This window comes from Pseudomonas frederiksbergensis (genome assembly GCF_003732275.1).
Lineage (GTDB): Bacteria > Pseudomonadota > Gammaproteobacteria > Pseudomonadales > Pseudomonadaceae > Aquipseudomonas > Aquipseudomonas frederiksbergensis_H.
Genome location: NZ_MOBM01000040.1, coordinates 54973 through 112643, shown reverse-complemented (window position 1 = coordinate 112643; position 57671 = coordinate 54973). Strand labels below are relative to the sequence as shown.

Here is a 57671-nt window from a genome sequence, read left to right as displayed (position 1 = left end):
GTCGCCGGCGGTGCCGCCAGCGCCATGACCCAGGCTGCCGGCAGCGCGGTCGGTAATACCGACAGTGACCCTTACGGTTACTTCGTCGACAGCCTGTTTCGCGATGATCGGCCAGTCGCCGTCAGCGAGGACGCCGTCAATGGCACCGTCACCCGGATCTTCGCGCGCAGCCTGCGTAACGACGGTCAACTGGCGCCCGAGGATCGGACCTACCTGGCACAACTGGTCGCCCAGCGGACCAACCTCACTCAAGCGGACGCGGAGCGCCGTGTCGATGAAGTCTATGCCCGCACCCAAAAAGCCGTCGCCGACGCCAAACTGGCCGCGCAACAAGCGGCTGACACCGCGGCCAAAGCCGCAGCCTTGACCGCGTTGTGGATGTTCGTCGCGCTGCTGGCCGGGGCATTTTTTGCCAGCCTCGCCGCGATCTTCGGCGGTCGTCGTCGGGATGCCGTGGAGTACCTGGAAACCGATGCCTACGTGACCACCACTACAACCACGACGCTGCCACCTGTTCGCTAACCCAGGAGAACCATCATGCGCTCTATATTGCTGTTCCTTCTCGGCGTACCGATCCCGATCATCATTCTGATTGCCCTGCTCACGCATTGATTCCTTGAGGCGCTTGTCTACGCCGCTTTTACGTCAGGTAGAAGCGGCGTTTTGCTTTTCCGTCCCTGATACAGCGAGAATCACCCCTGTGGACGCACAGCTGCTTCCACTTGAATTTTGTGTTGCCTCACAGGAGAAATACCTTGGACAAAAAGGAAAGCAAACGGCAACTGGTGGCGATGCTCGAAAGCGGGCATTCGAAGACCGAAATTTTCAAGACGCTGTCCGGCGGCGAGGTCAAGGATCGGGTGCTGGCGTACTGGATCGGTGCCTATGCGGACCCTGCGCTGTGTCAGCGGCACTCCGGCAAGATCAAGACATTACTTTTTCTGACGATTGCTCAAGCGTTGCTCGGTGCAGCCTTGGGGTTCTTCCTCGGCTCGATGATCGGGCCAGGTGCCGCGGTGTTGTTCACCCTGTTTGCCGCAGGGGTGCCGCTGCTGTTCGCCTGGGGTTTTTATAAGAACGTTGCGCAGGCTTACACCATTTACGTGATCCTGTCCCTGAGCCAGTTTCCACGAATGTTCCAGGGGTTTGAGGAGGATCCGCTGCTGACGCTCGTCGGTGCCGGGATCACCCTGGGCATGGTGTTTTTTGTCGCTTACCTCAAAACGCAGTTGTTCCCGGACCTGGGATTCCTCGGCTCGAAGAAGGTCAAAGGACGCTACGTGTTTTCCAGCTGATGACCGAAGCCGAGCGCGGGGCGGATCGGCTAGACGTGGTGCTGGAGCCTGACTTGAAGGAAATGGCCTGAGGACGCCATCGCGAGCAGGCTCGCTCCCACAGGGGTTCTGTGTCGGATGCAGAAATATGAGATCGATGGAGATCAATTGTGGGAGCGAGCCTGCTCGCGATGGGGTCGGTACTGTCGCCGCATCTCTCAATCGATCGGCGTACCGACAAACACCTCAAGCCCCTCGGCATACGCCGTGAACGCGCTGATCCGCGGAAACTGCGCGGCCTGCACCTGATCCGGCACCACCAGGTTGGTAAAGCTCCAGGCCACCGCCAGGGTTATCCCGTCTTGCGCAATCGAACCGTCGGTTTTCAGCGGCTGTTTTTCCAGCTCCCGCTCCAGCGCCGAATACGCTGCGGCCAATTGCCCTTCAACCCGTTCCACCCAGGGCGCGTACTGAATCTGCGCTGGCCGCAGGTTGCGTTCGTAGTAAAGCTGCACCGATTTTTCGCACGCCGCCAACGCCAGACCGATCAGCCGCAGCGAGCGCAAGCGTTGCTCCAGATTGTTGGGTATCAGGCTTTTACCCGGCGCGGCGAGAGCCTCCAGGTAGTCGATGATCAGCGTCGAATCCATCAACACCTCGCCATCATCCAGCACCAGGGTCGGGGCCTTCACCACCGGGTTGATCTGCTGGAACTGCTCCAAGTTTCTGAACACCGAAACCGACTCATGCTCCAGCGGTATGCCCAGGCATTTGGCGGAAATGGCGACGCGTCGCACATAGGGCGAATCCAGCATGCCGATCAGTTTCATTGAGCCTCTCCTTCAGACGGTCCTTGGGGATGGACAACCTTAGCTGAGGTTCAGCGACCTGCAAACGGCCTTGCGTTAATCCTCAAAGGCTGCCGCTAATCCTCGAAGGCTAATCCTCAAAGCCTACTTGCTCATGAATCTCATCAACCTTCAGTTCCAGTCGATAAGCCACTGCGATAAACAGCGCCTGGCACAGACACAAGGTCGCACTCAGCGAGCGGAAAGCAAACGAACTGCCTTCGTTGACCAACAGCACAGTGTTGGCGCGCTTGGCCAAAGGTGAAAGGTTGCTGTCGGTGATAATCAGCGTTTTCGCCTGATTGTGTTGGGCAATACGCAGGCAGTGCTGGGTTTCCTTGCCATAGGGCGTGAAGCTGATGGCGATCACCAGGTCATTGGCGCGCACGCTGCGCATCTGTTCGCGATAACTGCCGCCGAGGCCCGACACCAAATGGATTCGCTTGTTGGTGTGTTGCAGGTTGTAGACCAGGTAATCGGCCACTGCGAACGAACGGCGCACCCCGACCACATAGATGTTGTCGGCATTCACCACCAGGTCCACGGCCTTGTCGAAGGCCTGGTCATCGAGCTCCAGCCCCAGCCGCTCGATGCCCGACAGGGTGGCGTTGATGCACTCGCGCGCCAGATCGCCGCCGCTGGCCTTCTGCGACTTGTTGGCGATCATGCTGCGGATGCGTTGCTGGTAGTTCTGTACCGGCGTGGTTTTGTGGGTGTAGGCCTCGCGGAACAGCGCCTGCATTTCGCTGAAACCGCTGAACCCGAAACGCTGGGAAAACCGCACGATCGCCGACGGATGCACTTCGCATTCGCGGGCGATGTCGCTGATCCGGTCGACCATGATGCGGTCGCTCTGCTGGCTCATGTAGCTGGCGATGCGTTTGAGCTGGCGAGGCAGGCTTTCGTATTCATCGGTGATCAGCTGCAACAAACGCTCGGCATTGATCGGAGGGCTGGCGAGATCGCTGTCGGGCGTGCTCTCGGTCGTAGCCGGCTGATCGGTGCGGGACATAAGGAATCCTTCTGGCTTGTGCTTATAGAGATGACTGATTGCGTCATCCCCTGACAATAGGTTGGCTGTGCGCAGTCTACAGGGTAGGCCGGAATAAAATCTTGAGCTTGCGGGCGCCCTGGGGTTTGCTGAAACGATGCATGTGTCTGGAACGCTTGTGCAGAAGTTTATTGGAAAAAATATTCCACGTAAAAAATATTTAGAATAATTATTGATTGTTCGGTCCCGGTCGTTTTAGTCTGCATCCACCAAGAGTGTTCGGCGCCTTCATCGCCCCGAACGCAGGCTGATAAAAATAACAGGAGCCAGCATGGGCCAGACTCGTTTTGCCAGTGGGCGTCAATTGGATCTGATTTGCCTGGGGCGCCTTGGCGTCGACCTCTATGCGCAGCAAGTCGGGGCGCGGCTGGAAGATGTTTCAAGTTTCGCCAAATACCTCGGCGGCTCGTCCGCCAACATCGCTTTCGGCACCGCTCGGCTGGGTCTGAAGTCGGCGATGCTGAGCCGGGTAGGGGACGACCATATGGGCCGCTTCCTCGTTGAATCGCTGACCCGCGAAGGCTGCGATGTCAGCGGCATCAAGGTCGATCCGGAACGACTGACCGCCATGGTCTTGCTGGGCCTCAAGGACCGCGAAACCTTTCCCCTGGTGTTCTACCGCGAAAACTGCGCCGACATGGCGTTGCGTGCCGAAGACATCAACGAAGCCTTTATCGCCTCCAGCAAAGCCTTGCTGATCACCGGCACCCATTTCTCCACCGACGGCGTCTACAAGGCGAGCATCCAGGCGCTGGACTATGCCGAGAAGCACAACGTCAAACGGGTTCTGGACATCGACTATCGTCCGGTGCTCTGGGGCCTGGCCGGCAAGGCGGACGGCGAAACCCGGTTCGTCGCCGATCAGAACGTCAGTCAGCACGTGCAGAAAATCCTCCCGCGTTTCGACCTGATCGTCGGCACTGAAGAAGAATTCCTGATTGCTGGCGGCTCCGAGGATTTGCTCACCGCATTGCGCAACGTCCGGCAACTGAGCGCGGCGACGTTGGTGGTCAAGCTCGGCCCGCAAGGCTGCACGGTGATTCACGGGGTGATTCCGGCGCGACTCGAAGACGGCGCGATCTATCCCGGCGTGCGCGTCGAAGTGCTGAATGTGCTGGGGGCCGGCGATGCCTTCATGTCGGGTTTCCTCAGCGGCTGGCTGGAGGATGCCAGCGACGAGCGCTGCTGCCAGTTGGCCAATGCCTGCGGCGGGCTGGTGGTGTCGCGCCATGCCTGCGCCCCGGCGATGCCGACCCGTGCCGAACTCGACTATCTATTCAACAGCCCGGTGCCGATCACCCGGCCGGATCAGGACGCCGTGTTGCAGCGTCTGCATCAGGTCAGCGTGCCGCGCAAACAGTGGAAGCAACTGTTCATCTTCGCCTTCGATCATCGCGGGCAATTGGTGGAGCTGGCCCACAAGGGCGGGCGCGACCTGAGCGCTATCGGCGATCTCAAACAACTCTTTATCCAGGCTGTGGAGCGGGTCGAAGCCGATTTGCGTGAGCAGGGCGTCGATGCCGATGTCGGCTTGTTGGCCGATCAACGCTTCGGCCAGGACGCGCTGAACGCCGCCACCGGTCGCAGCTGGTGGGTGGCGCGGCCGGTGGAAGTGCAGGGTTCGCGGCCATTGGCGTTCGAACACGGGCGCTCGATCGGCAGCAACCTGATCGCCTGGCCGCAAGAACAGATCATCAAATGCCTGGTGCAATTCCACCCCGACGACGAGCCGTTGCTGCGTCTGGAGCAGGAAGCGCAAATCAAGGGTTTGTATCAGGCCTCCCAGGTCAGCGGTCATGAACTGCTACTGGAGATCATTCCGCCCAAGGATCACCCGTCGACGCATCCGGACGTGCTGTATCGCGCGCTCAAACGCCTCTACAACCTGGGCATCTACCCGGCGTGGTGGAAGATCGAAGCGCAAAGCGCCGAGGAATGGAAACAGCTCGACGAACTGATTCAAGAACGCGATCCGTATTGCCGTGGCGTGGTGCTGCTTGGCCTGAACGCCCCGGCGGCGGCGCTGGCCGAAGGGTTTCAACAGGCCAGCCAGAGCCAGACCTGCCGAGGTTTTGCCGTAGGCCGGACGATTTTCCAGGAGCCGAGCCGCGCGTGGATGGCCGGTGAAATCGACGACGAAACGCTGATTCGCCAGGTGCAGGGCACGTTCGTCGAATTGATCGATGCCTGGCGCACGGCCCGGAGTTGAACATTTTCAATGTGTGAACACTGAACCTGTGGGAGCGAGCCTGCTCGCGATAGCGGACTGACAGTCAATATTAAAGTCGCCTGACACACCGCTATCGCGAGCAGGCTCGCTCCCACAGGGTTTTGTGTCGCTCTTACTGGTTATGTAAAACAATAAAAGGTGCAGCCATGCCCGCTATCCGAATTGGCATCAACCCGATCTCCTGGAGCAACGACGACCTGCCGTCCCTCGGTGGCGAGACGCCGTTGAGCACCGCCCTCAGCGAAGGCAAGGATATCGGTTTCGAAGGTTTCGAACTCAACGGTAAATTCCCCAAGGATGCCAAAGGCGTCGGCGACGTGCTGCGGCCCTACGATCTGGCGCTGGTCTCCGGCTGGTATTCCAGCCGTCTGGCCCGCCGTTCCGTGGCCGAGGAAATCGACGCCATCGCCAGCCATGTCGAGCTGCTGGCGAAGAACGGCGCCAAGGTGCTGGTCTATGGCGAAGTCGCTGACTCGATTCAAGGCCAGCGCATTCCCTTGGTCGAGCGCCCGCGTTTTCACACCGAGCAGGCGTGGCAGGAATATGCCGACAAACTCACCGAACTGGCACGCTTCACCCTGTCCCAGGGCGTGCGCCTGGCGTATCACCACCATATGGGCGCCTACGTCGAGTCCCCGGCCGACATCGACAAACTGATGGCGCTGACCGGCAGCGAAGTCGGCCTGCTGTTCGATTCGGGCCACTGCTACATGGGCGGTGGTGAACCCTTGCAGGTGCTGCGTAAACACATCGAACGCATCTGCCACGTGCATTTCAAGGACGTGCGCAAGCCGGTGGTGCAACTGGCGCGCAACAACCTGTGGAGCTTCCCGGACTGCATCATCAACGGCACCTTCACCGTGCCCGGCGATGGCGACATTGATTTCGGTGCCTTGCTCGACGTCCTGCAGGACGCCGATTACCACGGCTGGCTGGTGGTCGAGGCCGAGCAGGACCCAGCGGTGGCACCGAGTTACGTCTACGCCAAAAAAGGCTATGACACCTTACGTGCACTGCTCAACGAGAGGACCGCGCGATGAGCCTGTTGGTCAAAAGCAATGCATGTGGTCGGACCATGGTCGAGTTGGGGCAGGGTGAGTTGGAGTACGTCGGTTTCGCAGCTTACCGTCTGAGCCTCGGCGAAACCCTGCCAGTCAGCGCCGGTGACAAGGAACTGTGCCTGGTGCTGCTCAGCGGCCGGGTCAGCATCAAGGGTGAAGCGCCGGGGCAGGGCGCGTTCGATTGGGACAATATCGGTGATCGCCAGTCGGTGTTCGAAGACAAATCCCCGTTCGCCGCGTACTTGCCACCGGGTAGTCAGGCGCAAGTGGTCGCACTCAGCGACGTGCAAATCGCCGTCTGCGCCGCGCCCGGCTTCACTACTGAAGCCAATAGCGAAAAGATCGCAGCCTTCGGCAGCTCCTACAGCCCAAGGCTGATCAAGCCCGACAGCATGAAACGCAGCGTGCGTGGCAAGGGCGCCAACACCCGTTACGTCTGCGACATTTTGCCGGACACCGAACCGGCCCATTCGCTGCTGGTGGTGGAGGTGCGTACGCCGTCCGGGCACTCGTCGAGCTACCCACCGCACAAGCACGATACCGACGATCTGCCGCACCAGAGCTTTCTCGAAGAAACCTACTACCACCAGATCAACCCGCCTCAAGGCTTCGTGTTCCAGCGGGTCTACACCGACGATCGCAGCATCGACCAGGCCATGGCCGTGGAAAACAGCGACCTGGTGGTCGTGCCCAAAGGCTATCACCCGGTCAGCGTGCCCTACGGCTACGAGTCGTATTACCTGAACGTGATGGCCGGACCGAAACGCGTCTGGCAATTCCATAACGATCCGCAGCACAGTTGGCTGCTTGAGCTCTGAACTAAAAAGCCTGAATTTCAACATCCGAACGGAGAACAAGAACAATGAGTGACGCCCCGGTAATAGGCCATTACATCGACGGTCAGGTGCAGGACAGCGGCAGCGAGCGGTTCAGCAATGTCTTCAATCCGGCCACCGGCAGCGTTCAGGCGCGAGTCGGGCTGGCCAGTCAGAAGACCATTGATGAAGCCGTCGCCTCGGCTTTGAAGGCGTTCCCGGCGTGGTCCGAGCAATCGTCCCTGCGCCGTTCGCGGGTGATGTTCAAGTTCAAGGAGCTGCTCGACCGTCATCACAACGAACTGGCGGAAATCATCAGCCGCGAACACGGCAAGGTGTTCTCGGACGCCAAGGGCGAAGTGACGCGCGGCATCGAAATCGTCGAGTACGCCTGCGGTGCGCCGAACCTGCTGAAAACCGAGTTCAGCGACAACATCGGCGGCGGCATTGACAACTGGAATTTGCGCCAGCCGCTGGGAGTTTGTGCCGGCGTAACCCCATTCAATTTCCCGGTGATGGTGCCGCTGTGGATGATTCCGATCGCGCTGGTCACCGGTAACTGCTTCATCCTCAAACCGTCCGAGCGTGATCCGTCGGCCAGTTTGCTGATGGCGAAGTTATTGACCGAAGCCGGGTTGCCGGACGGTGTGTTCAACGTGGTCCAGGGCGACAAGGCCGCGGTCGACGCCTTGCTGCAACACCCGGACATCGAGGCGATTTCCTTTGTCGGTTCGACGCCGATTGCCGAGTACATCCACCAGCAAGCGACCTCGCGCGGCAAACGCGTACAGGCGCTGGGCGGGGCGAAGAACCACATGATCGTCATGCCCGATGCCGATCTGGACCAAGCGGCAGATGCGCTGATCGGCGCCGCTTACGGCTCGGCCGGTGAGCGCTGCATGGCGATTTCGATTGCCGTGGCCGTCGGTGATGTCGGCGACCAATTGATTGCCAAACTGCTGCCGCGCATCGATCAACTGAAAGTCGGCAACGGCATGCAGGGCGACAGCGACATGGGGCCGCTGGTGACCGCCGAGCACAAGGCCAAGGTCGAGGGCTTTATCGGCGAAGGCGTGGCCCAGGGCGCGCAGCTGATTGTCGATGGGCGCAACTTCAAGGTGCCGGGCGCCGAGAACGGTTTCTTCGTCGGCGCGACGCTGTTCGATAACGTCACCACCGAGATGAGCATCTACCAGCAAGAGATCTTCGGGCCGGTGCTGGGCATCGTGCGGGTGCCGGACTTCGCCAGCGCCGTGGCGCTGATCAACGGCCATGAGTTCGGCAATGGCGTGTCCTGTTTCACCAGCGATGGCGGCATTGCCCGCTCGTTTGCCCGCAACATCAAGGTCGGCATGGTCGGCATCAACGTTCCGATTCCGGTACCGATGGCCTGGCACTCGTTTGGCGGCTGGAAGCGCTCGCTGTTCGGTGATCACCACGCTTACGGTGAAGAAGGCATTCGCTTCTACAGCCGCTACAAAAGCGTGATGCAGCGCTGGCCCGACAGCATCGCCAAGGGCCCTGAATTCAGCATGCCGACAGCCAAATAATGCACTTGTGCGGAGAACAACAAAAAATGAGCAAACCCCTGCGTTTCGCCCTGAACCGTATGGTCGCCCCACGTTTGTCCCTGCCCGCGTTCATCGAGTTGGCGGTGACGCTCAAGGCCGATGCCATCGAGATCCGCAACGACCTCAAGGGCGTCGAGATCGAGGACGGCACCGCGCCCGAACACGTGCGTGAGCTGTGCGCGGCCAAAGGCATCACCGTGCTGTCGATCAACGCGCTGTATCCGTTCGATGTCTGGAATGACGAGCGCCGCGCACACGCGCTGAAGCTTGCTGCTTATGCCCGTGATTGCGGGGCGCAGGGTTTGGTGATGTGCCCGTTGAACGACCGCGCCGACCCACGAACCGAAGCGCAGCGTGCTTCCGGCCTGCGCACGGCGTTGAGTGAACTGGCGCCGATCCTGCGTGATCACGGCATCCTCGGTTTCATCGAGCCGCTGGGTTTCGAAGAATGCTCGCTGCGGCGTAAACGCACGGCGGTCGATGCAATCAAGGCCATCGGTGGGCTGGATGTGTTCCGTCTGGTGCATGACACCTTCCACCATCACCTGGCCAGCGAACATGAGTTCTTCCCCGAGCTGACCGGGTTGGTGCATATCTCCGGCGTCGAAGATGCCGAGGCGCCGCTGGCGACCATCCGCGACGGCCACCGGGTGCTGGTGGGCGAGGGCGACATCCTCGGCAACGCGGCGCAGATCGAAACCTTGCTCGCTACCGGCTACAGCGGCTACCTGTCGTTCGAACCGTTCGCCGACAGCGTCCATGGCCTGGCGGATATCCAGACGGCGATTGGCGCGAGCATGGATCACCTAAACAAATCTCTGAGTTGACACCTTCCCTGTAGGAGCTGCCGAAGGCTGCGATCTTTTGATCTTGTTTTTTAAGATCAAGATCAAAAGATCGCAGCCTTCGGCAGCTCCTACAGGGGATCGGATTTGCATACGGAAAAGGTGCAAGCATGACCACAACAAGACTGACCATGGCCCAGGCCCTGGTGAAATTCCTCGATAACCAGTACATCGAGGTCGATGGGGTTCAGAGCAAATTCGTCGCCGGGATCTTTACCATTTTCGGCCACGGTAATGTGCTGGGTCTGGGGCAAGCCCTGGAACAGGACAGCGGCGACCTGATCGTCCATCAGGGCCGAAACGAGCAAGGCATGGCCCACGCCGCCATCGGTTTCGCCAAGCAACACTTGCGGCGCAAGATCTACGCCTGTTCTTCATCGGTAGGCCCGGGTGCGGCGAATATGCTGACCGCTGCCGCGACGGCCACCGCCAACCGTATTCCCTTGCTGCTGTTGCCCGGCGACGTTTATGCGTGCCGCCAACCGGACCCGGTACTGCAACAGATCGAGCAGTTCCACGACCTGAGCATCAGCACCAACGATGCGTTCAAGGCCGTGAGTAAATATTGGGACCGGATCAACCGTCCCGAGCAACTGATGACCGCGGCGATCCACGCCATGCGCGTGCTCACCGACCCCGCCGAAACCGGCGCGGTGACCCTGGCCTTGCCGCAAGACGTGCAGGCCGAGGCTTACGACTATCCTGATTACTTCCTGCAAAAACGCGTACACCGTATCGAGCGTCGTCCGGCGACTGAAGCGATGCTCGGTGATGCCTTGGCACTGTTCAAAGGCAAGCGCAAACCGCTGATCATCTGCGGTGGCGGGGTCAAATACTCTGGCGCCAATGCCGCCTTGCAGGCGTTTTCCGAGCGCTTCGATATTCCCTTCGCCGAAACCCAGGCTGGCAAAAGCGCGGTGGTGTCCAGCCATCCGCTGAACGTCGGCGGGATCGGCGAAACCGGTTGCCTGTCGGCGAACCTGCTGGCCAAGGATGCTGATCTGATCATCGGTGTCGGCACTCGCTACAGCGATTTCACCACCGCGTCGAAGTCCTTGTTCAAGCACCCGGACGTGCAATTTCTCAACCTCAATATCAGCCCCTGCGATGCCCTGAAGCTCGATGGCGTGCAACTGCTGGCGGACGCCAAAACCGGTTTGCAGGCACTGGCCGAAGCGTTGGGTGATTACCGCTCGAGCTGGGGCGATCAACCCCGCCAGGCCAAGGCGCAACTAGATGAGGAAGTCGATCGCATTTATCAGGTCGAATACCAGGCGAAAGATTTCGTTCCGGAAATCAACGACCACATGGACCCGGCAGTGCTGCGCGAATTCATCGAGCTGACCGGTTCCTGCCTGACCCAGAGCCGGGTACTCGGCGTGCTCAATGAAACCCTGGCCGATGACGCCGTGATCGTCGCCGCCGCCGGCAGTCTGCCCGGTGACTTGCAGCGCAGCTGGCGCAGCAAGGGCGTGAACACTTACCACGTCGAGTACGGTTATTCCTGCATGGGTTACGAGGTAAACGCTGCATTGGGCGTGAAACTCGCCGAGCCCGAGCGCGAGGTCTACGCATTGGTGGGCGACGGCTCCTACATGATGCTGCACTCGGAGCTGGCGACCTCGATCCAGGAGCGACGCAAGATCAATGTGGTGCTGCTGGACAACATGACCTTCGGCTGCATCAACAACCTGCAAATGGAACACGGCATGGACAGCTTCGGCACCGAGTTCCGTTTCCGTAATCCGGAAACCGGCAAGCTCGATGGCGGTTTCGTGCCGGTGGATTTCGCCATGAGCGCGGCGGCTTACGGCTGCAAGACTTACAAAGTGAACACCGTTGAAGCGTTGCAAGCTGCGTTGGCGGATGCGCGGTTGCAGACGGTGTCGACGCTGATCGATATCAAGGTTCTGCCCAAAACCATGATTCAAAAATACCTGTCGTGGTGGCGGGTCGGCGTGGCGCAAGTCTCCACCAGCGCCCGCACCGATGCGGTGGCCAAGACCCTCAATGAACGACTGGCCAAGGCCCGTCAATACTGATTGCCCTGAACGAACTCACAGGAGTGTTTATATGTCTTTGCTTTCCAATTCGTTGCGGATCGGCGTTATCGGCACCGGGGCCATTGGCCAGGATCATATCCGTCGTTGCAGCCAGACCTTGCTCAACAGCCAGGTTGTCGCGGTCACCGACATCAATTTGCAGCAAGCGGCCAAGGTCGTTTCCGATCTGAAACTGACTGCCGAGGTCTATCCCGACGGTCATGCGCTGATCAAGGCACCGGAAGTCGAGGCGATCCTCGTGACCTCCTGGGGCCCGAGCCACGAAGAGTTCGTGCTGGCGGCGATTGCCGCCGGCAAACCGGTGTTCTGCGAGAAGCCACTGGCGGTCACCGCCGAAGGCTGCCGCAAGATCGTCGAGGCCGAAGTGGCCCACGGCAAACGGCTGGTGCAGGTCGGTTTCATGCGCCCGTACGATGAAGGTTATCGGGCGTTGAAAGCAGTGATCGACAGCGGCGAGATCGGCGAGCCGTTGATGCTGCATTGCGCCCACCGCAACCCGACCGTGGGTGAGAGCTACAAGACCGACATGGCGATCACCGACACGCTGATCCATGAGCTGGACGTGTTGCGCTGGTTGCTCGACGACGATTATGTGTCGGTGCAAGTGGTGTTCCCGCGCAAGACCAGCAAGGCCCACGCCCATTTGAAAGACCCGCAGATCGTGCTGCTGGAAACCGCCAAGGGCACGCGCATCGATGTGGAAGTGTTCGTCAACTGCCAGTACGGCTACGACATCCAGTGCGAAGTGGTGGGGGAGACCGGCATCGCCAAACTGCCGGAACCGTCGCAGGTTCAATTGCGCAGTGGGGCGAAACTGTCCAATGCGATTCTGATGGATTGGAAGGACCGCTTCATCGCCGCGTATGACGTCGAATTGCAGGCGTTCATCGATGGCGTGCGGGCCGGGCAGGTCGGCGGGCCGTCAGCGTGGGATGGTTACGCGGCGGCGGTGGCGGCGGATGCCTGCATCGAAGCGCAGAACAGCGGGCAGATCGTCAAAGTCGGCCTGCCAGACCGCCCCCGCTTCTACGGCTAACCCCGATCCCCTGTGGGAGCGAGCCTGCTCGCGATTGCGATCTGACAGTCACATTGATGTTGGATGTGCTGTCGTCATCGCGAGCAGGCTCGCTCCCACAGGAGTGGTAAGGCTGAGGACCTGGTTAAGGAGAACAAAAAAACATGCGCATCGCACTAGACCCCTACATGTACCGCAACCTGTCCTTGGGCAAGATGGTCGACAAGGTCGCCGAGCTCGGTTACGAACACATCGAGCTGTCGCCCCGGGAAGATTTCCTGCCGTTCTATAAAGCCCCGCGGGTCGACAAGGCGCGGATCAAGGAATTTCGCAAAGCCCTGAGCGACACCGGGGTCAAACTCTCTTCCTTATTACCGATGTACCACTGGGCTGCCGCCGATGAAGGTTTGCGTGTGGCCGCCGTGCGTAACTGGAAGCGCGCGATCCAGATTGCCGTGGAGATGGACTGCGAACTGGTCAATACCGAGTTCACCGGCCAGTCGGACAACCCGCTGGTGTGCGAAAACCAGTTCATGCGCTCCATGGACGAGCTGATCCCCGAGTTCGAACGCGAAGGCATCAAGCTCGATATCCAGGCCCATCCTTATGACTTCTGCGAGCGCAATAACGAGTCGGTCGACATCATCCGCGGTCTGGACCGGGACTGGATCAACTACCTCTACGCCGCGCCGCACACGTTTTTCTATGACGACGGTGTCGGTGATATCGCCTCGATGCTCAAGTACGCCGGCTCAAAGCTGAGCCACCTGATCATCGCCGACACCTACAACCACAAGGCTTCCTCGGGCTTGCGCTACATCGTCAACCCGCCGGGCGTCACCGCCACCGTACATCAGCACCTGGACATCGGCCAGGGCGAAGTCGACTGGGAAGCGTTTTTCGGCACGTTGCGCGAGATCAAGTTCGATGGCATCGCTACCGTCTCGGTATTCGCCTGGGAGGATCGGCCGGACGAGTCCAATCGCATGATGCTCGAACGCGTGACGCGAGAACTCTGCCGCTAGCGGCCTTCACACTTCCCGTGTAGGAGCTGCCGAAGGCTGCGATCTTTTGATCTTGATTTGGCTTTTAGAAACAAGATCAAAAGATCGCAGCCTTCGGCAGCTCCTACACAGTGTGCATAACAATAAGAAGGAGTTGATCCATGCGTTTCGGACTTGTCGGTTACGGCCATGGCGGCCGGTTTTTCCATGCTCCGCTGATCAGCAGTTTGCCGGCGGCGACCTTCGTGGGCGTGGTCACCCGTTCTGCCGAGCGCCGGCAACTGCTGGCGGCGGAACATCCCGGTGTGCCGGCTTTCGACAGCATCGGCCAATTGGTCGAAGCCGGGGTCGATGTGTTGGTGATCTCCACACCGCTCAAAGGTCGCCCGGCGCTGGTGCTCGACGCCATCGAACACGAGGTGGCGGTGGTCAGCGACAAGCCGTTCGCCGCCGATGCGCAACAGGCGCAAACCTTGATCACCATGGCCGAGCGCCAAGGCGTGCAACTGAGCGTCTACCAGAACCGGCGTTGGGATTCGGACTTTCTCACCGTGCGCAAACTCATCGAGTCCGGTGCCCTGGGTCAGGTCACCCGTTTCGAATCGCGGATCGAGCGCTATTCGCCACAGTCAGTGAACAACGGCAGCGGCGGCGGTTTCCTGCGCGATCTGGGCAGCCATCTGGTGGATCAGGCGCTCTTGTTGTTCGGCCCCGTCACCCGGGTTTATGCCGAACTGGATTACCTCGAAAAAGGCCAGCCCTTCGACAACGGCTTCTTTATGTCCCTGACCCATGCCAACGGCGTGATCTCGCACTTGGGCGGCAGTTGCCTGCAAAACACCCCCGGCCCGCGCTTTCGCGTGACCGGCAGCCAGGGCTGCTACAGCGTCGACGGTCTGGATGGGCAGGAGGCGTCGACCCTTGCCGGGCTTACGCCGAAATCCGAAGGCGAGCGCTGGGGCGTCGAAGAGCACCGGCGCTGGGGCTGGTTCGAGCAGGGCGAGGTGCGTGAACGGGTGCCGTCCGAGCGTGGCTGTTGGAACCAGTTCTATTTGCAGCTACAAACCGCCTTGCAGAGCGGTGGCCCACTGCCGGTCGATGCCCGTGATGCACTGGCGACCACCCGCGTGCTAGACGCTGCGCGGCTCAGCTTCGAGCGGCATCAAATGGTGGCACTGAGCCCGTTCGAGAGCCATGGAATAAAATCAGAATAAAATTCTAAAATGAGTTGATATAGAAATTATTTTCCAATAAAGTCATTTCCAGGTTGCCGACTATCAACGTCCGATCACGCTCAAGCAGGCCTTGAACGGGTGAAGGACGCACCAAAAACAAGAAACAAAAGCCAGGTACCGTCGATGAAAACCTTCAACTCTGCTTTGCATGCTTTACGTTGCGCGCTGCACCTCTCTCGCGACCTGCCTCGCGTCTCGTTTCATTCCTTCTTTCGCTTGCTTTGCGTCGAACGCAACGGCGCCCTGGTCTGCTGTATTCCGGGTGCACCGATTGTCCGCTTGCCCACTCACTGAAATCGTCACGCCTTATCCATAAAACCAACAAGAATGTGGAGAAAGACTTTTCATGAAGACCAAGATCCGTTTCGCCTCACTGGCCTTGTCCCTGATGTTCGCCAGCGGCGCCGCACTCGCTGACATGAAGATCGGCGTCAGCATGTCGCAGTTCGATGACACCTGGCTGACCTACCTGCGCGAATCCATGGACACCAAAGCCAAGTCCTATCCCGATGGCGTCAAGCTGCAGTTCGAAGACGCGCGCAGCGACGTGGTCAGGCAGTTGAGCCAGGTAGAAAGCTTCATCAGTCAGAAGGTCGACGCCATTGTGGTCAACCCGGTGGATACCGCCGCCACCAAAAAAATCACTGAAGCAGCGGTCAAGGCCGGTATTCCACTGGTGTACGTCAATCGTCGTCCCGATGACATGAACCTGCCCAAAGGCGTGGTCACTGTCGCTTCCAACGATCTGGAGGCCGGCCAGATGCAGATGCAGTACCTGGCCGAAAAAATGGACGGCAAGGGCGACATCGTGATTCTGCTTGGCGATCTGGCCAACAACTCCACCACCAACCGCACCAAGGGCGTAAAAGAGGTGCTGACCAAGTACCCGAACATCAAGATCGAGCAAGAACAGTCCGGCATCTGGTCGCGGGACAAGGGCATGACCCTGGTCAACGACTGGCTGACCCAGGGCCGCAAATTCGACGCGGTGGTCTCTAACAACGACGAGATGGCGATTGGCGCGGCAATGGCCCTGCAACAGGCTGGCGTCGCCAAAGGCAGTGTGCTGATCGCCGGTGTCGACGGTACGCCTGACGGTTTGAACGCGGTGAAGAAGGGCTCTCTGCTGGTCTCGGTGTTCCAGGATGCCAAGGGGCAGGCGGACGGTTCGATCGACACGGCGGTGAAAATGGCCAGGAACGAACCGGTCGAGTCGGCCGTGTGGGTGCCGTATCGCTTGATCACGCTGCAAAACGTCGACACCTTCAAATAGCCCGTCCGTTCGATAACAACAATAAGCACGCAAGGTTGCGATGCGACCTTGCTGATGGAGTACCTGATCATGTTCGCTTCAGCGACTGCTTCGAGCACCCCGTTAATGGGTGTCCAGCCAACTGCAACACCTGTCGATGAGCCGTACCTGCTGGAGATCATCAACGTCAGCAAGGGTTTTCCCGGTGTGGTGGCCTTGTCCGATGTGCAGCTTCGGGTGCGTCCCGGCTCCGTGCTGGCGCTGATGGGCGAGAACGGCGCCGGCAAATCCACCCTGATGAAAATCATTGCCGGCATCTACCAGCCGGACGCCGGCGAGTTGCGCCTGCGGGGCAAGCCGGTAGTTTTTGAAACACCACTGGCTGCGCTCCAGGCCGGGATCGCGATGATCCACCAGGAACTCAACCTGATGCCGCACATGAGCATCGCCGAGAACATCTGGATCGGCCGCGAACAGCTCAACGGCCTGCACATGATCGACCATCGCGAGATGCACCGTTGCACGGCGCAATTGCTGGAGCGTCTGCGGATCAACCTCGACCCGGAAGAGCAGGTGGGCAACCTGAGCATCGCCGAACGGCAGATGGTCGAGATCGCCAAGGCTGTGTCCTATGACTCCGACGTCCTGATCATGGACGAGCCAACCTCGGCCATCACCGATAAGGAAGTCGCGCATTTGTTCTCGATCATTGCCGACCTCAAGAGCCAGGGCAAAGGCATCATCTATATCACCCACAAAATGAACGAAGTGTTCAGCATTGCCGATGAAGTGGCGGTGTTCCGTGATGGCGCCTACATCGGCCTGCAGCGAGCCGACAGCATGGACGGCGACAGCCTGATTTCAATGATGGTCGGCCGCGAGCTGAGCCAGTTGTTCCCGGTGCGCGAGAAGCCGATCGGCGATCTGTTGCTGTCGGTACGCGACCTCAAGCTGGACGGCATTTTCAAAGGCGTCTCCTTCGACCTGCATGCCGGGGAGATCCTTGGCATCGCCGGGTTGATGGGCTCGGGGCGGACCAATGTCGCCGAAGCGATTTTCGGCATCACCCCAAGCGACGGTGGTGAAATCCGCCTTGATGGCGAAGTGGTGCGCATCAGCGATCCGCACATGGCGATCGAGAAGGGCTTCGCGCTGTTGACCGAAGATCGCAAACTCAGCGGCCTGTTCCCGTGCCTGTCGGTGCTGGAGAACATGGAAATGGCAGTCTTGCCCCATTACGTCGGCAACGGCTTCATCCAGCAGAAAGCCCTGCGGGCGTTGTGTGAAGACATGTGCAAGAAGCTGCGGGTGAAAACGCCGTCGCTGGAGCAATGCATCGACACGCTGTCCGGCGGTAATCAGCAGAAGGCCTTGCTGGCGCGCTGGCTGATGACCAATCCGCGCATCCTGATTCTCGACGAGCCGACCCGGGGCATCGATGTCGGCGCCAAGGCCGAGATCTACCGGCTTATTTCCTACCTCGCCAGCGAAGGCATGGCGGTGATCATGATTTCCTCGGAACTGCCGGAAGTGCTGGGCATGAGCGACCGGGTCATGGTCATGCACGAGGGTGACCTGATGGGCACCCTCGACCGCAGCGAAGCGACCCAGGAACGGGTGATGCAACTGGCCTCGGGCATGTCCCAGTGTCATTAAGTCAAGGGTAAACACAGTTCAAGGGTGAAAGGGGATTGTGTGGCGAGGGAGCTTGCTCCCGCTGGGCTGCGAAGCGGCCCTAAAAGAAGGGACTGCTGTGCAGTCCAACGGGAGCAAGCTCCCTCGCCACAAGCAAGCTCCCTCGCCACACGGATTTCATTTGAAGGGTGAGTGGTTATGAACGCGATACTGGAAAACAAGCCTGCAGTGGCACCGGTCAAGAGTCGCCGGCGCCTTCCGACCGAGTTGAGTATCTTCCTGGTGCTGATCGGCATCGGCCTGGTCTTCGAAATGTTCGGCTGGGTCGTGCGGGACCAGAGCTTCCTGATGAACTCTCAGCGCCTGGTGCTGATGATCCTGCAAGTGTCGATCATCGGCCTGCTGGCGATCGGGGTGACCCAGGTCATCATCACCACCGGTATCGACCTGTCCTCCGGTTCGGTGCTGGCGTTGTCGGCGATGATTGCCGCCAGCCTGGCGCAGACCTCGGACTTTGCCCGGGCGGTGTTTCCGTCCCTGACTGACTTGCCGGTGTGGATTCCAGTGATCGTCGGGCTTGGGGTGGGATTGCTGGCCGGGGCGATCAACGGCAGCATCATTGCGATCACCGGGATTCCGCCGTTCATTGCCACCCTCGGCATGATGGTCTCGGCCCGTGGACTGGCGCGCTACTACACCGAAGGTCAGCCCGTGAGCATGCTCTCGGATTCCTACACGGCCATCGGACACGGCGCGATGCCGGTGATCATCTTTCTGGTGGTGGCGGTGATCTTTCACATCGCCCTGCGCTACACCAAGTACGGCAAGTACACCTACGCCATCGGCGGCAACATGCAGGCGGCACGCACCTCCGGGATCAACGTCAAGCGGCATCTGGTGATCGTCTACAGCATCGCCGGGTTGCTTGCGGGCCTGGCCGGGGTGGTGGCGTCGGCGCGGGCCGCGACCGGGCAGGCCGGGATGGGCATGTCTTATGAACTGGACGCGATTGCCGCGGCGGTCATCGGTGGCACCAGCCTGGCCGGCGGCGTAGGGCGGATCACCGGCACTGTGATCGGCGCGTTGATCCTCGGGGTCATGGCCAGCGGCTTTACCTTTGTCGGTGTTGATGCTTATATTCAAGACATCATCAAGGGGCTGATTATTGTGGTGGCGGTGGTCATCGACCAATACCGCAACAAGCGCAAACTCAAGCGCTGAAGCCGGACTAAACGCGAAAATGCGCCACGCCTGACCCGCGTGGCGCAGCCGTTTGTCTTCTATATACAGCCGCTCGACTGAATTTCTTGCTATAAACGCACTCCGATAAGCGGCTCAAAGCCTGCCGTAGCGCACTTTCAGGGCTTTGTCGGACAGATTTGCTGTCTTTTCAGTTGCTGAGGCCTCAAGTCGGCCTTAGACTGCCGCCCCTCGTAAATTGAGTGCCGGGTGGCGCTTGGAATAAACGGCGCCTTTCCAATGACCGTTTCAGGTTCAACGGATCGCTCCCTAATTCGCCTTAATGCACGTTTTTTTATAGAGATATCAATGACAAAGGACAAGTTGCTGGCCATGCCGGCGGATGACTACATGAATGCCGAGCAACATGCTTTTTTCTCTGAGCTGTTGCAGAACATGAAAGTCGAAACCCATGAGCGCATCGAACAGAATCGCATCGCCATCGAGAGCCTGGACACTCCGGCCGATCCGGCTGACGCGGCTTCCGTCGAAGAAGAGCGCACCTGGCTGGTGAACGCGATCGATCGCGACCAGCGCATGCTGCCTCAGTTGGAACAGGCCCTGGAACGCATCAAGGAAGACAGCTTTGGCTGGTGCGACGACAGCGGCGAGGCCATCGGCCTGAAACGCCTGCTGATCAGCCCGACCACCAAGTACTGCATCGAAGCTCAAGAGCGTCACGAGCAGATCGACAAGCACCAGCGTCAGGCCTGATTCTGTGGGGTAACCAGTTAACTGGTTGCCCCTGAAAAGATCGCAGCCTTCGGCAGCTCCTACAGGTTTATGCGAACCTCTGTAGGAGCTGCCGAAGGCTGCGATCTTTGCTTTTCGACGTCTGCGAAAAATCTTGCGCACTTCTATTGATCTGCTTCACCCCCCCACTACTAACGGACCATAGATAATGGCTTTGTAGTGGCGTTTAATGCGATCACAACAACTAGAAGACGCGTGGGGTGACGAAGATGACGAGGGACGGATCTCTGGTTGAGGCCATGCCTGCACCAGTACTTTTGCCGAAAAAACTTTGGCTGACGCCGACCCTGCAAAGCATCGCCCTGATGCTGTTGCTGTGCGGCATGGCATTGGCTGGCTGGTCGCTTTACCTTGGCCTGCCATTGGCCGTGCTGATTATCTGGCTGCCGCGTCTGCGCTCGCGCACTCTCCCTGAGGCGACCGCTGCGGACAGCACCAGCGCCATCGCCGGATTGACCCGCGATCTCTCCTACACCACCAGTCATAACGCTTTGTCGGCCGCCGGCGTGGCCTATTCGGTCAAGCAACTGGCGGACAAACTGCAATCGCAGCTCAACGCCGCGGCGCAGATTGTCAGCAGCGCCGAAGTGATGATCGCCACCGAACACGCTACATCGAAGCTCAGTCGGGAAGCCTTGAGCGCAGCCAGTGAAGCTCATCAGAGCAGCGCGGCAGGGCGCACGGAACTGGTCGAGTCGATTGCGCGCATGCATCAACTCAGTCAGCGCGCCAGCAGCAGCCGCGAGCTGATCGAAGCCCTGAGCCTGCGCAGCGACGATATCCAGCGGGTGACGCTGGTGATCCAGTCCATCGCCAGCCAGACCAATTTGTTGGCGCTGAACGCGGCCATCGAAGCGGCGCGGGCCGGCGAGCACGGTCGCGGTTTTGCGGTGGTGGCCGATGAGGTTCGCGGGCTGGCCGCACGCACGGCGACGGCGACCGGTGAAGTCGGGGAGATGGTCGCTGACATTCAACAACGCACGGCGCAAGTGGTGGAGCAGATTCGTCAACTGGCCAGCGATCTCAATACCGGTGTCGCGCAGGTCGAGCACACCGGTCAGCACCTGGAAAACATCGCGCGCCTGGCCGCCGGCGTCGAAAGGCAGGTCGGGGAAATCGCTCAGGGCGCGGACACCAACCGCGAACAGCTCGACAGTTTGTTCCACGCCATCGAACAGATGCGCAGCGATCTGGCGATCAGCGACCAGCAGACTCAGCGGCTCGCCCAGGCAGCGGTGCAAATGGAAGGGCAGGCCGAAACTATCAGCGAACGCCTGGCCGCAGTCGGGCTGGATGACTATCACCAGCGGATTTACGACCTGGCCCGCGAAGGGGCGAGTCAGATTGCGGCACGCTTCGAAGCGGATATCGATCAGGGCCGGATCAGCCTCGATGACTTGTTTGATCGCAATTACCAGGCGATCCCCAACACCAGCCCGGCCAAATACCAGACCCGCTTCGACCGCTACACCGATCAGGTATTGCCGGCGATTCAGGAACCGTTGCTGCCGCGCCATGAAGGCCTGGTGTTCGCCATCGCCTGCACGCAGCAGGGTTATGTGCCGACCCACAACACCGTGTTCAGCAAACCGCTGACCGGTGATGTGCAGGTCGATACCCTGCAAAACCGTACCAAACGCAAGTTCGCCGACCGCACCGGGATCCGCTGTGGCAGCCATCAACAGGCCGTGCTGTTGCAGACTTACACCCGCGATACCGGTGAACTGATGCACGACCTCTCGGTGCCGATCATGCTCAAGGGCCGGCATTGGGGTGGTTTGCGCTTGGGTTATAAGCCGGAAAGTCCTCGCTGAGGGCTCAATGCCCGACAGTCTGCATTGAGCCTCTGGCTAGTGGATCTGGTGCATGCGCAGGTTCAGGTCGTCGACCACGTGCGCCCAATCGGCGTCTTCACGCAGTTGTTCCTTGAGGAAGCCGGCTTGTTGCGGGGTCCAGAAGTCGGCGTCGATGAGTTTTTTGTCATCGGCCAAAGGTGAATGACGGGCAATGAAATCGTCGATGGCCTTCTCGCTGGAGTCCAGGCCGAGCTGGTCGAACAAGCCTTTCAAGTCATGTGTGGGTGAGTCCATCTTCATCTCCTTGCAGATAATCGCGTCGAGTGCGAGATCCGAGGTGCGGCTTCATTGCATCTGAGAGGCATCTGAGAAAGCCGCGCTTCAGGCGTTCGATAGCGATATTCAAAAGCAGGGATGAGCATAGACTGCAAATCCGATGATCAGGCTTTCAATGCCCCTTCATCGACGGCAAGCTTCAGGGCTTTCGCGGCTTCCTGGGCGGCGACGGTCGCGACATCCGCGGTCTTGAACCAGCGATCCTTTTCGACCTGGTGATACGTCACAGTGGTCAACGGCGGTTTGGCACGCATGATAATGACGGCCTGGAATTCGCCTTCGACCTCTCTGGCTTCGCCCCGGATAAAAAATTCACCGATATCAAATTCCGTCACGTAGCAGTCTTCCCTTGGAAATAGTCTGTTGTGTTGAGCGCCGTCCGCCTTGGGGACGGGTTTCATTGGTCGGGCAGTATGGCAGTAGTTGCCTGCCGGCGGCTGAGTTAAGTCGCCGGCGTGACGAAACGTCTATGGAAGTGAACGCTGCAGGTGTCTCAACTGCTTGCCTCGAGTGAGCGGGCAAGGGCGCAGGCTTCATTATGATTGCCGCGGAAACCTCTTACACGTCCGGTGGATATTTCCCTGATGTGGAAAAAGGCGTTGCCGGCCAATACCACCCGAAAACGCGGGAGCAGACGCTCTTCGGGCAGGAAGTCCTGCTGGCGGAGCACCATCGAATGCAGAGGTGACGAGCCGTTTGTGTGCCGTGTGTGAGGCTGGGCAAAGTGAGTCAATGTGCACATATGAAGTCCTTTTCGTGGTTTTACCGACGTGTGTACGTTGTTATGGGTAGTCTCGGTGAGCATGGCTGCTCTAGAATCGCCATCAATGGTTGGCGATTGATGCCCATCTAAAGCAATTTTTTACTGGCGATATGTCGGAAAAGTGCTTTTTTTAAAGAGATTTTTCCCTAAAGTTGGTAATCCGATTTTATCTGGCCGTCAGGAGGGCGTTTTCCTTCAACATCTGACGACCGCCAGGCAAGACGACGTGAGGGATGTTCCAGTAATCTTCTCAAACCTCGCGATGAATGGGCCCTCTGCTCATTCCAGGATTCGACCCGGGTCATTTGGCTACACCTCGGCATTGCCGCTTTTTTCTGCTGTGCGCGTTTCCCGCGTATGGCGTCATTTTCAGATGTGGGGATGTTTCCTTGGCAGTAAGTAATCTCGATATGCATGCTTTGTTCGTCCTTGGTGATTTGCGCGCAAAGCTGGTTAAACAGTTTCAGTCACGTTTCGTCTACATCACCGAACAGAACGCCGAAGGCATTTACATTGCCGAGCTCGACACTGAGTCAGCGCTGGTGGTGGATGACAAGCCAGGGCTTAAACTCAAGGTCGGCGATCATTTCAGCGCCTCCGTACTGCCCAGCCGCGAAGGCGGCAAGCTGGACATCAAGTTCCGCGAAATCAAGCTGACGGTGTACGGGCTGGGGGATTACGCGTTCGTGACCACCGCAGACGGCCACGGCATTGTGTTCAAGGAAGGTCATAGCGTGGTGATGGTGTTCGCGGCCCACCAACAATTGCAGGAAGGCCTGACCAAAACCCTGAAAGCCGTGACCGCCAAGGCCGCCAAGTGGCGTAAAGGTGAACTGGTGACCTTCAAGGCCAGCGAGTAATGACCCTGACCCGCGCCGACTTCCACGAACAGAACCAGGCCAGTGCCCACGCTGAGGCGCAGCGCTTGTTGGCTCAAAAGGCCGTTCTGCAGGGAGCCTGGCTGAGTTGGGTGGCGTCACAGATTTACCTGTTGCGTCCGGCGGCGTACGCCAGCATGGTCAGAAGAGAGCTTGCACGCTTGCAGGAACCTTCCGAAAATTAATCCTTGTCCCTCGAAAGCAGGAACCTCAACTACAGTCATATGACTGAGTATTCAGAGGCTTGCGGTCTTCTTTGTCAGGCCATCCTGCTATTGCTGTGAACAGCACGAGGTGCAAAGCATGAAGGGATTTCGACGGTTACTGGCCGCTACCCTGGCCACGTTCGGTTTATTGGCTTCACCCGTACCGGTGTTCGCTGCCCAGGCGCCGATCCATTTCGCCGACCTGAACTGGGAAAGCGGCAGCCTGATCACCGATATCCTGCGGATCATCGTCGAGAAGGGCTATGGCTTGCCAACCGACACCTTGCCGGGGACGACCATTACCCTGGAGACCGCACTGGCCAACAATGACATCCAGGTCATTGGCGAAGAATGGGCCGGTCGCAGTCCGGTCTGGGTCAAGGCTGAGGCCGAGGGCAAAGTCGCGGCCCTGGGCGATACGGTCAAGGGTGCCACCGAGGGCTGGTGGGTGCCGGAGTACGTGATCAAGGGCGACCCGGCCAAGGGCATCAAGCCGATGGCGCCGGATCTGCGCAGTATCAGTGATCTGCCACGCTACAAAGACGTGTTCAAAGACCCGGAAACCCCGGGCAAGGGGCGTTTTCTCAACAGCCCGATCGGCTGGACGTCGGAAGTGGTCAACAAGCAGAAGCTCAAGGCGTATGGGCTGGACGACAGCTACGTGAACTTTCGCAGTGGTTCGGGGGCTGCACTGGACGCAGAGATCAGTTCGTCGATTCGTCGCGGCAAGCCAGTCCTGTTCTATTACTGGTCGCCGACGCCGTTGCTCGGCCGTTTCAAGCTGATTCAGCTGCAAGAGCCGCCGTTCGACGCCGAAGCCTGGAAAACCCTGACCGACGCCGGCAACCCCAATCCGAAACCGACTCGCTCGCTGCCCTCGAAGCTGTCCATCGGCGTGTCCACGCCATTCCAGAAACAATATCCGCAGATTACCGAGTTCTTCAGCAAGGTCGATTTGCCGATCGAAGCGTTGAACAAGGCCCTGGCTGACATGAGTGAAAAACACACCCCGCCACGTCAAGCGGCGCAGGCGTTCATGAAGGCGCACCCGGACGTGTGGCAGGCCTGGGTACCCAAGGATGTGGCGGACAAGGTTTCTGCCGCCCTGAAATAAACCGGTTTATGTACACCCGAAATTCTCGGGTATACATAAATCTCGTAGGAGCTGCCGCAGGCTGCGATCTTTTGATCTTGTTTTTCATAGCCAGGTCAAAAGATCGCAGCCTGCGGCAGCTCCTACGGGGGAGATAGCGAATACCCTTACAAAAACGCGTAAGGAAGTTCATCCTGCTGCAACATTTCACGCTGGATGTCTGAATATGAGCCTTTTGGTCGCGCAATGGATTGCTGCAATCTTTTTATTGATCAGCCTGGTCCACCTGTATTGGGCGGCGGGTGGCAAGTGGGGCAGCGAGGCGGTGGTGCCGCGCGTGCCCGGGGAGGGCGGTGAGGCATCAAGGCCGGCGTTCAAGCCGTCGGGCTTTGCCACGTTGCTGGTGGCGGTGGGTTTACTGCTGATCGCGATGCTGGTGTGCCTGCGGGTCGGGCTGTATCTGCCTACGGTGCATCACTGGTCGCTGCAATGGGTGATCAGCGCAATCGCGATGCTGATGTTCGCCCGGGCGATCGGTGATTCGAATTTGGTGGGGTTCTTCAAGCAGGAGAAGGGCTCGAGGTTTGCCCGGCTGGATACGTGGGCGTATTCGCCGTTGTGTGTGGTGTTGGGAGCAGGATTGTTGGCAGTCGCCTGGATCTGAGCCGATCTGACTATTGCCATCGCGAGCAGGCTCGCTCCCACAGGGATTTTGTGAACACTGAAGATCCAATGTGGGAGCGAGCCTGCTCGCGATGAGGTCAACCCAATCAACAAAAACTTCTGAACTTAGCTCCCCGTTTCCGTGCGCCGACTGCTCACCTCCGCCGGCACATCATCCCCCGCCATGCGCTTGCGAAACAGCGCCGCCCGAGCCAGCAGCAGCGTGGTCACCGGCACGGTGATCGACAACAGAACCGGAATCAGCCAGGCATGCAGCACCGGCGCCGACTTGAGCGCCGAAAAGTAAATGATCGAAGCCAATGCCACGCACCACGCGCCCAAGGTCGAGGCCAGCGCTGGCGGGTGCATGCGCTGGAAATAATCCTTCATCCGCAGCAGCCCAACGGCACCGATCAGCGTAAACAAGCTGCTGAGCACCAGCAAAATCGCCACCGCAATTTCCACCCACAGAGACAGTTCAGGCCTCATTCGATCACCTCGCCACGCAGCAGGAATTTGGCCAGGGCAAACGAGCCGACGAAGCCGAACAGGGCGATCAGCAGCGCCGCCTCGAAGTAAGTGTCACTGGCATAACGAATGCCCAGCGCGAGCATCATCAGCATGGCGATGATGTACAGGTAATCCAGGGCCAGAACCCGATCCTGGGCCGAGGGGCCCTTGAACAGCCGGATCAGGGTCAGAATCATCGCCATTGAAAAGACGAACAGGCTCAGCAGGATCGCGTTCGACAGCAATGCGCTCATTCGAAGATCTCCATCAAGGGGCGCTCGTAGGTCGTCTTGAAGTGCTGGATGAATTGGCTTTCGTCATCCAGATCGAAAACGTGCAGCAACAGAATGCTGCGATCCAGCGCCAGTTCCGACCAGACCGTGCCGGGGACCACCGTACAGATCATCGACAGCGCCGCCAGGCCGTTGGCATCGCGCAAATCCAGCGGTACCTTGATGAACCGCGAGCGGGGCGCACGACGGCCCGCGTTGAGTACGCCCCAGGCCACGGCCAGGTTGGACACGATCACGTCGCGCCCGACCAGCAAGAACAAACGCAGGATCACCCCTGGCCGACGAATGCGGATCGGCAGCGGTCGCAACTTGCGCATCATCAACGGCGCGCAGAACCCCAGCATGGCGCCCAGCAGTAGATTGCCGGGGCTCATCGACAGGTTCAACACCAGCCATAGCAGCCACAACGCCAGCGACAGCCACGGTGCAGGAAACAGACGCTTCATGGTTGCACCTCCAGCCGTGCGGCCTTGGCTTCCGGGCTCGGAATCGCCCGGGTGCCAAGCACCGCCATCACGTATTGCTGAGGGTTATTCAACGTCTGCGCAGCCGCTTGGGTGTAGCGCAGCAGCGGTTCAGCCTTGAACGTCAGCGCAATGCTCAGCCCCAGCAGAATGACAATCGGCACGCATTCCAAGCGCCGCAGCAAGGGCGACGGCCGCTCTTGCGGAGTCCAGAAACGCTGGATGCCCAAACGCGAGAAAGCGATCAGCGAGGCCAGCCCGGACAGGATCAACAGGACAAGCAAGCCCCACGCGCCATTCGATATCGGTTCGTCGCTGCCATTACCCAGCCCCAGCGGATTGAGCAACGCGCTGAGCAGGCTGAGTTTGCCGATAAACCCGGAAAGCGGCGGCATGCCGATGATCAGCAGGGCGCAGGCGATGAAGCTCAAGCCCAGGAAAGCCATGGTCCAGGGAATCACCTGGCCGACCACGGCTTTGCGGTCGTCATCGAGGTTGAAGCCTTTGGGCGGCTGCAAGGATTCCAGGGGGCGTGGAAGCAGCTCGCCGTCATCGAACAGTGGCATTTCGTTGGCTGAACGCGAGCGCTCGATCAACTCGGCCAGCAAGAACAGCGCGCTCAAGGCCAGGGTCGAGCTGACCAGATAGAACAGCGCCACGCCGATCAGGTTCGGCTGGGCGAAACCGATGGCCGACAACAGAATGCCTGCCGACACCAGAATGCTCAGGCTGGCCATGCGTTCCAGGCGTTGCGCGGCGAGGATCGCCACGGCGGCGCAGACGATGGTCGCCATGCCGCCGTAGATCAGCCAGTCGCCACCGAAGTACGCGGATGCCCCGGCCTGCCCGGAGAACAGCAGCGTCCAAAGGCGCAGCAAGGTGTAGACGCCGACCTTGGTCATGATCGCGAACATCGCCGCCACCGGCGCGCTGGCCGCGGAATAGGCCGGTACCAGCCAGAAATTCAGTGGCCACATCCCGGCCTTGGCCAGGAACGCCACCGCCAGGATCGCCGCGCCGGCATGCAGCAAGCCGCGATCGGCTTCCGGCACCAGCGGGATTTTCAGCGCCAGATCGGCCATGTTCAGCGTGCCGGTGACGCCGTAGATCAGCGCCGCGCCAATCAGAAACAGCGACGAGGCCAGCAGGTTGATCGAGATGTAATGCAGCCCCGACGACACCCGCGCCCGGCCCGAACCATGCAGCATCAGCCCGTAAGAGGCGGCCAGCAGCACTTCGAAAAACACGAACAGGTTGAACAGGTCTGCCGTCAGGAAGGCGCCGTACAGGCCCATCAACTGAATCTGAAACAGCGCGTGGAAACTCGAACCGGCACCGTCCCAACGGGCCATGGCGAACAGCAACGCGCTGACGCCGATGATCCCGGTCAGCACCAGCATCAGCGCCGACAGACGATCGACCACCAGCACAATACCGAACGGCACCTGCCAGTTGCCCGGCAGGTACACACCGATGGAGCCGGGCACGCCGGTGGTTTGGGTCCATTGCAGCAGCATCACGGCAATGCCCAGCCCCAGCAGGCTGGAGAACAGATTGATTTTGGCCTTTAACGGGCGGTGTTTCTCGCCCAGCATCAGCATCACCGCGGCGGTCAGCAGCGGTAGCAGAATCGGTGCAGCAATCAGGTGCGCCATCGGATTCATTCTTTAGGCTCCCGGCCATCCACATGGTCGGTACCGGTCAGGCCCCGGGAGGCGAGCAGCACCACCAGGAACAGCGCGGTCATGGCGAAGCTGATGACGATCGCGGTCAGCACCAACGCTTGCGGCAACGGGTCGGTGTAGTGGAGCAAATCCTGAGGCACGCCGTCCTTGATATTCGGCTCTTTGCCGATGAACAGGCTGCCCATGCTGAAGATGAACAGGTTGACGCCATAGGACAGCAGGCACAGCCCCATGACCACCTGAAATGTCCGTGGCCGCAGCACCAGCCACACGCCGGACGCGGCCAGCACGCCAATGGCGATTGCGATGACTTCTTCCATCAGGTGGCTCCTTGCGTGGCAGCCGCTTTGGCCACGGGCTTGGGTTGCGCGCTGGTTTTATGGCCGCGTACCGATTGGTGGGCGAGGGCGGTGAGGATCAACAGTGTCGAGCCGACCACCACGGCGTACACGCCAATGTCGAAGAACAGCGCGCTGGCGATGTGAATGTCGCCCAGCAGCGGCAATGCGAAATGCCAGGTGTGGGTGGTGAGGAAGGGATACCCAGCCGCCATCGCCCCAAGCCCGGTGACCGTGGCGAACAGCAGCCCGGTGCCCATCCAGCGCAGCGGTCGCAGGCTCATTTGCGCCTCGACCCACTGGGTGCCGGCGACCATGTATTGCAGGATGAACGCCACCGACATCACCAGACCGGCGACGAAACCGCCACCCGGTTGATTGTGCCCGCGCATGAACAGGTAGACCGACACCACAAACGCAATCGGCAGCAGCAGACGCACCAGCACCGCTGGCACCATCATGAAACCGAGCGCGGTGTCGCTGGCGTGACGCGGGTTGACCAGATCGGTAACCACGTCGGGCGCCAGCAAGCGCTGTTGGGCCGGCAGTTGCAGGCTTTCTTTCGGTGGACGGAAGCGTCGCAGCAGGGCGAACACGGCCAGGGCCACCGCCACCAGCACGGTGATTTCGCCGAGGGTGTCGAAGCCACGGAAGTCCACCAGCATCACGTTGACCACGTTGCTGCCGCCGCCTTCGGGCAGGGCGCGACTGAGGTAGAACGAGGAAATGTCGTTGGGCGTCTGGCGGGTCAGCATTGCGTAGGACAGTAATGCCATGCCGCCACCGACCGTGATCGATAGCGCAAGGTCGCGAACCCTTCGCACCCGCGCCTTGCGCAGACTGCTCGGCAACGGCGAGACCTCTTCTATCCGTCGCGGCAGCCAGCGCAGGCCGAGGAGGATCAACACCGTGGTCACCACTTCCACCGCCAGTTGCGTCAGGGCCAGATCCGGCGCCGAGAACCAGACGAAGGTCACGCAGGTCATCAGGCCGCAGACGCTGACCATGGTCAGGGCTGCGAGCCGGTGATACTTGGCTTGCCATGCCGCGCCAAGGGCGCAGGCGATCGCCAGCAGCCAGAGGATCACGAACACGATCGAGCCCTGAATCTTCGGCCGGTCGCCCCAGCTCAGGCTGCTGTGCAGCATCGGGATCAACCCGGCCAGCACCGCGGCGAGTACCACCAGGAACAGTTGGGTTTGCAGGCGCCGTGTGCTGACTCGCCGCTCCAGACGACGGGCCAGGCGCATCATGATCACCAGGCAGCGCTCGAACAGGCGCTTGCCGTTGAAGTGGCTGATCACCGGCGGGTGCATGAAGCGCCCGCGCTTGAGCTGATTGCGCAGCAGCAGATAGAGGGTGATGCCGCAGGACATGGCGATCAGACTCATGATCATCGGCGCGTTCCAGCCGTGCCAGATCGCCAGGCTGTACTCGGGCAGCGTGCCGCCCACCACCGGCAACGCCGCCGCCGCGAGCAGCGGGCCGACCACTTGCGCCGGGAAGATCCCCACTACCAGACAGGTGAACACCAGCAACTCCACCGGCGCGCGCATCCAGCGTGGCGGCTCGTGCGGGGTGTGCGGCAGGTCGGTGGCGGTCGGGCCGAAGAACACATCGACGGTGAAGCGCAGGGAGTAGGCCACGCTGAACGTCCCGGCGATGGTCGCGACGATTGGCAGGGTCATCTCGATCCAGGCCGTGGCGTTGATGAACACGGTTTCGGCGAAGAACATCTCTTTCGACAGGAAACCGTTGAGCAGTGGTACGCCAGCCATGGACGCGCTGGCGACCATGGCCAGGGTGGCGGTGAACGGGATCAGTTTGATCAGGCCGCTGAGTTTGCGAATGTCCCGGGTGCCGCTTTCGTGGTCGATGATCCCGGCGGCCATGAACAGCGAGGCTTTGAAGGTGGCGTGGTTGAGAATGTGGAACACTGCGGCCACGGCGGCCAGCGGACTGTTCAGCCCCAGCAGCAAAGTGATCAGGCCCAGGTGGCTGATGGTCGAGTAGGCCAGCAGGCCCTTGAGATCGTTCTGAAACATCGCGCAGTAAGCGCCGAGCAACAGGGTGCAGGCCCCGGCCCCGCTGACGATGTAGAACCATTCTTCACTGCCGGATAGCGAGGGCCACAGGCGTGCGAGCAGGAAGACCCCAGCCTTGACCATGGTCGCCGAGTGCAGATACGCCGAAACCGGTGTCGGCGCCGCCATGGCGTGGGGCAGCCAGAAGTGGAAGGGGAATTGCGCACTTTTACTCAGGGCGCCGATCAGGATCAGGGGAAGCAGAATAGGGTAGAGGGCATGTGCGCGAATCAGATCGCCGGCGGCCAGGACCTTATCCAGGTCATAGCTGCCGACTACATGGCCGAGCAGCATGACCCCCGCCAGCAAACACAAACCGCCGGCACCGGTGACCATCAACGCCATATAGGCGCCACGTCGCGCATCGGCGCGGTGGTGCCAGTAGCCGATCAGCAGGAATGAGAAGAGGCTGGTCAGTTCCCAGAAAAACACGATCTGGATCAGGTTGCCGGAGATTACCAACCCCAGCATGGCGCCCATGAACGCCAGGAAAAACGCGAAGAAACGCGGCACCGGATCGTCTGGCGACATGTAATAACGGGCGTATAGAGAAACCAGCGTGCCGATGCCCAGCACCAGTATCGAGAACAGCCAAGCAAAACCGTCCATGCGCAGAACGAAGTTCAGGCCGAGGCTCGGTAACCAGAAGAATTCTTCGCGGATCACGCCGCCATGGGCGATTTGCGGGTACAAGAGGGCGACCTGGAGGGTGCCGATAAGAGCAACCAGGCCAGCCAACAGCGATTCGGTATTACGCGCGTTGTGCGGCAGCAAGGCTGCCAGACAGCTGCCGATAAAAGGCAGAAGCAGTAGAACTATCAGAGACATAGGCTTCTAATCTGCGGAAGTTTGTGAAGCATCATACGTGCCAGTTCCCGGATCACCAAACGCCAAGCTGTCGCAGAATCCTACAAGGTAAACGGAAAATTCCTGATTCACATTGTTTCAATGTACGGAGGTCAACCCGTCGGACGCCATCGCGAGCAGGCTCGCTCCCACAGGGGTAATGCGTTCCAAATGTGGGAGCGAGCCTGCTCGCGATGGCTTTCTATCAAGCAACGCAGATATTGCGGCTTAACCCTGTGCTTCCTGCTCTAACTCTTCTTCAGGCGAAGCAACCTTACCCTTAGTCTTCAACTCACTGACAATCACCGCCGCCACAATCAACCCCGCGCCCACCAACGCAATCGCCGGCAACCGCTCTCCGGCAATCCGCCCGACAATTCCGGCCCACACCGGCTCCCCGGCATAGATCAGCGTCGCCCGCGTCGGCGAAACACTCTTCTGCGCCCAGTTCATCGCCACCTGAATCGCCGCACTCGCCGCGCCCAGGCCCAATGCACTGCACAACAGCAACCAGGAGAACCCCGGAATCACTTCCTGAGTCGGCACCACCATCAGAAATGCCAGCACCGAAGTCACTGCCAGTTGCACCACCGTCACCCGGCGCACGTCAACCTGGCCGGCATAGGTGCTGATCAAAATGATCTCCGCCGCAATCGCCACGGCGCTGATCAAGGTGGCGATTTCACCTGGGCTGAAATTGAACGACGCGCCGGCTGGTCCCGATAGCAGCATCAACCCGGTAAAGGCCAGCATGATCCCGATGCTCGGCATCAACCCCGGGCGCCGACCCAGCACCAGCCATTGCAGCAATGGTACGAACGGCACATACAGCGCGGTAATAAACGCCGACTGACTGCTGGGAATGCTCTGCAACCCCACGGTCTGCAAGCCGTAACCGAGCATGATCGCCACGCCGATAAACGCCCCGGCCTTGAGTTCGAACAGGGTCAGTTCGCGCAGATGACGCCAGGAGAACAGGGCAACGATGCTCGCCGCCGCCGCAAAACGCAGACCGACGAAAAACATCGGCCCGCTGACGGTCATTGCATGCTGCACCAGCAAAAAGGTCCCGCCCCAGACCATGGTGATCAGCACCAACACGCACTCAGCTTTGCTGAACCGTGAGAAACGGGAGGAAGCAGGGGAGGAGTTCACCGACGTCATGACCTTGCGCGCTACCTGAGGGAGACGCACAATGCGCCGGAAGTTGGGCAGTATACTGCGCAACACCATCGAGTGAGCAATATAGTGCACAAAGATTCCACCCAACGGGCGTCGGTTCTCCAGCACGTCAGCCAGAACGTCCGACGTCTGCGTCACGCCGCCGACATGAGCCAGACCGCTTTGGCCGAAAAGTCCGGGGTCAGCCGCCGGATGCTGGTGGCCATCGAGGCCGGCGAGAAGAATGTCAGCCTGACCACCCTCGACCGCGTGGCCGAAGCGCTGGATGTCGCCTTCAGCGACCTGATCCAGGCCCCCGACGCCCGCGACCCGAGCCGCATCAACGAACTGGCCTGGGCCGGTACCATCCCCGGCAGTAAAGCGGTGTTGCTGGCCAAAGCCATCGCCACCCGAGAAGTGGAACTCTGGGAATGGCGACTCGAACCGGGCGAACATTACCCATCGGAACCGGATGCGGAAGGCTGGAGCGAACAGCTCTATGTGTTCGAAGGTTGCCTGACTCTGATGCTCGGCGACCAGCCGCAGAAAATTGCTGCCGGTGAGTTCTTCATGTTTGCCAGCAACCAGCCGCATTCCTATCGCAACGACGGGGAAGTGGCGGCGCGGTTTGTGCGTAATGTGGTGATCTGACTGTTTGCCGACCAACACTGGATAAGCACTTTGCTGTTTTGAAGCTGCAAGTGTTTCTCGAATAGTTCATTAAGCTATTGAAATAACACAAATTTATGTTCAGGCACGACTCCTGCAGAAGCCCTGGGGCATTCACCAGAATCCCGGAGTCGGCCCATGACAGCCTCTGCCCAACCCTCGCAAACCGCCCATGTGATCCACTCGGACGCCGAGGCGATTGCCGTCGCTCACAAGCTCGCCGCACGCTTCGCTATCGAGGCCAGTGCTCGTGACCGCGAGCGACGTCTGCCGGTCGCCGAACTCGACGAGTTCTCTGCCAGTGGTTTATGGGGCATCACTATTCCCAAAGAATACGGCGGTGCCGGCGTGTCTTACGTGACAGTCGCCGAGGTGATCAAGATCATTTCCGCCGCTGACCCGTCCCTCGGCCAGATCCCGCAAAACCATCTGGGCGTGCTCGACATCCTGCTGCAAACCGCCACCGAAGCGCAGAAGCGCTATTACTTCGGCAAAGTCCTGCAGGGCTACCGTTTCGGCAACGCCTTCTCCGAATCCAAAAGCCGGAATGCCGGTGCCTTTGAAACCCGTATCCGCTTCGATGAGGACACCGCGCAAATCGACGGCGAGAAGTTCTACTGCACCGGCGCCTTGTTCGCGCACATCGTGCCGGCGGTGGCCGTTGATGAAGGGAACAAGGCTTTCATCGCCTTCATCGAGCGCGACAATCCCGGGTTGACGGTGATCGACAGCTGGGACGGTTTCGGCCAGCGCACCACTGCCAGCGGCGGCGTGACCCTGAACGCGGTGAGCGTGCCTTTGAGCGCGGTGATCCCGGCCCACAAGGCGTTCGACGAACCCACCGCCGACGGCCCGATTTCGCAAATCATCCAGGCTGCCGTGGATACCGGCATCGCCGTCGGCGCCCTGGAAGAAACCAAGCGCTACGCTCGTGAAGCCCGACCATGGATCGACAGCCAGCAGGATCACGGCTGGCAGGATCCGTTCAGCATCGCCGTGATCGGCGATCTGGAATGGCGGGTTCATGGCACCGAAGCGATCCTGAAAAAAGCCGGCCAAGCCATCGACGCCGCGTTGCTCAAACCCAATGAAGACACGGTTGCCCGCGCCTCGGTGGTGGTCGCACAGGCGAAAGTCCTCTCTGCCGAAATCGCCTTGCTCACCAGCAGCAAACTCTTCGAACTCGCCGGCACCCGCTCGGTGCTCGGCAAGTACAACCTCGACCGTCACTGGCGCAACGCCCGGACGCACACCCTGCACGATCCGGCGCGCTGGAAATATCACTTGATTGGCAACTACCTGCTCAACGGCGTGAAGCCTGCGCGCCACGCCTGGAACTGAGGAGCGACCCATGAACGCCTTGACCCAACCGATTGTTACCGGGCAGCCCCTGGCCAAGCCTCAGCACGACTTGCACAACGCTCGCAGTTTGCTCGATGCGACGTTGCGTTTCGTCCGCCGGCAGACCCATGCCACGGATGATCCTTTCGTCATCAGCCGTTTCGGCGACTTGCACATCCGCATCGAAGTCGCCGCCGCGCTGCTCGAACGCGCCGAAGACTTTCTGAGCAGCGTTGATGACGACACGGAAATCAGCGTCGCCATCGCCGAGTCGCGCCTCGCCAGCGCCGACGCGTTAAACGCCGTGAGCAATGCCGAATTCGAACTCACCGGCCAGCGCACGCCCTTGTCGGGCTCAGTGACCGATCCGCTGCGCTGGAAACTTCACTTGATCGGCAACTTCCGCCTCAACGGCATCCACCCACCCAGCGTGCGGAGTGTCGTTTGATGGTCCGTGAAATTCGTCTCAACGCCTTTGACATGAACTGCGTCGGCCACCAGTCGCCGGGTTTGTGGGCGCATCCGCGGGATCGATCCTGGCAGTACAAGGATCTTGAGTACTGGACCGATCTGGCGAAAATCCTTGAGCGCGGCAAGTTCGACGGTTTGTTCATCGCCGATGTGCTGGGCATTTATGACGTCTACAACGGCAACGGTGACGCGGCGATTCGTCAGGCGGCGCAGGTGCCGGTCAATGATCCATTGCAACTGATCCCGCCGATGGCATTGGTCACCGAGCATCTGGGTTTCGGCCTGACCGCTTCGCTGTCTTTCGAACATCCGTACCCGTTCGCCCGGCGCCTGTCGACCCTCGATCACCTGACCAAGGGCCGCGCGGGCTGGAACATTGTCACCTCGTACCTGGAAAGCGGTGCGAAGAACCTCGGCCAGAAAGCCCAGACCGAACACGACGCCCGTTATGACTTCGCCGAAGAGTACCTGGAGGTTTGCTACAAGCTGTGGGAAGGCAGCTGGGAAGAGGGCGCGGTTCTGCGGGATCGCGAGCGGCGGATCTTCAGCGACCCGAGCAAAATCCACGAGATCCGGCACGTTGGTAAACACTTTCAGGTGCCTGGGATTCACCTCTGCGAGCCTTCACCGCAACGTACGCCGGTGCTGTTTCAGGCCGGCGCCTCGAGTCGCGGCAAGCAGTTCGCTGCCGAACATGCCGAGTGTGTGTTTGTCGCCGCGCCGTCGAAAGTGCTGCTGAAGAAAACCGTGGCCGACATCCGTCGTCGCGCGGCCGAGGCGGGGCGCGATCCGTCGAAGATCCTGATCTTCAATCTGCAAACGGTGATCCTCGGCGAGACCGACGCCAAGGCCAAAGCCAAATTCGAAGAATACAAAACCTGGGTCAGTTATGAGGGCGCCATGGCGTTGATCTCTGGCTGGACCGGGATCGACTTCAGCCAGTTCAAACCGGATGAACCGCTCAAACACGTGCATACCAATGCGATTCAATCGGCGGTGGAGGCGTTCTCCACGGCGGACCCGAACAAGGTCTGGACGCCGAACGAACTGGCCGATTGGGTCGGGATTGGCGGTTTCGGGCCGCTGTTTGTCGGCAGCCCCGAGACCGTCGCTGATTTGCTGCAGGAGTGGGTCGACGAGACTGATGTGGATGGTTTCAACCTGGCTTATGCGTTGACCCATGAAACGTTCATCGATGCCGTTGAGTTGTTGGTGCCTGAGTTGCAGAAGCGTGGGGTGTACAAGACCGAATACGCACCGGGGACCCTGCGCGAGAAGTTGTTTGGCGAAGGCGCGCGATTGCCGGAGATACATCCGGGTGCCGGTTATCGAGACCTGGCGGGGTTGCGGCGGCAGGAGAAGAAAGTGGTGTCTGCGTAGAAAACTTGAGCACAACACACATCCCCTGTGGAGCGAGCCTGCTCGCGATGAGGCCAGCACATTCAACATCGATGTCGTCTGTCACACCGCCATCGCGAGCAAGCCCGCTCCCACAGGTAATCGGCGTCGTACACAAATACAGCGCCCGGCGAAGATCCAATGTGGGAGCAGGGTGTTTTAGAGATTGCGTTAATTCTTCAGCCCAGCGGACCACCGCACGCTTTTCGCCCATGGATAAGAGGTAAGCCAATGAGCGTGCATGAACTCAAGCGTCCGCCCATCGCGGACACCGCCGAATGGCAGGTCAAGGCGCCTGGCGCCCTGGAGCAGTTGCGGCACTGGGCGCAGGTCAGTCCGTTGCAGCCGGCCTTGCGACACAAGCGCCACGGTCAGTGGTTCGTCTGGCGCTGGATCGATGTTTTGCGCGATGTCGAGCGGTTGGCCGATGGCTTGCGTCAGCAGGGTTTTACCGAAGATTCGCGCCTGGCCTTGAGCGGTGCGTTCGAGCCAAATCTGTTGCTGCTCGCACTGGCCGCCCGGCACATCGGCGCCGAATTGCTGACGTTGCCGGATAACCTCGACTCCGAGGCGCTGCACAAGGCCCTGTGGCGCAGCCGTCCGACTCACGCGTTCGTCCAGGGGAGACAGACGCAGCAACTCTGGATCAACCAAGGCCTGACGCTGCTGGATTTCGCCGACCTGCTCGGCCCGGTGGAACCTGCACAACGCCTCAACCGCTGGAATCAAGACGCGCAACTGTGGAGCGAAGAGGGCTCCCAGTGGCAGCACGGCCTGACGGTATTGCTGGAGCAATGGCTCAACAGCGGCCAATCCCTGGCCTTCCCGGAAAGCCCCGGCAGCGCCAGCCGCGACCGTCGTGAAGTCGCACCGTCCGGGCTGCTGCTGTCCGCCGAACGCCTGCAACTATTGGCCGCAGAAATCGAAAGCCGCCTCGCCCCCCACGGCACCTGGCGTCGACGCCTCTGCGACTGGGCCATCGCCCATCCCGAAAAAGGCCTGCAACGCTTGATCAAGAACCGCGTTCGCCGCCTGTTGGGCTTCCACAACCTGCATTTTATCTGGCAAGCCACCCGCATTTCCGATGCTCAACCCGAGCCGACCTGGCTCGCTGAATTCAAACGGGACATCGCATGAGCTCGACTGATTCCATTCTGCAAGTCAGCGGTATTTCCCTGTCCTTCAAAGGTGTGAAGGCGATCAATGAACTGTCGTTCGATGTGCGCCGGGGCGAGATCTGCGCGCTGATCGGCCCCAACGGCGCGGGCAAGAGTTCGCTGCTCAACGTGCTGAACGGCGTGTACCGCTTCGATGCCGGTGCGATTGTGTTCGAGCAACAGCCGTTCAAGCGTATCGACCCGCTGAGCGCATCACGCCGGGGTATCGGTCGCACATTCCAGAACAACGCGTTGTTCAAGAAAATGAGCGTGATCGACAACATCCTCACCGGCCTGTCACGGCACCTGCGCAGCAGTTTCATTGAGCAGGCGCTGAACCTGCCAAGAGCCCGGCGTGAGGCTGAAGACTTCCGTCGGCAGGCCCAGGGCATTCTCGAATTCCTCGAACTGCAAGCCCATCGCGATGTGCCGGTGGGCAAGCTGTCCTACGGCCTGCAAAAACGTGTGGAGCTTGGCCGTGCCTTGATCGCGGGCCCCAGCCTGTTGCTGCTCGATGAGCCGATGGCCGGGATGAACGCCGAAGAGAAGCGGGAAATGGCCCGCTTCATCGCCGACATCAACCGCGACCTCGGCACCACGGTGGTATTGATCGAGCACGACATGAGCGTGGTCATGGGCCTGTCCGACCATGTGGTAGTGCTCGATTACGGGCGCAAGGTCGGGGACGGCACGCCGGCAGAGGTGCAGGCCAATCCCGACGTCATCGCGGCGTATCTGGGAGTGGTGCACTGATGACGTTCTTCTTCGAAACCCTGCTCGGCGGCTTGCTCGCCGGGACCATGTACTCGCTGGTCGCGATCGGCTTCGTGCTGATCTACAAGGCCAGCGGCGTGTTCAATTTCGCCCAGGGCGCGATGCTGCTGTTCGCCGCGCTGACCTTTGTCAGCCTGCACGATCAAGGCGTGCCGTTCGCCTTGGCGCTATTGCTGACCGTTGTGGTGATGATCGTCGGCGCGTTGCTGATCGAGCGGCTGGTGTTGCGGCCACTGGTCAATCGCTCGCAAATCACCCTGTTCATGGCCACCCTCGGGTTGTCGTTCATCATCGAAGGTCTGGCTCAGGGCTTGATGGGTTCGCAAGTGCGAGCGCTGGATCTGGGCATCGATGACGTGCCGCTGTTTATCGGCGGGATGATGGTCAGCCAGTTCGACCTGATTGCCGCAGCGGCCGCCATCGTGCTGGTGACGGTGCTGGCGCTGCTGTTCAACAAAACCCGCATTGGTGTGTCCCTGCGCGCAGTGGCGGATGACACCACCGCCGCGCTGTCGATCGGCATCAACCTCAACCGCATCTGGCAGATCGTCTGGGCGGTGGCCGGCATCGTCGGGCTGGTGGCGGGATTGTTGTGGGGCGCCCGCCAAGGCGTACAGTTCTCGCTGTCGCTGGTGGTGCTCAAAGCCTTGCCGGTGTTGATCATCGGCGGCTTCACCTCGATTGGCGGGGCGATTGTCGGCGGGTTGATCGTCGGTGCGGCGGAGAACCTCGCCGAGGTGTACATCGGCCCGCTGATCGGCGGTGGCATTACCCCGTGGTTCGCTTACGTCCTGGCTTTGGCCTTCCTGTACATCCGTCCCGCCGGCCTGTTCGGCGAGCGCGCCATCGAGCGAGTCTGAACCCATGTCGATTTCCCTTACCCGCGAAACCGCGCCGGCGGTGTTGATCCAGCGCCGTGTGCCGATTGGTTTGATTGCGCTGTTGTTGATCGCCTTCGTGGTCGTGCCGCTGACCGGCAACGACTATTGGCTGAACGCGATTCTGATTCCGTTCCTGGTGCTGTCCCTGGCCGGGCTTGGCCTCAACTTGCTCACTGGTTACACCGGTCAGACCTCGGTCGGCGCGGCCGGCTTCATGGCGGTCGGCGCCTTTGCCACCTACGGTTTTCTACTGCGTTTGCCAGAGCTGGGCTTGCCGGTGGCGCTGCTCGGCGGCGGGGTGATCAGCGCGGTGGTGGGGTTTGTCTTTGGCCTGCCGAGTTCGCGGATCAAGGGCTTTTACCTGATGGTCACCACCCTGGCCGCGCAGTTTTTCCTGGAGTGGCTGTTCGTCAAATTCCCCTGGTTCTACAACTACGGTTCGTCCGGAACCATTTCCGCGCCGAAACTGGCCTTGTTTGACCATGACCTCAACACTCCATTGGGCCGCTATCTGCTGACCCTGACCACGGTGCTGCTGTTGACCTGGGTCGCGGTGAACCTGGTGAAAAGCCAGATCGGCCGCAACTGGATGGCGATCCGTGACATGGACACCGCCGCCGCAGTCATCGGCATTCCGGTGGTGCGCTACAAGCACTTGGCGTTCGCCGTCAGCTCGTTTTACCTCGGCATCGCCGGGGCGCTGTGGGCCTTTGCTTATTTGGGCACGGCCAGCGCCAGCAGCTTCGATATCAACCGGTCATTCCAGATCCTGTTCATCATCATTATCGGTGGCATGGGCAGCATCGCCGGCAACTTCGTCGGCGCGGCGTTTATCAGCTTGCTGCCGATCCTGCTCAGCCATGCCGGGCAAGCCTTGTTCGGTGGTTCGGTGGACGCCGGCCAGTTGCAGAACCTGCAAAAAATCATCTTCGGCGTGCTGATCATCCTGTTTCTGATCAAGGAACCGGAAGGCCTGATTCGCCTCTTGAGCAATCTTCGTGAACGGCTGGGTCACTGGCCGCTGCGCTTCTGAATCCCCAACCTGGTAGAGAGACAACATGCGTGCATCCTTGAAACGTTCATTGGCCGGCGTCGCTCTGACGCTGGCGATTTTCGGCAGCGCGGTGCCGATGGTTCAGGCCTCGCCGGACCAGCAGTTCTTCCCGTTGGCCACTTACCGGGTCGGCGCTTACGCCTCCAGCGGTGTGCAAGTGTGGGCCGGCATGCTCGATTACCTGAACTACATCAACGATGTGGAAGGCGGGATCAACGGCGTCAAATTGGTCTGGCAGGAATGCGAAACCGAGTGGACGGCGGAGAAGGGCATCGAGTGCTATGAGCGCTTCAAGAAAGGCCTGGATGGTGCCCCGGTGGCGATCTATTCACCCAATGGTGCACCCGCGGCGTATGCGCTGAGCGAGCGGGCGGAAGTCGACAAGATCCCGCTGATCACCCTCGGCTACGGTCGCACCGAAGCCACCGATGGCACGGTGTTCCCTTACAATTTTCCGGTGATGCTGACCTTCTACAGCGAGGCCTCGAGCTTGATCAACTACATCGCTCAGCGCGAGGGCGGGTTCGACAAACTCAAGGGCAAGAAAATCGCCACGGTTTATCACGACTCGGCTTACGGTCGGGAAACCCTCGGTCCGTTGAAATTGCTGGCTGAAAAATACGGCTTCGAAAACATCCAGATCCCGGTGGCCGATCCGGGCAACGAGCAATCGGCGCAATGGCGGCAAGTGCGCCAGGCCAACCCGGACTGGGTGTTCCTGCGCACCTGGGGCGTGTCGACGCCGGTGGCGGTCAAGACGGCGGCGCGTTTCGGCTTCCCGGTTGACCATATCGTCGGCGACATCTGGGCCAGTTCCAGCGAAGACGTATTGCCCGCGGGCGCCGCCGCCAAAGGGTATTTGGCGCTGACGCCATACCCGGCCGGCAGCGAATTCGAGATCCACAAACGCCTCAAGCAAGCCATCCTCGACAAAGGCAAAAGCGACCTCAAGGACCTGAAGAATTTCGGCAGCGTCTATTACAACTCCGGGCTGGTGAACGCGGCAGTGATGGTGGAAGCGATCCGTACCGCCCAAGGCAAGTTCGGCAAGCGGCCGCTTAATGGCGAAGAGGGTCGTTGGGGCCTGGAGCACCTGAACATCGACGACGCGCGGCTCAAGGACATGGGCTACTTCGGCCTGATGCAGAACCTCAAGCTGTCGTGCAAGGATCATGAGGGTGGCGGTTCGGCGCGGGTGCAACAGTGGGACGGCGCCAACTGGACGCTGATCAGCGACTGGATCCCCGCCGACCGCGCGTTGCTGCGGCCATTGATCGATGAAAAATCCGCCGCGTTCGCCAAGGAAAAAGGCCTGACACCACGCACCTGCACCGGGGATGAATAACGTATGAGCCAAGCCGCCAGCGACATTGCCACCAATGACCTGTTGCAAGTCAAAGACATCGAGGTGATCTACGACGGGGCGATCCTCGCCGTGGCCGGGGTGTCGCTGACGGTGCCCAAGGGCGGCATCGTCGCGTTGCTCGGGGCCAACGGTGCGGGCAAAAGCACCACGCTCAAGGCGATTTCCGGGTTGGTGCGGGCCGAGCGCGCGGAAGTCAGTCGAGGGACGATCGAGTTTCTCGGGCGCGATACCGCAGAGGTTAATCCGAGCGTTCGCGTGCGCCAGGGCATGGTGCATGTGCTGGAGGGCCGGCACGTGTTCCCACAACTGACGGTGGAGGACAACCTGCGCAGCGGCGGCTTCGTTCGCGGTCTGAGCCGCAAGGACCTGGCGGCGGATCTGGAGCGCATCTACGCCTGGTTTCCACGCCTGAAAACCAAGCGCAAGACCCGGGCCGGGCTGACCTCCGGTGGCGAGCAGCAGATGGTCGCCATCGGCCGGGCGTTGATGACACGTCCTACTTTGGTATTGCTCGATGAACCTTCCATGGGTTTGGCGCCTATTATCGTCCAGGAAATTTTCGAAATCGTGGCGCAACTCAATCGAGACGAGCAGGTGAGCTTCCTGATTGCCGAGCAAAATATTAACGTGGCACTCAAGTACGCCTCAAAGGCCTACGTCCTCGACACTGGTCGCGTGGTGCTGTCCGGCACCGCCGATGAGTTACTGGCACGGGGCGATCTGCACGACTTCTATCTAGGTAAACATTGATTAGTGAGCACGCCATGACTGACACCCCAAGCGGACAGGCGACCGACGCCAGCCGCCACGCGGACATCCTGATCATCGGCGGCGGCCTCAGCGGCGCGATGCTGGCGGCGCAGTTGCTGCGCTTGCCGGGCAAGCGTCAGGTGCTGGTGATCGAACCTCGCGCCGAACTTGGTCGGGGCGAAGCGTACAGCGCGGTGGAGTTGGGCCATACGCTCAACGGCAACGCGGCGCGGATGAGCGTCGATCCTGACAACGCTGATGATTTGACCCAATGGCTGACCGAGTACATTGCGGCGGGTGGTTGGCCGGAGTCGGATCAGCAGCATGTGCCGGTCAGTGAGCTGTTTCCGCCGCGCGGGCTGTTTGGCGTTTATGTGCAGCAGCGTTTGGCCGAGGCGCAGGCGGTGGGCGCGCGGTACGGCTCGACGGTGGAGCATGTGCGCGCGGAAGTAGTCGATGTGCAGACCGATATCGATTCGGTGCGCCTGACCTTGAACGATGGCCAACGTTTGCAGGGCGCCTATGCGGTGCTAGCCACTGGCATGTTCCCCGCCGCGCGCACGCCGCAAACCGAATCCAGCGGCTTGAACGCAGCGGCGCTCGATCCATGGGATGTGACCGCCATGCGTCAGCTCGATCCGCAGTCGACGGTGCTGATCATCGGCTCGGGCCTGACCATGGTCGATGCCGTGGTGTCGCTGGAACAGGCCGGGCATCGCGGGCCGATCGAAGTGTTTTCCCGGCATGGGCTATTGCCTCATGTGCGTCGGCAGCCGCCGGTTTGGGTGGATTTTCTCGCCGAGGATCACAGCGTTCGCACACCGCGTCAGCTGATGCGCGAACTGCGTCGGCACTGTCGGGACGCCATCGCGCAAGGCATCGATTGGCAAGCGCCACTCGACACGGTGCGGGCGCACATCGGGCGGTTGTGGAGTCAGGCGACGGATGTGCAACGTCGGCAGTTTGTGCGGCATGTGCGGCCATGGTGGGAAAGCCATCACCATCGCTCGCCGCCATTGAGCGCCGAGTTGGTGGCGCGGCTGCATGGGGAAGGGCGGTTGCGGATTCAGGCGGCGTCGTTCAAAGGGCTTGAGCCTTCGTTGAGCGGGGTGAGTATCCGCATTCGACGGCGTGGCGAGGCGCAAACCTGCGTCGTCAGCGGCGCGGCGCTGATCAATTCCAGTGGCATCGAATACGACTGGCGGCGGGTGGCGCGGCCATTACCGCAGCAGCTATTGGCGCGCGGGCTGGTGCGGCCGGGGCCATTGGCGTTGGGGATTGCGGCGGCGGATGACGGCGCAGTGCTAAGCGCCGATGGGCAGGCCGCCAGCCGTTTGTTCGCCATGGGCCCTCCGTTGCGCGGGATGTGGTGGGAAAGCACGGCGGTGACCGACGTGGCGAGCCAGGCCAAGTTTCTTGCGGCGCGATTGGCGGGTTGACCAAAAGTTGGAGGGTGTTTTTTCGGGCCTCTTCGCGAGCAAGCCCGCTCCCACAGGGGATTTGCTGTGAATCCATTTTTTGCGAACGCCGCAGATCAAATGTGGGAGCGAGCCTGCTCGCGATAGGGCCAGCCCGTCCACCACAAAACCCGAAGTGAGCGGGAAAAGGGGACGAATTAATTTACCCAGTGGTTTGACCGAAAGTTGGACGGTGTTTTTTTGGGCCTCATCGCGGGCAGGCCCGCTCCCACAGTGATCGGTGTCGTTCACAAATCCTTGGTCACAGCAAATACCTGTGGGAGCGGGCTTGCTCGCGAAGAGGCCAGTGCAGCCACTACACGCTCAGACCACTAAACAAACACTGTTTAACGACACTTCCAGATACTCACTCAGGCTACTCGGCCTTGCACCGCTGCCTACGACTGCGCCCTCGACACTAGCTCAACCCGCCAACCCTCCACAGACATCAAGCGCAAACCCAGCACCATTTCCCACGTCGACCCAGAAACCCTGCTGACGGCAACCCAACGGGGGGTGGGCAAGCCACTCGCCGCAGTATCAAGCCCGCCGCGTGGTTCGGTTGGTCTGACACAGTTGATATTAATTTTCTTGTCGGCTGAATTTTTCAAAATGTGTGCGGTCTGTTTACCGTCCATGATGGCTGGCGTCATTTAGCCAGTATTTCTGACATCAATTTCAGGGCGTCTACGACCCTTCCCCTGCGGGCATTGATTTGCGCCCTCAGCACTACTCTATGACATGGAGCGTTATGTTTATCTCCCCACGGATGTGGCCGGTGCTGTGCGCGCTATTGCTTAACCTGAGTATGCAGAGCAGCGCCTATGGCGCCAGCCTGCCAACGCCGGGTGACCAGGACCTGATCCGCGATCGCCAGAACCGTCTGATCGAAGAACAACAGCGTCGACTGGAAGAACTCAAGGAACTGCCGGGCAAGCCAACATTGCCCGCAACACCGACCGCCCCGGTGGATACACGTTGCTTTCCTATCAAAGACATCGAACTCAAGGGCGCCGACAGCCTGTCCGCTGCCGACCGCGAGCGTTTGCTCAAGCCCTATCTCGGTCAATGCCTGGGCGTCTCGCAACTCAACGAGTTGCTCAAGGTCATCACCGACCATTACATCGACAAGGGCATGATCACCAGCCGCGCTTACTTGCCGCAGCAAGACCTCTCCAGCGGCCACTTAAGTGTGTATGTCGTCGAGGGCAAACTCGAGGGTTTGAAGGGCGCTGACGACAGCCATATCTCCGATCGGGAACTGTCCATGACCTTTCCCGGTAAAACGGGCGAATTGCTCAATCTTCGTGAAATAGAACAACTGGTGGATCAGTTGAACCGCTTGCCCTCCAACCAGGCGCAAATGGAACTGACCCCTGGCGTTCAGGTCGGCGGCAGCAGCGTGCTGGTCAAGAACACCCCACAGAAGCCTTGGCGTGCCAGCCTGTCGCGTAACAACGACGGGCAGAAAAGCACCGGTGAACAGCAGTGGGGCGCAGGCTTTGAGTGGGACAGCCCACTGGGGCTGGCCGACCAGCTGATGTTGCGCGGCGGCCATGACGCGTTGAGCGATCACCAGAAAACCTCGAAAAACGCCATGCTCTATTACAACGTGCCTTGGGGCTGGTGGAACTTCAGTTATACCTACAGCCAGAGCGAATACCGCTCCCAGGCCCAAGGCAATGGTTTCAACTTCAGCCAGAGCGGCGACAGCGAGAGTCATCAATTGCGCGCCGAGCGCCTCGTCCATCGCGATGCGGTGAGCAAAACCTCGATCAATGCCGGCTTCGCCCACCTGCGCACTAACAACTACATCGAAGATAGCCGCCTGGATAACAGCAGCCAGCGTATTACCGAAGCCCAGCTGGGTATCAACCATGGCCGGCGTATCGGCCATTCGTTCGTCAACCTGGACCTGGGCATGCAGCAGGGCATCGGCGCGCTGGACGCACAAGGCAACGACCAGCGTCGTGACGATGCCGGCAACCTTACCGCCAACGCTCGCTATCGAAAGTACACCGCCACGGCCAGTTACCTGTTGCCGTTCAACTGGCTGGGCGAGTCCTTCACGTTCAGCAGCCTTGCCACGGGCCAGCGCAGTGAAGACGTGCTGTTCAGTCCGCAACGCATCAGCCTGGGTGGCAGCTCATCGGTGCGTGGCTATAAAGACCAGTTTTTATCCGGGGACAGCGGCGGCTACTGGCGCAACGAACTGCGCTGGACCCGCCCGGTGACGGCCGATTGGCTGCGCCCGGTACTGAGCGAGTACGGCACCAGTGTCGGCTATGACCAAGGCGTGATCAGCAATGACCGATACAACAGCGAAGTGCATGGCCGAATGTCCAGCAACTCTCTGGAGTTCTTTGCCCGTGGCCAGTACGTCGCCACTCGCGTGACATTCGCCCACTCGCTGGAACGCCCCTCCGTGCTCACCGAGCGCGAGGCGCCGATCTATTTCCAGGTCGACCTGTTTCTTTAATTCATTTGTTATTGCGTCGAGATTCTGAATATGGACGTTCACCAGTTTGCCTTTCTGTCCCGCCAGCCTTCGGCTGCCGTGGCCCCTCGCACGCACTTCCTGGGCATGCCCAAACGCTTGCTGGCATTGCTGCTGGCGAACGTCATGTTCTGGCAGCCGATCTGGGCCCAGGCCGAGGGCATCGCCGTCAGCGGCAACACGCAGACCGGCATAGGGCAGGCTGGCAACGGCGTACCGGTGATCAATATTGCCGCGCCCAACGGCGCCGGGCTTTCGCACAACCAGTTCAAGGATTACAACGTCGGTCGCCAGGGCGTGATCCTCAACAACGCGACGAACGCGGTGCAGAACACCCAACTGGGCGGCCACATCCTGGGCAACAGTCAGCTCGGTGGACGGGCAGCCGGCACCATCCTCAACGAAGTCAACGGCGGTAGCCCCAGCCAGCTCAACGGCTACACCGAAGTGGCAGGCCAGTCAGCGCGGGTCATCATTGCCAACCCTTACGGCGTGAGCTGTAACGGTTGCGGTTTCATCAACACGCCGCGCGTGACCCTCAGCACCGGCAAGCCTGTACTCGACGGCTCCGGCAAGCTTGATCATTTCGAGGTTGATGGCGGCAGCATCACCATCGATGGCATGGGGCTTGATGCAGCCAACATTGATCAATTCGACCTGATTACCCGTTCGGCGAAGATCAACGCCAACATCCATGCCCGGCAGTTGAATGTCATCACCGGTGCCAACAATGTCAACGCCGACAGCCTGGCTACCACGCCTCGCGCGGCCAGTGATGCCGACAAGCCGCAACTGGCAATCGATGCGGCGGCACTGGGCGGGATGTATGCCAACACCATCAAACTGGTGGGCACCGAGCAGGGTGTCGGGGTCAAGCTGGCGGGCAACATGGCCGCCAGTGCCGGCGATATTCAAATCGATGCCGGCGGCCATCTGAGCATGGCGCAGGCATCGGCCCAAGGTGCCTTGCGGGTCAACGCGCAGAGTGTCGAGATGACCGGCAAGGCTTACGCCGGCAGCGTCGATGTGCGCACGCCCGGCGAGCTGGTCAACCGGCAGAGCCTGGCTGCCCGCAATCGCATTGACATCAATGCCGGCAAACTCAGTAACTCGGGCGTGATTGCCGCTGGCATCGAAGCCGACAACAGCCGCAACACCACGGGCGACCTGAGCATTACCAGCCCCACCGTGACCAACAGCGGCAGCCTCGAAGCCAGTCGCTCGTTGAGCATCCGTGCTGGCACAACCCTGACCAATCAAGGCGTGGTTCAGGGCGCGGCGGTCGATCTGACCAGCGCCCGGGTAACCAACCAGGGGGCTGCCGCGCGAATCGTCGGTGAGCGGTCGCTGGTGATCACTACACCGGCTGTCGTCAACCTGGCAGGGGTAATCCGCTTTGGCGCGGGGCAGGCGGCCTCCTTGCAACTCGACAGCCTGGACAACCGCGAAGGCTTGATCCAGGTGCTGGGTGGCAGCCTGACAATCACCGCCCGCCAGCTGGATAACCGTGGCGGGCAAATCGACGCCAATGACCTTATCGTCGATACCGCCACGCTGGATAATCGCGCCGGCCTGCTTTCTGCCAGCGTAGGTAATGCACGGGTGAACACCCGCAGCAGGTTCGACAACACTTCGGGCACTCTCCAGGCGCAAAACCAGCTTTCAGTCACGAGCCAGGAAGTCATCAACCAGGGCGGCAGACTGCTGGCGGTCAAAGGTGATCTCAACCTGAAAGCCTCGAGCCTCGATAACCAGCGCGGCAGCATGCTGGGGGCCAAGGTCAACATTCGTGCGCCAGGAGGGCAGGTCGATAACCGCGGCGGGAAAATCGTCGGCGAACGCATTGATCTGAACGCCTCGGGGCTCGACAACAGCAACGCGGGGCTGTTGGCGGCAGGCGCCCAGGGCATGAGCCTGATCTTCGATCCGGCGGCCATCAAGGCGCAGCTGCTCAATAACAAGGGGCGCATTCAGAGCGACGGCGGCCTTTTGCTGCAAGGTGGCTGGCTGGACAACAGCGCGGGCACAGTGCTCGGTAAAACCATCCAGGTCGATGCTCAACGCCTGATCAACAACGGCAAGGGCGCACTGGTCAGCAATGGCGGCGACGTTGTCCTGAATGTCAGCAACGTGTTGAGCAACCTGACCGGTGTGATCGATGCGGGTATCAGGACGGTCACCGTCACCGGCGCGAGCCTGATCGATAACCAGGGCGGCACGATTCGCGGCCGGCAACTGGACCTTCAGGCGACCACTTTGCTCAACGGTCAGAAGGGGCAACTGGTCGCAGGGACCGGTGGGTTGACCTACAGCGGGAACCGACTGGACAACAGCGGCGGCGTTATTCTCGCCGACGGTGGGCTTGCCAGCCTGAAGCTCGGCAAGGGCAGTATCGGCAACCTTGGCGGCACGATCCAAGGCCACACCGTCGAGGTGACCGCCGGCAATCTCGATAACAGCAGCGACGGCACCAAGGCCGGCATGATCGCCAGCCTGGCGGGCGAACTGAAGCTGACCGTCGATTCACTGACCAGCCGCGCCGGCAAACTCTTCGCCAAGACCGCGCTGGTGTTCAAAGGCTCCACGCTGGACAACAGCGGTGGACAGCTCAGTAGCAACACCGTTGACCTGACGGCCGGCCAACTGACCAACCAGGGTGGCCTGATCGAATCCAACACCTGGCTTGCACTCCGGGGTGGCGCGCTGGACAACAGCGCTTCGGGGCGGATCCGCGCGCTGGGCAACAACACCAGTACGCTTCGAGCCTCGCCAGACGACATCAGCACCGTCGATTTCAGCGGCGCCGTCAATAACCGCAACGGCACCATCGAGGTCGGTAACTCGTCGTTCAGTTTCAAATCCAGCTCGCTGGATAACCGCACCGGGACCCTCGAACACGCCAACACCGGGTTATTTACCCTGCGCCTCGATAGCCTCACCGGTGCCGGTGGTGATATCACCGGCCTGGGCAGCGGCGACTGGAACTTTGGCGCGGTGGATGGGCTGGGGCATGCACAGCTCAACGAGGCCCTGACTTACACCAACGATTCGCTGACGCTACAGTCTGGCGATCGCCTGGCCAGCAGCACCGCACTGGTGCTCAACCTTGGCAGCCTGAGCAACGGCGGCGAGCTGCTCAGCGATGGCGATCTCACGCTGAACCTTACGGGTGATCTGTACAACAGCGGTCGGTTATCCGCACAGAAAATGCTGACTATCACCGCCCATGACGTCCGCCAGAACGGCGGACGCATGGGGGCCGGCACCGACACACGCCTCAACCTGAGCGGTACGCTGGATAACCTCGGTTACCTGACTGCCCGCCAGAACCTGCGCATCGACGCGGCGCAAATCGACAACCACGGCACACTGGGTGCCCAAGGCAAAGTCGACCTCACCGCCACCGGCGGCATCACCAACGGTGCCGATACATTGCTGTTCAGCGGCGGCGACATGACCCTGCGCGCCGGTAGCCTGCTCAACTGGTATGGCGACCTCTACAGCGCCGGCAATCTAAGCTTCACCGGCATCGACGGCGGCGCCGCGCAAAGCTTCAGAAACTTCTCCGGGACCGTCGAAAGCCAAGGCAACATCAACCTTCGCGCCGTCTCGCTGGAAAATGCCAAAGCCGAATTCGAGCTGGGCCAACAACGGGTGAGCGGCACCTTGAGCTGGGTGTGCGGCCAACACTGTGGCGGTCATGACTCCTTCAAGCGCGGCAAGATCACCATCGGCCAAACGTTCATCGAGCGTGCCATCAAGGACTCTGCTTCGGCGCGCCTGGTTGCAGGCAAAGACCTCAACATCCAGGCCTCAAGCGTGCAGAACCGCTACAGCTTGCTGGCTGCCAACAACAGTCTGACCATCATTGCCGATGACCTGCTCAACCAGGGCGCGTCCACTCGCACCGGGCAGAACACCATCGTGATCGGTACACCGAGGCGCATTTCCACCGGTTACTGGGACCAGATGGAGTTCACCGACGTCCCGGCCTTCAACGCGGCCGTTGCCGCCGGCAACTACGACGACGCTCGCTTCGAGCTGCTGAAATCGCGCTCCAGCGACAGCCGCTTCCAGGAGCAAAGCAACGTCACCGTCTGGACCGACAACCCTGAGCCGACCTACGCCGCCACGATTCAGGCCGGCGCCACCGTCAACCTCAACGTCACGCGTACCGTGCAAAACGGAACGCTGCACCAGAACACGCTCGAACAACTGACCGGTACGCTGGGCGACGACCAGACCGGCGTCAAGGTTGGCGAGGTCAATATCAACCTCAACCCGCAGGCGACCAGTGCCGCCGCCGTGACGCCTGCCGTTGTGCAACCCATCGAGCGTATCGCGGCGGATGGCAGCGTACAGACCATCTTCAAACCGGTGGATTACAGCGGGCTACCGTTCACCTCTGTGGACCCGACGGCCGGGCCGAATTTCCAAACGCCCAAGGGCGATTACGGGTTGTTCATCAAGAACCCCGACCCGACCAGCCGCTACCTGATCGAGACCAACCGGAACCTCACGAACCTGTCGCAGTTCTTTGGTTCGGACTACCTGCTCAAGCAGTTGAACGTCAACGCCGACGCCACTTGGCGTCGACTCGGCGATGGCCTGTACGAGCAGCGCCTGATTCGCGATGCAGTGCTGGCGAAAACCGGCCAGCGTTTTCTCGCCAGCGGTTTGACCAGCGATTACGACCAATACCGCTACCTGATGGACAACGCCCTCGCCAGCAAAGATGCACTGCGCCTGAGCCTTGGCGTCTCGTTGACGGGCGAGCAGGTCAGCGCGCTGACCCATGACATTGTCTGGATGGAAAACCGCATCGTCGACGGGCAAAAAGTCCTCGTGCCGGTGTTGTACCTGGCCCAGGCAGATAACCGTAACGTACGCGGCAGTAGCCTGATCCAGGGTAGGGACTTGAACCTGTTCACCGGCGGCGATCTGGTCAACGTCGGCACGCTGCGCGCCAGCAACAACCTCAACATCCAAAGCGCCGGCAGCGTCTACCAGGGCGGGCTGGTCGAGGCCGGTAACGACCTGCAAATACTGGCGCAAGACAGCATTCGCAATGCCATGGCCGGCGAGATCCGCGCCAGCCAGGTCAGCCTTGTCGCGCTCAAGGGCGACATCATCAACGATCGCACCGCGATCCAGGTTCGTGACGGCGCCGGCATGCGCACCCTGACCGATGCGGGCGCCAGCATCAGCGCCCGGGAAAACCTGGCCGTTGCGGCCGGCCGCGACCTGACCAACCACGGGGCCTTGAGCAGTGGTGGCAACGCGACCCTGACGGCGGGCCGGGACATCAATCTGGCGGCCAAAACCGACACCAGCGTGAAACACGAATTCAGCGACGGCGGCCACAAGTCGAGCATCACCACCGACGTGAAGAACCTCGCTGCGACCGTTACCGTCGGCGGCAACCTCAACATGAAAGCCGGGCAAGACGTCAACGTCATCGGCAGCACCGCCACCGCCGGCAAAGACCTGAACGTTCAGGCCGCGCGCGACCTGAACATCGTGTCGGTCAGCGATATACACAACGTTGAGGGCAAGGAAAAGCACGGCAAGAAGCGCATCAAGACTTCGGATGATCAGACGACGCAAGTGGCGAGTGTGCTGACGGCGGGCGGGAACTTCACCAGCCAGGCTGGGCGCGACACGACGATTGTGGCGAGCAAGATCAGTGCGGGGAATGAGGCATATCTGTACAGCGGGGATAGGTTGAACCTGCTGGCCGCGCAGAACAGCACCTACACCCTCTACGACATGAAAGAAAAAGGCGGCTGGGGCGCCAAGAAAACCCAGCGTGATGAAGTCACCCGCGTCACAAACGTAGGGACAGAAATCAAGACCGGTGGCGACCTGACATTGGCCAGTGGTGGCGATCAGCTGTATCAGCGGGCCAAGCTCAATAGTGGTAACGACCTGACGATTGCCAGCGGCGGCGCGGTGACGTTTGAGGCGGTCAAGGACCTGCATCAGGAGAGCCACGAGAAGAGCAAGGGCGACCTGGCATGGACCAGCGCGAAGGGCAAGGGCAATACCGACGAAACACTGCGCCAGAGTGAGTTGATGGCACAGGGGCAATTGGCGATCAAGGCCGTAGATGGCTTGAAGATTGATATCAGGCAGATCAATCAGAACACGGTTAGCCAGACCATTGATGTGATGGTGAAGGCTGATCCGCAATTGGCTTGGTTGAAGGAGGCTGAGAAGCGTGGGGATGTGGATTGGCGGCATGTGAAGGAGTTGCATGATTCCTTCAAATACAGCCATTCCAGCCTTGGTCAGGGGGCGATGCTTGCGATCATCATCGTCGTAACGGTGTTGACGGCAGGTGCCGCCAGTACGTTTGCGGCAGCAGCCGGTAGTGCTGCAGGCGCCGGCTCGACGATGGCGGCGGCAACGGCAGCCACAGCTGCAACGACGACCAGTGCGGCTGTCGCAGGTACGGCAGCAGGTCTGGGAAATATCATTGCCACCGCGTCGTTGACCTCCCTTGCCAGTACGGGCGTGGTCAGCACGATAAACAACAAGGGCAACCTGGGAACCGCATTCAAGGAAACCTTCAGCAGCGACAGCATGAAACAAGCGCTGATCGCGGGCGCCTCAGCAGGATTTGTGAATTACGCCAGTGGCAACTGGTTTGGCGCACAGAGCGACCCTGTCACTAACAAAGTGAGTGGTCCCAGCGTAGTACCTCATTGGAACGACCCGGCGGCTCTTGGTCGGTTCGGTACGATCCAATTGGCGGGCGGAGCGGTGCGCGGAACGCTTTCCGAAGCCCTTGGGCAAGGCAGCTTCAAGGACGCAATGAAGGGCAGCGTCTTCGATGTGCTTCAGGCAACTGCTTTCACAGGTGTTGGTGATTTTGGCGATGCCTTCAAACTTCAAGACAGCGGCCTAAGTAAAACCGCCCTGCATGCTGTCGTGGGTGGGTTGCTTTCAGAAGCAATGGGTGGCGACTTTAAAACGGGGGCGATCGCCGCGGGCGCTAATGAGGCGCTTATCGCGACCTTGGATAAAACACCGTTACTCAGTGGCGATGATCCCGCAGAGCACGACCGGTTGGTAAACGCTGCGTCCAAGCTGGTGGGGTTGCTGGCGGCAGCAAGCGTTGATGGCGACGTTTCTCTAGGCTCGGAAATCGCCGGGAATGCGCAGTCTTACAACCGCAAATTGCACGTTCAAGAAGAGAAAAGACTTGCTCTTGAGGCCAAGAATTTAGATGCCTCAACTGGCAAAAGCCAATCTGGCTTCGAATGGAACGCTCTACTGACATTCGTAGCAGGTGGTGAGGTCGATAAGCAGACCAACAATGAACTACAGGGAATTCTGTCCGGCTATAGCCCGAATAACCCAGAGGGTCAGCACTTGGCTGACGACCTGCGTGTTGCCCGAGGAGTGGTCACTCAACTGCAGAACGAGAAGGTGCTTTTGACGTGGGCGGATGGGAGCCCCATCGTCGCGAACGGCGACAAGGTCGTTGCGTTCACGTCTACGGACAGGCAGTACAACGACTCGCGTCTCTTCAATCCTTCGAGCAACTCCACCTACAACAACGCCCCAGGTGGTATGGGTGTAGTACCGGACCAGTGGGCTGAGCAATACGGGGATTCCATTGCTATCAGGAAGCTTCCTGAAATTGGTGCGCTCAGTGCCGATGCTAGGACCCAAGCAGAGCAAATGGACCGGTTACGTGTTCTGGCGAGTGGCGGAGTCAATTCCAATATTGATCTCAAGCTACTTGTTGAGCTTATGCCCATAGGCGGGGTGGGCAAGGGAACGCTTCTGAGCGCAATCAAGGACTTGGCAGCGCGAGATGTATTGGCGGTCAAAGGTGCGGAGGCTATTGCCGGGAAGGGGCTTGAGTCTGTAGCAGGGAAAGGCGTAGCTGCCGCTGCCGGGAAAAGCACTGAACAGTTCGTTACCCAAGCCGAGGCAAAGTTGGCGGGCTACAGCCCATGCTGCTTTGCTGCAGGAACCATGGTCGCCACCCCTGAGGGTGAGCGAGCAATTGATGCGCTCAAGGTGGGCGATATCGTTTGGACCAAGCCTGAGCAGGGAGGTGAACCATTCGCCGCTAAGGTCTCCGCCACTCATATTCGAACGGATCAGCCGATTTATCAGCTGAAACTGGAAAAGAATGGCGTCACTGGCGTGGGTACAACTGAGACCTTGCAAGTGACACCGGGCCACCCATTTTATGTACCGGCGCGGAAGGGCTTTGTGCCGCTGATAGAGCTCAAACCGGGTGATCAGTTGCAGTCGTTGGGGGATGGTGCGACTCAGGATGCTTCGATCAATGTTTTATCTGTTGAATTGCTGCAGCCTCAAGGTACGACGTATAACCTGACTGTTGATATAGGGCACACATTCTATGTCGGAAAGCTGAGTACATGGGTACATAACATCGGGCCTTGCTATAGCTGTAACGGCGGGACTTGCTCGATTCAAGGTAATCTCGGTGATGTCCCTTATGACTCTAGGAATATTAGAGAGGAGCTGGGTGAAAAATATGGTGCCGAAAACGTGGTGTCTACTACTGTACCCCCCGCTGGGATGCCAAATGTGAAGCTGGCTGGGTTGCATAAGGACATTGCGCTGCCAGATGGTTCGAAAACACGAGTCGTTTTTGACAATAAAGGCTTTCCGATATTTGATGATGTTGCAAAATTCGATACGCATATCAATATCGGAGATTTTCGGGCTGCAAGTTACGATGGGCAGTTGAGAATGGCGACTCGTGATTTGCGAACGCAAATAGACAGTGGTGCCATTCCAAGCTCGCTATTCTCAGATGTCCAACTAAAAGCTATACGCAGTGGTCAGGATAAGATTCCTGGACTCACTTGGCATCATCATCAGGATACCGGTAGGATGCAATTAGTTCCCGAAGCTGTCCATAACGGTGCTCGGCATGTCGGGTGGGAATCGATGAGTAAGGGGAAATAACATGTTCTCGGGTGTAAGTTTTGATTCGTATTATGGTCATGGAAATTCTGCAGAAATACGGGATTTTGAGGCGCTGACGGGTAAGATTTTACCTGCCGAGTACAAAAAAATTGCTTTAGAGTTCAATGGCGCTTTTGTTGTGAATAAACCCGCCTTCAAGTTTTATAATCGACTCCTAGGGCAAGAGGTTACATGCAGTCCAGGCATGTTTTTACCTTTTGGTAAGATTGACGGGTCATTCGAAACCATGGAGATAAAATATCAATATCCACCAGAGGATTTTGTACAGGATTTAATAATTTTCTCAGTTTTAGGAAATGGGGATGCGCTGTGTTTTGACTACCGTAAAAATTTACTATCCGATAGTCCTCCCGTCGTAATGTGGCATCACGAAGCCACGCCTGGTGGCGATCTGGAGTTATCTGATGTTGCGCCATCTTTTTCAGATTTTTTAAAAAGTTTGTCAGAGCGCCCACCCGAGTAACTGAAAACAGACAGCATTCGCAACGCTATGGCCGGCGAGATTCGCGCCGGCCGGGTAAGCCTGGTCGTAGGGTGGGGGGGCAGACCGCGATTCATTTTTGATGGATAAGCAAAAACGTCGTCTGTCCCTACTGCTATTTTCCGTCTATCCGGTGGTTTGACCGAAAGTTGGAGGGTGTTTTTTCGGGCCTCTTCGCGAGCAAGCCCGCACACACTGGATCTCGGGCGTACACAAATAATGTGTTCACCGAAAATCCCCTGTGGTGCGGGCTTGCTCGCGATGAGGCCGGTACAGCCACCACAAGACTCACAGTCAGACCAATAAACAGGCGATGTTTAATAGACATCTCCAGATACTCACTCAGGCTACACATTCTTGCGCCGCTGCCTACGACTGCGCCAGAATCCGCCGGCTTGTGCGCCTTAGGGGCGGGCTCTATCGTTTGCCGGTCGCTGACAAACCAGCGATCGGGTTTGGTAGCCCGGTTTTCTGGCGCATAGCGCAACCTAATACAGGGACCTTTTTCGTCCTCTGTTTTTATGGTGGCTATGCGTAGGGCGCCCTTGGGCGCGCCGGGTTGCCAGATGACCGGTCTACCAACCTGCGTATGGCCGCCACCCTTCGTTTGGTAGCGAGGGTGATGGCTCCACTTTTACTATCTGGAGTTCCATCTATGTTCAAGATCACACCCAACCCGCCGGAAACCGATCCGACGTCCCCCTACGAATCCCTCGATTCCAAAAAACTCCACGAAGCCGCCGACCGCGCCCTCGATCACTACCTCAAACCGCCCATCCCCAAAGACACCAAGCGCAAACCCAGCACCATTTACCATGTGGGTGCGAAGGTCGATAACGAAACCCTGCTGGTCAACGCCTGCGAATCCCTGGCGTCAGCGAGCATGATGCTCAGTGAGTTCGCCGGCTTGATGGACATGCCACATCGCAACGTGATGTTGGGGATTCAACAGGTGGTCATGCTTGGGGAATTGGCGGTGAATCGGGTACTGGATAACCTCGATCCACCTGCCTGATACTGGATCTGAAGTGACTGGGCATCTGTGGCGAGGGAGCTTGCTCCCGCTCGGCTGCGCAGCAGTCGTAAAGCCGATGAATGCGGTGAGCCTGAAAAGATGCGGTTGCAGGTTTTGGGGTCGCTTCGCAACCCAGCGGGAGCAAGCTCCCTCGCCACAATGAGGTCCACTGACACAGTCCCCAAAAACAAGAAACCCCGCATCACGCGGGGTTTCTTGTCAAAGAGGGAGAGCGAGCCTGCTCGCGATGAGGTCATCACATTCAACATCACTGTTGTCTGTCAGTCCGTCATCGCGAGCAGGCTCGCTCCCACAAGGGCTATAGCTCACATCAATATTGTTACGCCACCACCTGATAACACGGCACATACTCC

The 57671-nt window shown here is 59.9% G+C and carries 48 protein-coding genes (2 of these 48 only partly in view); 35 read left to right on the top strand and 13 right to left on the bottom strand.

What is annotated here, in order from left to right:
• On the top strand, nucleotides 1-522 hold the 3' portion of the coding sequence (locus BK662_RS31565; RefSeq protein WP_123360835.1) for a hypothetical protein. Its footprint begins 429 nt before the window's first position; 522 of the gene's 951 nt are visible here — the last part of the coding sequence; the start codon falls outside the window, past its left edge; its stop codon occupies nucleotides 520-522.
• 233 nt (nucleotides 523-755) lie between these two features.
• Nucleotides 756-1295 carry a hypothetical protein gene (locus BK662_RS31560; protein WP_123360834.1) on the top strand — a complete coding sequence of 180 codons (540 nt, stop codon included), beginning with the start codon at nucleotides 756-758 and terminating at the stop codon, nucleotides 1293-1295.
• A gap of 197 nt (nucleotides 1296-1492) precedes the next feature.
• On the opposite strand, the gene BK662_RS31555 is transcribed toward BK662_RS31560, so the two are convergent.
• Nucleotides 1493-2104, bottom strand: coding sequence for a glutathione S-transferase (locus BK662_RS31555; protein ID WP_123360833.1), 612 nt, complete (start codon nucleotides 2102-2104; stop codon nucleotides 1493-1495).
• Between the two features lie 109 nt (nucleotides 2105-2213).
• A complete protein-coding gene (locus tag BK662_RS31550) occupies nucleotides 2214-3134 on the bottom strand; it encodes a MurR/RpiR family transcriptional regulator (protein WP_052966863.1) in 921 nt (306 codons plus the stop codon).
• A gap of 310 nt (nucleotides 3135-3444) precedes the next feature.
• Between BK662_RS31550 and BK662_RS31545 the strand changes: the two genes are divergently transcribed.
• From BK662_RS31545 to BK662_RS31475, 14 genes are all read left to right on the top strand, one after another.
• On the top strand, nucleotides 3445-5382 hold the full coding sequence (locus BK662_RS31545) for a bifunctional 5-dehydro-2-deoxygluconokinase/5-dehydro-2-deoxyphosphogluconate aldolase (RefSeq protein WP_123360832.1): 1938 nt from the start codon (nucleotides 3445-3447) through the stop codon (nucleotides 5380-5382).
• Between the two features lie 167 nt (nucleotides 5383-5549).
• Complete coding sequence (gene iolE, locus BK662_RS31540; protein ID WP_123360831.1) at nucleotides 5550-6443, top strand: myo-inosose-2 dehydratase; 894 nt, start codon at nucleotides 5550-5552, stop codon at nucleotides 6441-6443.
• Nucleotides 6440-7282: a 5-deoxy-glucuronate isomerase gene (iolB, locus tag BK662_RS31535; RefSeq protein ID WP_123360830.1), complete on the top strand. Its 843-nt coding sequence runs from the start codon at nucleotides 6440-6442 to the stop codon at nucleotides 7280-7282. The genes iolE and iolB overlap by 4 nt, the downstream gene beginning before the upstream one ends.
• Nucleotides 7283-7326: 44 nt before the next feature.
• Nucleotides 7327-8829 (top strand): CoA-acylating methylmalonate-semialdehyde dehydrogenase, encoded by a 1503-nt coding sequence (locus BK662_RS31530; protein ID WP_123360829.1) that lies wholly within the window; start codon nucleotides 7327-7329, stop codon nucleotides 8827-8829.
• Between the two features lie 26 nt (nucleotides 8830-8855).
• A complete protein-coding gene (locus BK662_RS31525) occupies nucleotides 8856-9677 on the top strand; it encodes a TIM barrel protein (protein ID WP_123360828.1) in 822 nt (273 codons plus the stop codon).
• Nucleotides 9678-9805: 128 nt separating this feature from the next.
• Nucleotides 9806-11737 carry a 3D-(3,5/4)-trihydroxycyclohexane-1,2-dione acylhydrolase (decyclizing) gene (iolD, locus tag BK662_RS31515; protein ID WP_123360827.1) on the top strand — a complete coding sequence of 644 codons (1932 nt, stop codon included), beginning with the start codon at nucleotides 9806-9808 and terminating at the stop codon, nucleotides 11735-11737.
• 31 nt (nucleotides 11738-11768) lie between these two features.
• Nucleotides 11769-12794: a bifunctional inositol 2-dehydrogenase/D-chiro-inositol 1-dehydrogenase gene (iolG, locus tag BK662_RS31510; RefSeq protein WP_123360826.1), complete on the top strand. Its 1026-nt coding sequence runs from the start codon at nucleotides 11769-11771 to the stop codon at nucleotides 12792-12794.
• A 143-nt stretch (nucleotides 12795-12937) separates the two neighbouring features.
• Entirely contained in the window at nucleotides 12938-13798 is an 861-nt protein-coding gene (locus BK662_RS31505) for a sugar phosphate isomerase/epimerase family protein (protein ID WP_123360825.1), read from the top strand.
• Between the two features lie 140 nt (nucleotides 13799-13938).
• A complete protein-coding gene (locus BK662_RS31500; RefSeq protein ID WP_123360824.1) occupies nucleotides 13939-14991 on the top strand; it encodes a Gfo/Idh/MocA family protein in 1053 nt (350 codons plus the stop codon).
• A 367-nt stretch (nucleotides 14992-15358) separates the two neighbouring features.
• Nucleotides 15359-16285: a sugar ABC transporter substrate-binding protein gene (locus BK662_RS31495; RefSeq protein ID WP_123360823.1), complete on the top strand. Its 927-nt coding sequence runs from the start codon at nucleotides 15359-15361 to the stop codon at nucleotides 16283-16285.
• A 69-nt stretch (nucleotides 16286-16354) separates the two neighbouring features.
• Nucleotides 16355-17920: a sugar ABC transporter ATP-binding protein gene (locus BK662_RS31490; RefSeq protein WP_123360822.1), complete on the top strand. Its 1566-nt coding sequence runs from the start codon at nucleotides 16355-16357 to the stop codon at nucleotides 17918-17920.
• 177 nt (nucleotides 17921-18097) lie between these two features.
• Nucleotides 18098-19120 carry an ABC transporter permease gene (locus tag BK662_RS31485; protein WP_123360821.1) on the top strand — a complete coding sequence of 341 codons (1023 nt, stop codon included), beginning with the start codon at nucleotides 18098-18100 and terminating at the stop codon, nucleotides 19118-19120.
• A gap of 327 nt (nucleotides 19121-19447) precedes the next feature.
• Complete coding sequence (locus tag BK662_RS31480) at nucleotides 19448-19852, top strand: TraR/DksA family transcriptional regulator (protein WP_007907888.1); 405 nt, start codon at nucleotides 19448-19450, stop codon at nucleotides 19850-19852.
• A gap of 248 nt (nucleotides 19853-20100) precedes the next feature.
• Nucleotides 20101-21705, top strand: a complete 1605-nt coding sequence (locus tag BK662_RS31475; RefSeq protein ID WP_123360820.1) for a methyl-accepting chemotaxis protein — start codon at nucleotides 20101-20103, stop codon at nucleotides 21703-21705.
• A 36-nt stretch (nucleotides 21706-21741) separates the two neighbouring features.
• Here the strand turns inward: BK662_RS31475 and BK662_RS31470 are convergent, their stop codons facing one another.
• From BK662_RS31470 to BK662_RS35640, 3 genes are all read right to left on the bottom strand, one after another.
• On the bottom strand, nucleotides 21742-21981 hold the full coding sequence (locus BK662_RS31470) for a DUF2789 domain-containing protein (protein ID WP_123360819.1): 240 nt from the start codon (nucleotides 21979-21981) through the stop codon (nucleotides 21742-21744).
• 146 nt (nucleotides 21982-22127) lie between these two features.
• Nucleotides 22128-22358, bottom strand: coding sequence for a hypothetical protein (locus tag BK662_RS31465; protein ID WP_052966877.1), 231 nt, complete (start codon nucleotides 22356-22358; stop codon nucleotides 22128-22130).
• 158 nt (nucleotides 22359-22516) lie between these two features.
• Nucleotides 22517-22765, bottom strand: coding sequence for a hypothetical protein (locus BK662_RS35640; protein ID WP_123360818.1), 249 nt, complete (start codon nucleotides 22763-22765; stop codon nucleotides 22517-22519).
• Between the two features lie 410 nt (nucleotides 22766-23175).
• Between BK662_RS35640 and BK662_RS31455 the strand changes: the two genes are divergently transcribed.
• The 4 genes from BK662_RS31455 to BK662_RS31440 all read left to right on the top strand — a co-directional run bounded on the left by BK662_RS31455 (nucleotide 23176) and on the right by BK662_RS31440 (nucleotide 25627).
• Nucleotides 23176-23646 carry a hypothetical protein gene (locus tag BK662_RS31455; protein ID WP_007907879.1) on the top strand — a complete coding sequence of 157 codons (471 nt, stop codon included), beginning with the start codon at nucleotides 23176-23178 and terminating at the stop codon, nucleotides 23644-23646.
• Entirely contained in the window at nucleotides 23646-23849 is a 204-nt protein-coding gene (locus BK662_RS31450; protein ID WP_123360817.1) for a hypothetical protein, read from the top strand. The genes BK662_RS31455 and BK662_RS31450 overlap by 1 nt, the downstream gene beginning before the upstream one ends.
• Nucleotides 23850-23967: 118 nt before the next feature.
• On the top strand, nucleotides 23968-24984 hold the full coding sequence (locus tag BK662_RS31445; protein ID WP_123360816.1) for an ABC transporter substrate-binding protein: 1017 nt from the start codon (nucleotides 23968-23970) through the stop codon (nucleotides 24982-24984).
• A gap of 205 nt (nucleotides 24985-25189) precedes the next feature.
• Nucleotides 25190-25627, top strand: a complete 438-nt coding sequence (locus BK662_RS31440) for a DUF3995 domain-containing protein (RefSeq protein WP_123360815.1) — start codon at nucleotides 25190-25192, stop codon at nucleotides 25625-25627.
• 125 nt (nucleotides 25628-25752) lie between these two features.
• Here BK662_RS31440 and BK662_RS31435 read toward each other — a convergent pair whose 3' ends face one another.
• From BK662_RS31435 to BK662_RS31405, 7 genes are all read right to left on the bottom strand, one after another.
• Nucleotides 25753-26115 (bottom strand): Na+/H+ antiporter subunit G, encoded by a 363-nt coding sequence (locus tag BK662_RS31435; protein WP_123360814.1) that lies wholly within the window; start codon nucleotides 26113-26115, stop codon nucleotides 25753-25755.
• Entirely contained in the window at nucleotides 26112-26390 is a 279-nt protein-coding gene (locus tag BK662_RS31430) for a K+/H+ antiporter subunit F (protein ID WP_123360813.1), read from the bottom strand. Before BK662_RS31430 ends, BK662_RS31435 begins: the two co-directional genes overlap by 4 nt.
• Entirely contained in the window at nucleotides 26387-26875 is a 489-nt protein-coding gene (locus tag BK662_RS31425; protein WP_007895416.1) for a Na+/H+ antiporter subunit E, read from the bottom strand. Before BK662_RS31425 ends, BK662_RS31430 begins: the two co-directional genes overlap by 4 nt.
• Nucleotides 26872-28557 (bottom strand): monovalent cation/H+ antiporter subunit D, encoded by a 1686-nt coding sequence (locus tag BK662_RS31420; RefSeq protein WP_123360812.1) that lies wholly within the window; start codon nucleotides 28555-28557, stop codon nucleotides 26872-26874. Before BK662_RS31420 ends, BK662_RS31425 begins: the two co-directional genes overlap by 4 nt.
• On the bottom strand, nucleotides 28554-28898 hold the full coding sequence (locus BK662_RS31415) for a Na+/H+ antiporter subunit C (RefSeq protein ID WP_008029186.1): 345 nt from the start codon (nucleotides 28896-28898) through the stop codon (nucleotides 28554-28556). Before BK662_RS31415 ends, BK662_RS31420 begins: the two co-directional genes overlap by 4 nt.
• Nucleotides 28898-31828, bottom strand: a complete 2931-nt coding sequence (locus tag BK662_RS31410; RefSeq protein WP_123360811.1) for a monovalent cation/H+ antiporter subunit A — start codon at nucleotides 31826-31828, stop codon at nucleotides 28898-28900. The genes BK662_RS31415 and BK662_RS31410 overlap by 1 nt, the downstream gene beginning before the upstream one ends.
• Nucleotides 31829-32074: 246 nt before the next feature.
• The gene (locus BK662_RS31405) at nucleotides 32075-33079 is read right to left on the bottom strand and encodes a DMT family transporter (RefSeq protein ID WP_185047217.1); all 1005 of its coding nucleotides are present in this window, start codon (nucleotides 33077-33079) and stop codon (nucleotides 32075-32077) included.
• 15 nt (nucleotides 33080-33094) lie between these two features.
• Between BK662_RS31405 and BK662_RS31400 the strand changes: the two genes are divergently transcribed.
• From BK662_RS31400 to BK662_RS31325, 15 genes are all read left to right on the top strand, one after another.
• Nucleotides 33095-33658 carry a helix-turn-helix domain-containing protein gene (locus BK662_RS31400; RefSeq protein WP_123360809.1) on the top strand — a complete coding sequence of 188 codons (564 nt, stop codon included), beginning with the start codon at nucleotides 33095-33097 and terminating at the stop codon, nucleotides 33656-33658.
• Nucleotides 33659-33814: 156 nt separating this feature from the next.
• Nucleotides 33815-35017, top strand: coding sequence for an SfnB family sulfur acquisition oxidoreductase (locus tag BK662_RS31395; RefSeq protein WP_185047214.1), 1203 nt, complete (start codon nucleotides 33815-33817; stop codon nucleotides 35015-35017).
• 10 nt (nucleotides 35018-35027) lie between these two features.
• Nucleotides 35028-35465, top strand: a complete 438-nt coding sequence (locus BK662_RS31390) for an acyl-CoA dehydrogenase (RefSeq protein ID WP_123360807.1) — start codon at nucleotides 35028-35030, stop codon at nucleotides 35463-35465.
• Nucleotides 35465-36868, top strand: coding sequence for an LLM class flavin-dependent oxidoreductase (locus BK662_RS31385; protein WP_123360806.1), 1404 nt, complete (start codon nucleotides 35465-35467; stop codon nucleotides 36866-36868). Before BK662_RS31390 ends, BK662_RS31385 begins: the two co-directional genes overlap by 1 nt.
• 249 nt (nucleotides 36869-37117) lie before the next feature.
• The gene (locus tag BK662_RS31375; RefSeq protein WP_123360805.1) at nucleotides 37118-38023 is read left to right on the top strand and encodes an AMP-binding protein; all 906 of its coding nucleotides are present in this window, start codon (nucleotides 37118-37120) and stop codon (nucleotides 38021-38023) included.
• Complete coding sequence (locus BK662_RS31370; RefSeq protein ID WP_123360804.1) at nucleotides 38020-38796, top strand: ABC transporter ATP-binding protein; 777 nt, start codon at nucleotides 38020-38022, stop codon at nucleotides 38794-38796. The genes BK662_RS31375 and BK662_RS31370 overlap by 4 nt, the downstream gene beginning before the upstream one ends.
• Entirely contained in the window at nucleotides 38796-39677 is an 882-nt protein-coding gene (locus BK662_RS31365; RefSeq protein ID WP_008014134.1) for a branched-chain amino acid ABC transporter permease, read from the top strand. Before BK662_RS31370 ends, BK662_RS31365 begins: the two co-directional genes overlap by 1 nt.
• Before the next feature lie 4 nt (nucleotides 39678-39681).
• Nucleotides 39682-40731 carry a branched-chain amino acid ABC transporter permease gene (locus BK662_RS31360; protein WP_123360803.1) on the top strand — a complete coding sequence of 350 codons (1050 nt, stop codon included), beginning with the start codon at nucleotides 39682-39684 and terminating at the stop codon, nucleotides 40729-40731.
• A gap of 25 nt (nucleotides 40732-40756) precedes the next feature.
• Complete coding sequence (locus tag BK662_RS31355) at nucleotides 40757-42097, top strand: ABC transporter substrate-binding protein (RefSeq protein WP_123360802.1); 1341 nt, start codon at nucleotides 40757-40759, stop codon at nucleotides 42095-42097.
• A 3-nt stretch (nucleotides 42098-42100) separates the two neighbouring features.
• The gene (locus BK662_RS31350) at nucleotides 42101-42868 is read left to right on the top strand and encodes an ABC transporter ATP-binding protein (protein ID WP_123360801.1); all 768 of its coding nucleotides are present in this window, start codon (nucleotides 42101-42103) and stop codon (nucleotides 42866-42868) included.
• Nucleotides 42869-42882: 14 nt separating this feature from the next.
• On the top strand, nucleotides 42883-44307 hold the full coding sequence (locus BK662_RS31345) for an FAD/NAD(P)-binding protein (protein WP_123360800.1): 1425 nt from the start codon (nucleotides 42883-42885) through the stop codon (nucleotides 44305-44307).
• A gap of 787 nt (nucleotides 44308-45094) precedes the next feature.
• Nucleotides 45095-46804 carry a ShlB/FhaC/HecB family hemolysin secretion/activation protein gene (locus tag BK662_RS31340; protein ID WP_185047216.1) on the top strand — a complete coding sequence of 570 codons (1710 nt, stop codon included), beginning with the start codon at nucleotides 45095-45097 and terminating at the stop codon, nucleotides 46802-46804.
• Nucleotides 46805-46834: 30 nt separating this feature from the next.
• Nucleotides 46835-55780 carry a two-partner secretion domain-containing protein gene (locus BK662_RS31335; RefSeq protein WP_123360798.1) on the top strand — a complete coding sequence of 2982 codons (8946 nt, stop codon included), beginning with the start codon at nucleotides 46835-46837 and terminating at the stop codon, nucleotides 55778-55780.
• Between the two features lies 1 nt (nucleotide 55781).
• The gene (locus tag BK662_RS31330; protein WP_123360797.1) at nucleotides 55782-56264 is read left to right on the top strand and encodes an SMI1/KNR4 family protein; all 483 of its coding nucleotides are present in this window, start codon (nucleotides 55782-55784) and stop codon (nucleotides 56262-56264) included.
• Nucleotides 56265-56937: 673 nt separating this feature from the next.
• Nucleotides 56938-57297: a DUF6124 family protein gene (locus BK662_RS31325; RefSeq protein WP_123360796.1), complete on the top strand. Its 360-nt coding sequence runs from the start codon at nucleotides 56938-56940 to the stop codon at nucleotides 57295-57297.
• Nucleotides 57298-57637: 340 nt separating this feature from the next.
• On the opposite strand, the gene ppnN is transcribed toward BK662_RS31325, so the two are convergent.
• On the bottom strand, nucleotides 57638-57671 hold the final stretch of the coding sequence (gene ppnN, locus BK662_RS31315; protein WP_123360795.1) for a nucleotide 5'-monophosphate nucleosidase PpnN. It continues 1340 nt past the right edge of the window; 34 of the gene's 1374 nt are visible here — the last part of the coding sequence; its start codon lies beyond the right edge, outside the window; it ends in the stop codon at nucleotides 57638-57640.

Coding starts and splice junctions, on each gene's coding strand:
- BK662_RS31485 (WP_123360821.1), top strand. CDS start 18,098: ATGAACGCGATACTGGAAAACAAGCCTGCAGTGGCACCGGTCAAGAGT.
- BK662_RS31415 (WP_008029186.1), bottom strand. CDS start 28,898: ATGGAAGAAGTCATCGCAATCGCCATTGGCGTGCTGGCCGCGTCCGGC.
- BK662_RS31440 (WP_123360815.1), top strand. CDS start 25,190: ATGAGCCTTTTGGTCGCGCAATGGATTGCTGCAATCTTTTTATTGATC.
- BK662_RS31530 (WP_123360829.1), top strand. CDS start 7,327: ATGAGTGACGCCCCGGTAATAGGCCATTACATCGACGGTCAGGTGCAG.
- BK662_RS31340 (WP_185047216.1), top strand. CDS start 45,095: ATGTGGCCGGTGCTGTGCGCGCTATTGCTTAACCTGAGTATGCAGAGC.
- BK662_RS31355 (WP_123360802.1), top strand. CDS start 40,757: ATGCGTGCATCCTTGAAACGTTCATTGGCCGGCGTCGCTCTGACGCTG.
- BK662_RS31470 (WP_123360819.1), bottom strand. CDS start 21,981: ATGGACTCACCCACACATGACTTGAAAGGCTTGTTCGACCAGCTCGGC.
- BK662_RS31450 (WP_123360817.1), top strand. CDS start 23,646: ATGACCCTGACCCGCGCCGACTTCCACGAACAGAACCAGGCCAGTGCC.
- BK662_RS31495 (WP_123360823.1), top strand. CDS start 15,359: ATGAAGACCAAGATCCGTTTCGCCTCACTGGCCTTGTCCCTGATGTTC.
- BK662_RS31330 (WP_123360797.1), top strand. CDS start 55,782: ATGTTCTCGGGTGTAAGTTTTGATTCGTATTATGGTCATGGAAATTCT.
- BK662_RS31505 (WP_123360825.1), top strand. CDS start 12,938: ATGCGCATCGCACTAGACCCCTACATGTACCGCAACCTGTCCTTGGGC.
- BK662_RS31550 (WP_052966863.1), bottom strand. CDS start 3,134: ATGTCCCGCACCGATCAGCCGGCTACGACCGAGAGCACGCCCGACAGC.
- iolB (WP_123360830.1), top strand. CDS start 6,440: ATGAGCCTGTTGGTCAAAAGCAATGCATGTGGTCGGACCATGGTCGAG.
- BK662_RS31435 (WP_123360814.1), bottom strand. CDS start 26,115: ATGAGGCCTGAACTGTCTCTGTGGGTGGAAATTGCGGTGGCGATTTTG.
- BK662_RS31335 (WP_123360798.1), top strand. CDS start 46,835: ATGGACGTTCACCAGTTTGCCTTTCTGTCCCGCCAGCCTTCGGCTGCC.
- BK662_RS31430 (WP_123360813.1), bottom strand. CDS start 26,390: ATGAGCGCATTGCTGTCGAACGCGATCCTGCTGAGCCTGTTCGTCTTT.
- BK662_RS31390 (WP_123360807.1), top strand. CDS start 35,028: ATGAACGCCTTGACCCAACCGATTGTTACCGGGCAGCCCCTGGCCAAG.
- BK662_RS31385 (WP_123360806.1), top strand. CDS start 35,465: ATGGTCCGTGAAATTCGTCTCAACGCCTTTGACATGAACTGCGTCGGC.
- BK662_RS31365 (WP_008014134.1), top strand. CDS start 38,796: ATGACGTTCTTCTTCGAAACCCTGCTCGGCGGCTTGCTCGCCGGGACC.
- BK662_RS31480 (WP_007907888.1), top strand. CDS start 19,448: ATGACAAAGGACAAGTTGCTGGCCATGCCGGCGGATGACTACATGAAT.
- BK662_RS31425 (WP_007895416.1), bottom strand. CDS start 26,875: ATGAAGCGTCTGTTTCCTGCACCGTGGCTGTCGCTGGCGTTGTGGCTG.
- iolE (WP_123360831.1), top strand. CDS start 5,550: ATGCCCGCTATCCGAATTGGCATCAACCCGATCTCCTGGAGCAACGAC.
- BK662_RS31410 (WP_123360811.1), bottom strand. CDS start 31,828: ATGTCTCTGATAGTTCTACTGCTTCTGCCTTTTATCGGCAGCTGTCTG.
- iolD (WP_123360827.1), top strand. CDS start 9,806: ATGACCACAACAAGACTGACCATGGCCCAGGCCCTGGTGAAATTCCTC.
- BK662_RS31545 (WP_123360832.1), top strand. CDS start 3,445: ATGGGCCAGACTCGTTTTGCCAGTGGGCGTCAATTGGATCTGATTTGC.
- BK662_RS31405 (WP_185047217.1), bottom strand. CDS start 33,079: ATGGTGTTGCGCAGTATACTGCCCAACTTCCGGCGCATTGTGCGTCTC.
- iolG (WP_123360826.1), top strand. CDS start 11,769: ATGTCTTTGCTTTCCAATTCGTTGCGGATCGGCGTTATCGGCACCGGG.
- BK662_RS31445 (WP_123360816.1), top strand. CDS start 23,968: ATGAAGGGATTTCGACGGTTACTGGCCGCTACCCTGGCCACGTTCGGT.
- BK662_RS31500 (WP_123360824.1), top strand. CDS start 13,939: ATGCGTTTCGGACTTGTCGGTTACGGCCATGGCGGCCGGTTTTTCCAT.
- BK662_RS35640 (WP_123360818.1), bottom strand. CDS start 22,765: ATGTGCACATTGACTCACTTTGCCCAGCCTCACACACGGCACACAAAC.
- BK662_RS31475 (WP_123360820.1), top strand. CDS start 20,101: ATGACGAGGGACGGATCTCTGGTTGAGGCCATGCCTGCACCAGTACTT.
- BK662_RS31555 (WP_123360833.1), bottom strand. CDS start 2,104: ATGAAACTGATCGGCATGCTGGATTCGCCCTATGTGCGACGCGTCGCC.
- BK662_RS31350 (WP_123360801.1), top strand. CDS start 42,101: ATGAGCCAAGCCGCCAGCGACATTGCCACCAATGACCTGTTGCAAGTC.
- BK662_RS31490 (WP_123360822.1), top strand. CDS start 16,355: ATGTTCGCTTCAGCGACTGCTTCGAGCACCCCGTTAATGGGTGTCCAG.
- BK662_RS31325 (WP_123360796.1), top strand. CDS start 56,938: ATGTTCAAGATCACACCCAACCCGCCGGAAACCGATCCGACGTCCCCC.
- BK662_RS31360 (WP_123360803.1), top strand. CDS start 39,682: ATGTCGATTTCCCTTACCCGCGAAACCGCGCCGGCGGTGTTGATCCAG.
- BK662_RS31375 (WP_123360805.1), top strand. CDS start 37,118: ATGAGCGTGCATGAACTCAAGCGTCCGCCCATCGCGGACACCGCCGAA.
- BK662_RS31420 (WP_123360812.1), bottom strand. CDS start 28,557: ATGAATCCGATGGCGCACCTGATTGCTGCACCGATTCTGCTACCGCTG.
- BK662_RS31370 (WP_123360804.1), top strand. CDS start 38,020: ATGAGCTCGACTGATTCCATTCTGCAAGTCAGCGGTATTTCCCTGTCC.
- BK662_RS31345 (WP_123360800.1), top strand. CDS start 42,883: ATGACTGACACCCCAAGCGGACAGGCGACCGACGCCAGCCGCCACGCG.
- BK662_RS31395 (WP_185047214.1), top strand. CDS start 33,815: ATGACAGCCTCTGCCCAACCCTCGCAAACCGCCCATGTGATCCACTCG.
- BK662_RS31525 (WP_123360828.1), top strand. CDS start 8,856: ATGAGCAAACCCCTGCGTTTCGCCCTGAACCGTATGGTCGCCCCACGT.